We start from the raw sequence: 56946 nt of genomic DNA, 5'->3' as shown, positions 1-56946 counted from the left end.
CGTACTGTTGAATTGCGTGCAACTCACCACTGCGCCACAGCTCGCCACGGCTGTCGTACTGATCCGCCTGAGCGATCTGCCAACTGTCTTCATCCACATAAAAACGGCGTTTGGCGTAAATGTGCCGGGCACTCGGCTTGAGCGTGGCTTCCACCACCCACACCCGGTGTTTTTCATAACGCGCCAGATCCTGATTGATGTGGTTGGGCTTGATCACCTCGTCGTATTTGAGCGCATGGCTACCGATCTTGTAGCTGTTATAGGGGATGAACAGTTCTTGTTTGCCGATCAGTTTCCAGTCGAAACGATCCGGCGCGCCGTTGTAGCCGTCGATGTTGTCGGCGGTGATCAGGCCGTTGCTGTAACGCGCACTGTTGTCATAGGCGATCATCGGCGCGCGGCGCACACGACGCTGGCCCGGCAGGTATTGCCAGGCTGAGCGCGGTTCGGCGACCTGGTCGATCGGCTCGTGCACCAGCACCGCTTCGCCGGACAACCGCGCCGGCTCCAGCACGCGACTCTTGAACAGGAACAGCGTGTTGGCGTTCGGCTCAAGCCCGGACACCGTGTCGGCAAAGTTGATCAGCGACTGGTTGCGCACATAACTGGTGGCGCCGTTTTCGCGCACCAGTGCCGAGCTGCTGATGCGTTCGTAACTGCCGCCGCGATAGCGGGTCATGTGGTTCCACATCACCTCCAGCCCTTCGGTGGGCAGTGGGAACGGAATGCCGCGGGCGTAATCGTGCAAGCCGTTGCCGCCATCGGCCAGGCTGGTTTTGGCGACATTGGCGCGGCTTTGATCCAGCACCTGCCTGGGCAGATTGGCGCTGCGATGGCTGGGGTAAATGTTCATTTTATAGCTGTCCGGGTAGCGCTTGAACAAGGCGATTTGCCCGGGGCTGAGAAACTTCTGGTATTGCGCCAGATTCTGCGCGGTGACGGTGAACAGCGGTTTATCCGCCGCATACGGATCGCTGTAACTGCCCTTGCTGTCGACGGTGCCGGCGGTGCTCGGCAAACCACCGCTCCATGCCGGAACAGAGCCGTCGGCGTTGGCGGCCATTTCCGAGCCCATCGGTGTCAACGTCTTGCCCAGCGGCGTCGGATCGTTACCTTTGGCCTGAGCCAGACCGACGCTGCACGCCAGCGCGAGCACACACATTTGCATACGCATGAGGTTTCTCCTTAGAAGTCTGCCTTGAAGCTGACGGACGCAAAATCGCGGTCGTCGAGCGTGCTGTAGTCGTTGGAGCCGAAGAAGCTGTTGTAAGCCAGTTCGACGCTGTAATCGTTCATGTAGACGCCGGTCAGGCTCAGGCCGAGGGCTTGCTGGCCCTCTTGAAACGGCCCTTGCGGATCGTAGGAATAACCCGAGACGTCATGCCGCCAATTGACTGCCGGGATCAGGTTGATCCCCGGCAACACATCGCTGTATTCCAGGCTCGCGCGCAGGCGATAACCCCATGACCATTCGGTGGCGAAACCCTTGTCGGTGCAGTATTGATTGGTCACGCCCGACGCGACGGTGTTGCACGCGGTGCCGTTACGCGGTGCGCTGCGACCGAACGCGGCATTGCGGCCCAAACGCTCATCGCCCAGATCGTCGATGTGCACCACGCCCGCCTCGCCGAACAGACTCAAACGAGTGGCGCCGAGAATGTTGTCGAACGCCTGGGTCGCCGAACCTGTCATCTGCCACACGCCTTTGCGCTCCCAGCCGTCATAACGGCTGCCGCGATTGGTGTTGAACCCCGGTGGCAGATCAATCCACGAACTGCCGCCCGGCCCGGAAATCACCGCAACGTTGATGTCCGGCGCGTTGATCGCCAAAGGCATGTTCGGCCGATAGCTCAACTCCCCCGCCAGCGAAATACCGCTGAGTGGTTCGACGCCGTTGAGGCTGATGCCGTAGAGGTGAATGTTTTCCGGAAACGCCGCCGCGTAACTCGGCGCCTGAACGCCGCCGGGGAAGGTGCCGCGCAACGCGGTGTTGCGCGCATCAAGGGTGAAATACGGCAAACGAGAGTGATAGTTGATGTAGTAGATCGCCGCTTCGGCATCGTTCAGCGCCGGGATCATGTTGCGCAATGCGAAGCCGAACTGGCCGTTGTCCGAGGGCGATTCGTTGCCCCGAGACGTCGCGTACAGACCGCTGGCCTGCATCTGTTGATCGGTCTGCACCTGGCCCAGATACAACGGCCCGCAGCCTTTCTGGATGACATCGCTGGAAGCGAAAAACGTTCCGCAACCATCCAGCGCGCTCGGGCGCCAGTTGTACTGGTAGAAGCCTTCCAGGTTGAGGGTGTCGGACAGGCCGAAGCTGAACGAAACCATCTCCACCGGCAACTGCCCCTCCTTGATCTCCACACCCGGGCGATTGAACGCAGAAACGTCGAGCGGGTTGATCACGTTGATGCCGTTCTGGATCAACAGCGATTCACCCCAGGACAACACCTGATTGCCGACTTTGACGTTCAACGGCCGATCAGCAATCTGGAAGTCTTTCCAGACGTAGGCGTCGAGCATCTTGAAGCCCTTGAATTTCGACAGATCATCCCAGCCAGAATCATCGAATTTCTTGAAGCGTCCGTTGCCGTCTTCATAGGCTGTGTCATACCAGTATTTGAAACGAATGAACGCGCCCTGCCCCTGTCCGTCGAGGCTGAAATCAGTCAGGCCCTTGAAGTTCTGCGAGATCGGGTCGCCCTTCTCGAAATTAAGCCGGTTGTCATCGGCGCTGACGCTGTTGCCGTTGGCTCGCACGCCTTGGGCTTGCAAGGCATTGGCCCGGGTCATCAGGCTTTTTTCGTGGTTCTGGGTCGACCAGCTACTGCCCAGCGTCAGCGTGGTTTTGGTCGACAGGCTCCAGTCTTCGTTGAGCTCGAAACTGGTGGCATAACCGGGGCTCGACAGAGCCGCGAGAATCGCCAGTGTCAGGGGTTGCGTACGGGTGTGGCCACGCCGGGAAAGTCGCAGACGGACTTGGGGCGTGACCGAGCATGTTTTTATCATTATTGGGCTCCGGTCAGGTTTGCTCAGCACAGACACGGTGCCCAACCTCTAGCCGTTACACGCAAGCGATGGCCGACAAAAAACAATCATCGCGGTACTTACAACGGATTGAGCCGGAACTGCTTCGGCGTGATGCCGAACTGTTTGCGGAACGCGCGGATGAAGTTGCTCGGCTGGCGGTAACCGAGACGTTCGGCGATGCGTTCGATGGGTTGATCGCCCGCTGTCAGCCAGTGTCGGGCCATTGCCAGACTGTCGTTGCGACTGGGTGCGGATGATTCAGCCTGCCAGTGACGGAGCATGCTCTGGTGCAGGAACGGATTGGCGCCAAGCAGCGCGTCGTCGAGGCTGGCGCGGTGCATTGTCAGGCGCGGATGCTCGCCCTGTTCGACATTGACGCCGGCGCTGCGTAGCCAGTTTCCGGCCGCTTGCGGCGGGCACAGATTGACGCTGAAAAACACTTGGTCGGGCGCCTTGCCCAGCCGCCGGGCGATATTGCGCACCAGCGTTAGCGTCGCGGCATCAAGGCCGAAGTGATGCACCTGGCCTTGCACCGGGCGCAAATGCAAATGGGCGAAATTACCGAGTTCCTGCAATTCGACCGCCACGTAATTTGTCACGCGCGGGGCGAATGTCACAAAGCAATCGAGACTGGCGCGCAGGGTTGCCGCGGAGTCGAGCAGAATGTTCAAGCCTTGCAGGCAAGTGGTCGCCATTGCGTTGACCAACTCGCAACCGAACGTCGGGGCGACACCGGCCTGCTCGCACTCAAGCCACAGTTGCTCGACCGCGTGCGCGGGAATTTGCCGATCCTGATCTTCCAGTGCAGAGCGGCTGATACCCGCGCGCGCCAGCAAGGTTTGCGGGCACAAACCCGACTGTTCGGCGTGGCCGAGAATGGTCCGGGTGAAGGCGCTGGAGGCGAACATTGGATGGGACATGGCGACGACTACCAAGAGACAGGCGTGTACTTATGCCAGCCAACGTGATATCGATCCAATGCATTAAAAGTATCCGCAGAATGCAGGAGACGCATGATGGATTTGCGACAACTTCGCCACTTGGTAGCCCTCGCTGACTACCGCAACTTTGGCCGTGCGGCCGAGGCGATCAACCTCAGTCAACCGGCATTCAGCCGCAGCATCCAGACGCTTGAGCGCGATCTGGACTGTGAATTGGTGGAGCGCCGCAGCCGGGAATTTCGTCTCACCGGCCAGGGTGAACTGGTGCTGCAACATGCACGGCGCCTGCTCGCCGGCAGTCAGGCGTTGCAAAACGAACTGACGCAATACAACGGCCTCACCAGCGGAGAGCTGCAATTTGGTTGCGGCCCTTATCCGGCGCAAGTGTTGGTGCCGGAAGCGTTGGCGCAATTCATCCAGGCCCACCCGGCGATCCGCACGCGTTTTCATCAGGGCGACTGGCAGCAATTGTCGCTGTGGTTGCGTGAACAGCAGATCGAATTTCTGGTGGCGGATGCGCGTTATTTCATCGGCGATCCGCAATACCACGTGCACCTGCTGCGAACCCGTCCGGGGCGGTTTTTCTGCCGCGCCGGTCACCCACTCGCCAGTCAGCGTGATTTGAAGCTGCGTGCCCTGCTCGACTACCCGGTGGTGGGCACGCGCATTCCGCCGATGATCCGCAAAATCCTTGCCGATGTGTTGGGCGAGCCTGACTTCAACCCCAGCGTCGAATGCGCCCAGTTCGACGCGATCCAGCGCGTGGTGCTGCGCTCCGACGCAGTGGGTCTGGCGACGCTGGAGGCACTGCGTGAACAGGTCGATCAGGGCTTGATCCACTTGCTCGAATTCATCGACATACCCCGCGACGACCCGGCCCTGCAACTGAGCTACGGCATCGTCACCCGCGTCGGCTACTCCATGACCCCGGCGGCGCGGGCGATGGTTGAAGCGATTCTGACAGTCGATCAACGCCTCCTGGCCGCCAACCTGTAATCACCAAATGTCGGCTGCACCGGCCTCATCGCTGGCAAGCCAGCTCCCACAGGTGTCAGCGGCGTGGCCAACGACTGCGCTCAAACACAAAACCTAGTGGGAGCTGGCTTGCCAGCGATGGCGGCGGCACATCCACCACATCCGCGCCTGACACACCGCTATCGCGAGCCGGCTCGCTCCCACAGGTGCTGGGTTTTAGCCGGGGTTTGTTGAGGTTCGCCGAGGGCGCGCAGCAGGCAGTGCATGGCTTCTTCGCGGCTGCGTTCGAAGCGGTAGCGGGCTTCGATGTACAGCGCCAGTTTCAGTTCCACCGCATCCTCCAGCGGCAACGGCACTTGCTGCATGCCCAAGGCTGCGGCTACCCGGCTCGGCAAGCTCAGGCCGAAAGGCTGGCGGTCGGCGATCAGTTTCGCCGCCAGGGTGCTTTGCGTGGTCACGGCAATCCTGCGGCGCAGGCCTTTGAGGCCCAATTGCAAATCCACCGGACTGAGCCCATCGCGCCGGCTCGACACCTGAATCTGCGGTTGTTGCAAATACGCCTGTAAGGTGCGCGGTGGCTCCTTCAACCCGGCACCATAAGCAAACACGTAGTGATCCGCTGCCAAGGTGCGTTTGTGCAAGCCATTGAGCCCGGCCAATGGCTGGTCGAGGTCGAGCAGAATATCGAGTTTGCCGCTGGCCAGATCTTGCAAGGCATCCCGCCGCCGCGGCTGAAAATAGCGCACCTGCCAATCGGCATGCGGTGCTTCAAGCAACGCGTCAAGCAGCACCGGTTGCAGACAATCCAGGCAACTGATGCGCAGCAACGGATTGCTCTGCCGCGCCGCCGGGATCATGCGCAAACCGTCGCGTAAAGACTCCAGCGCAGCGCGCACATAATCCGCCAGCCGATGCGCGACCAACGTCGGCGTCACGCCTAAACGACTCTTGATAAACAACGGATCGCCACACAATTCACGCAGTCGCCGCAGCGCGTTGCTCATCGCCGGTTGCGACAGGCTCATGACATCGGCGGCACGGGTGACGCTGCGTTGCTGATAGATCGCATCGAAAGCGAGCAGCAGGTTCAGGTCGAGCTGGCGTAAATCAAGCATGGTCTTGCTCCGGCAAATCGCTTAACGTCGGCCAGCCTAACCAGTGTTCCGAAACAAGCGGTGAGCCCTACATGACAAAAATCAATCAGCCACCCGCCAATGCTTTCTACGCCCCGACCCTGCTGCCAGCCATCGAAGAATTGCTGGCGCGCGGTGTCGCGCAAGCAGCCATCGAGGCGTTATTTCACCGCAGTCTGTTCGATCTGCGCACGCCTTTCATGCGCATTCCGCTGGTGTTGTCACGCCGGTTCTGGGCATTTGCCCTAGAGCAGACTGGCGATCCGCTGATCGGTCTGGCGGCGGGTCGGCGCTTTGTTTCGACGGCCACCAATGGCCTGACGTATCTGTTCGATGTCGCCGTGTCGCTGCAAAGCGCCTGCGATTATTTCGTGCGGTTCTTTCCTTTCTTCAACGGCCATTACCGCGCGCAGATCGTGCGTGAAGGCGACGCTGTCGAACTGCGTTTGCTGGATGCTGGCAGCTTGCGAGCGTGTCCCGCGATTGCCGATTACATCCTCGTCAGCCTGTGCAGCATGTTGCGGCGCAAATTGCTCGCCAGCGGTCTGGGGCGTGATCCGGTGTTGAGCGTGGCGCTGGTTTCGGCCAGCCGCGCAGAACATGAGCGCGCCTTTCGTGCACCCGTGGTGGGTGGGCAGGCGTATCCGGCAATTCGGCTTGATCCGCAGTTGTTCGTGGCGCCGTTGACACCGGGCAATCGGTCGCTCGAACAAACGCTGGTGGAATTGCTGGAGCAGACCCGACGCAACAGCGAATCGACCTTGCTGGAGCAGCTCAGCGATTATTTGATCGCGGATCTGGCAGCGGCTGACTGGAAGCAGTTTTGCGCCGCACAGCATTTGATCGAACGCACGGCGGCTCGGCGGTTGAAGGCGTTGGGCTGGAGTTTTTCTGAATTACTGGATGAGTATCGACGCTACCGGGCCGAGGATCTGTTGCAGACGGGTGAGCTGGAGTTGGTCGAGGTGTCTGATCGTTTGGGGTATAGCGATGTACAGAGTTTCAACCGCGCGTGTTTGAGGTGGCTGGGGTGCGCGCCGGGGGTGTATCGGGCTCGGTGGGGCAAATCCTGATCTTTTGGTGCCAGGCCCGGCCTCTTCGCGAGCAAGCTCGCTCCCACAGGGAATCGCCGTACAAATGTGGGAGCGAGCTTGCTCGCGAAGGCGTCAGACCTGCCCCCCCATTTCACTGCCCCGCCGCCACACTCGCTGGCGCCTTGGTCGGCGTCACAATGTTGCCCAGATCTATATGCTTCCACTCAGGCTTGGCCCCCAACCGCGCATTGAAGCGATAGTTGAAGGTGAAGTCATCTGCTGTCGGCACCGTCAGCGGCTTGCCGTACACGGCTTCGATCGCCGCCAGGTCATACCCCATCAACTGCAACAGGGTCGGGAAGATGTTGTAGTGACTGGAACGATCCTTGTTCGCCGCCAGCTGTGCCGACCAGTCGAGGGTTTTCAGTTCACTGCCCTGAATCACCACCAACGGCACCAGCCCCTCCTCCTCGACCGGATCCCCGCCGCAGTGGGTGTTGAGCCCAGGGTTACCGCGTTCGTGCAGATCTTGCCCGTGATCGGAGGTGTAGATCAGCAGTGCGTTGTTCAGATTGCCCTTGGCTAACACCCGCGCAAAAAACTCGCCGACGTTCCATAAAACCGTGTTTTTGTAGGCGTTGCGATACAGCACCCAGTCATCCACCTGACCATTGAAACCATCGCGCTCACCGGTGTCGGCGACTTCCGTGAACTGCCCGCGCGGCAAGGTCGGGCGGTAGGCCATGAAGGCATCCGGGTATTTGTCGTGCACCGGAAAATGCGCGCCGACCTTGTTGATCAGAATCAGCTCGGGCTTGTCATCGTTGAGCAGTTCGATAAGCTTCGCCGCTGCCGCCATGTCGCGATCGCGTACGCTGGTCTGATCGAATTGGACAAACTCGTCGATATCCTTTTTCTCGGCGTCGTTCATCAGATTTTGCAGGTTGCCGCCGGTACGTTGGGCGTCGATGTACACCGTGCGTAGACCGGCCTTTTTCGCGTACTGCCAGATTGACGGCAGCGTGCTGTTGATGCGCATGTAGTCGGTGCGGGTGCCACCGTAGCGCAAGGTGATGTTGGTGTCGGCGCTGCAATTGGCGATGGACGCGGCATAGCCGTAATTGAAGACGTCGACGCCTGCGTGCGGCTGTTTGAGGTTGCTGTGCACGCCGAACGGCGCGTTGATATCCAGATAATTGCCGGAGATGCTTTCGTCGATGATCAGCACGATGTCGTGGCCGACCGCTTGCGAGGTGCGCGCCAGCGTGACCGGTTCACGCGGGCCGACCGTGTTGTGCAGCGCCTCATAGGCAAACAGATTCAGATAGGCCAACGGCGTGTACATGATCGGCAAACCGCGGGCGCCCTCGCCCGCGCGCAGAAACAGCACAGTGCTGAGCAGCAGCACGCCACACAGCGGCGCCGCCACGCGCAATGCGTTCGGCACGATGAGCGAATGCCGTGGTTTGAGACCGATGCCAAATAACAACAGCAGACCACTGAGCGCACCGTGGATGATTGCGTCACGGTACTGGTACGCCGCTTCCTGAATGAAGCCGCCGGAATACACCAGCGAGACGAAATTGCTGTAGCTCAGGTAATCCGCGGTGACCCGGGTATAGATGTCGAAAAACACCGCCGACATAAAAATCGCCAATGCGAATAAATGCCGAATGAGTGTTTGCCGTATATACGCCGTTAGATATAACGCCAAAGTAAGCGCCAAAAACATCGCGCCAAAAAGAAGTACAGAAAAACCCAGGCCGATAGCATTTAACCGCTCAATGTAATATTCGGAATAAAGCAGCAGATAAATAATTAAAAACAGTTCTTTCAAGTATCGAAACATGGCAATTCCGCTCGCGAAACGACATGGGGTCAAAAGATTGTCGGTCGAAACCTGACCCTAGCAGTCGGGGATCAAAGCGCAAGGAATGGCTGGTTTTCCCGAAAAGCGTCAAAAAAACGCTGACTCAAACCTGACGCACCACAGATGCTGTAAGTCTCTATTTTCGCGGCCTTTGAACCGTTTATCGCATTCTCTGAAATGTAAAAACAACGCCAATGGCGTGACAAATGTAGCAATAGCAAGCACTTGATGGCCAATCGCCCGACAAATGGCCGGTGTTATACAGGTGCAACATGTCATTTTGCTGACACGCTTTTCCACCCCTGCGCTATACCCCATTTGACGGTCTCAATTTTAACTTCTTCTTTTCGCTCTATCGAGGGTGCGCAGATGGACGTGAGCGTATTTGGCACGGGCTATGTTGGACTTATTCAAGCTGCCGCACTTGCAGATGTCGGGCATCGGATTCTATGCGTCGATATAGACCCGAAGAAGATTAAACAACTGCAACAAGCCGTACCGCCCATTAGCGAACCGGGACTGTCCAGCGCACTTGAAGAAAACATCAAGGCCGGGCGCTTGTTTTTCAGCACCCAGGCCAGCGATGCGGTCGAGCATGCCGAGCTGATTTTCATCGCGGTCGGCACCCCGGCCGATGAAGACGGTTCCGCTGACCTCAGCCATGTGCTCAACGTTGCACGGCAGATCGCCGGTCTAATGGAGGCCGATCGCACCCTGATCATCAAATCCACGGTACCAGTCGGCACGGCGGATCAAGTCCTCGCCACCGCCAACAGCGAATTGCTGCGCCGCGGCAGGGCCGATTTGAAAGTACGCGTGGTGTCCAACCCCGAATTCCTCAAGGAAGGCAGCGCCCTCGCCGATTGCATGCGCCCGGACCGGATTATCGTCGGCACCCGCGACGACGAAGCCCGCGAGCAGATGAGCGAGTTGTACGCGCCGTTCTGCCGCAACCACGAAAAACTGATGTTCATGGACAACCGCAGCGCCGAGCTGACCAAATACGCGGCCAATGCGATGCTCGCCACACGTATCAGCTTCATGAACGAGCTGGCCAACCTCACCGAATTGCTCGGCGCCGACATCGAATCGGTGCGCAAGGGCATCGGCTCAGACCCGCGCATCGGTTATCACTTTATCTATCCGGGCTGCGGCTTCGGTGGCTCGTGTTTTCCCAAGGATCTGCGCGCCCTGCTGCACACCGCCGAACACAACGGCATGCCGTTGAAACTGCTACGCAGCGTCACCGACGTCAACGACAGTCAGCGGCACATCCTCTTCAGCAAACTAAAAGCGCAGTTCCCCCAAGGCCTGGCCGGCAAATCCATCGCGATTTGGGGCCTGGCGTTCAAGCCCAACACCGACGACATGCGCGAAGCCCCTAGCCGTTACTTGATGGATGCGCTGTGGGCCGAAGGCGCCAGCGTGCAGGCCTACGACCCGGAAGCCATGTCCGAGTGTCGGCGCCTCTATGGTTATCGCAACGACTTGCACCTGTGCGCCACCCGCGACGACACGCTGGAAGATGCCGATGCGCTGGTGATCTGCACCGAGTGGAAAAACTTTCGCGTGGTGGATTTCGAATGGCTGGCCAGCAAGCTGCGTTCGCGGGTGGTGATTGACGGTCGTAACCTCTACAACCCGGAACATCTGGCTGCTGCCGGTTTGCATTACAGCGGCATCGGCCTGCGCCACATTGCCCCTGAAGGGCTGCGGCCATGAAAATCCTGGTCACCGGCGCGGCCGGCTTCATTGGTGCCCATTGCGCATTGCGGCTGATGCGCGACGGCCACACGGTGATCGGTCTGGACAATTTCAACGCCTACTACGATCCGCAGCTCAAGCACGATCGCGTGCAATGGGTGCGCGAGCAGGTGGGCGATTTCCAGCTCGCTACGGTTGACCTGGCCGATGCGTCGGCCATCGAAGCGCTGTTCGTCCGAGAAAGCCCGCAAGTGGTGATCCATCTCGCGGCGCAAGCCGGGGTGCGGTATTCGCTGGAGAATCCGCGGGCGTATCTGGACAGCAATCTGCACGGTTTCCTAAACATTCTGGAAAGCTGCCGGCAGCATCCGGTCGAACACCTGATCTACGCCTCGTCGAGTTCGGTGTATGGCGCCAACCAGGCCACGCCGTACTCGGTGAAGGACGGCGTCAACCATCCGCTGTCGCTGTACGCCGCGACCAAGAAAGCCAACGAGTTGATGGCCCACAGTTACAGCCATCTGTTCGGCATTCCCTGCACCGGGCTGCGCTTTTTCACCGTGTACGGGCCGTGGGGCCGGCCGGACATGTCGCCGATCCAGTTCGCCAAGGCGATCAGCGAGGGCCAGCCGCTGAAGCTGTTCAATTACGGCGAGCACCAGCGCGACTTCACCTACATCGACGACATCATCGAAAGCATCGCCCGCCTTATCGAGCAACCGCCACAAGCCAACCCCGAATGGAACCGTGAGCAGCCCGACCCCGCCAGCAGCATGGCGCCGTGGCGGCTGTTCAACATCGGCGGCCAGCACCCGGTGGAACTGAAAACCTACCTGGCGCTGATCGAAAAACACCTCGGTCAAAAAGCCGTGGTCGAGCTGCTGCCCTTGCAGCCGGGTGATGTGCTCAACACTTGCGCCGAGGCCAGCGATCTAGCGCAAGCCACCGGTTTTCAGCCCCGGATAGAGCTGGACGAAGGACTCGGGCGCTTCATCGCCTGGTTCCGCGACTACTACCCAACTGCCTATCGCCCACGCGCCGCACGCGGCTGATTATCAGCGGAGGACTTATGACTGGACATGAGAAAGCAATGTCGATGCAGGAACTGCATCGCGACAAACGCGTAGACCCCGAGCACCGAATGCGCCTCGATGCCGCGATTCATCGCCAGGGTCGCGGTTGGGTCACTGGCCGTGACGGTGGCCGGCCATGGCAGCTGTCGCGCACCAATCGGGTGGTCGCCTGCTTTGGCGCGCTGGTCATTCTGCTGGTGTTTTCGCCGCTGTTGATCGGTCTGGCGCTGGCCGTCAAATACACCAGCCCAGGGCCTGTGTTGTTCGTGCAGAAACGCACCGGTTATCGCGGGCGAAAATTCGGCATGTACAAGTTCCGCACCATGGTCGCCAACGCCGAAGATCTCAAGGAATCGTTGCGCCACCTGAACAAGCACGGGGCCGACGCCATTGATTTCAAGATCGACAAAGACCCACGAATCACCGGTATCGGCGGCTTCATGCGCCGGACCAGCCTCGACGAACTGCCCAACCTGATCAATGTGATCAGCGGCGACATGCGTCTGGTCGGCCCCCGTCCGACATCGTTCAACGCTTATCGCTACAAGGACAGTCACCTCGCACGCCTGAGCATCTACCCCGGCCTGACCGGCCTTTGGCAGATATCCGGGCGCAGCAACATCGACTTCGACCAGCGCGTTGAGTTGGACCTCAGCTATATCGCCGAGCAGAGCCTTTTGCTTGATCTGAAGATCCTGTTGAAAACCCCTTTCAAAGTATTCAGCGGCCACGGAGCAAGCTAATGGACGGTTCAACCAACAAAAGTCTGAGCATCGCCAACCCCAGCGAATCGAACCTGACCTCGACCGTGCTGGATCTGGATCTGCGGATTCTGCTCCTGACCGCCGCCAACCCCGGCGCGGGTACCACCACCAGCGCACTGGCACTGGCCAGTCAACTGGCGCAAATGAGCAGCGGCCAAGTGTTGCTGGTCGACGCCAGTCAATCGGCGACCAGCCTCACGCAACAACTGAACTTGAACAAGGAGCGCGGTCTGCGCGATCTGCTGTTCAACCCGGACAACCCGCCGCTGTTACAGGACTGCGTGGTGCAGGTCTCGAGCCTGCCCTTCGATGTGCTGCCAAACGGCCGGCCGATCCGCACCATGGAACACCTGACCGCCGAACGTCTGAGCCCGTTGCTCGACCAGTTGGGCAGCCAGTACCGCTTCGTGGTGATCGACGGTGACGCGGTGTATTCCGCCGCCGACACGCTGGTGATCAGCACTCAGGTCGATGGCGTGGTGTTCGTGGTTCGCGCCGAAGACACCCGTTGGGAAGTCGCCCAGGCTGCCGTGCAACGACTGACGCAGGCCGGGGCAAAAGTGGTCGGCAGCGTGTTCAACCGGCGCAAATATTACATGCCCAAGTGGCTGTACAAAAACCTGTAAGCGAACGCAAAGGATGACGCCATGAACGCCAAAATGCTTGTCCTGCTGTTGCTGCCGCTTGCAGGCTGCTCCAGCAATACCGAGACCCGCAACATGCCGGTGAATATCCTCACCGCCGCACCTGCCAATTCGCAGGCCAGCGACATGCCGAGAGTCGAGCAGACCCTGCGTCCCAAGGACGTGCTGGATGTGATCTTCCACATCAGCACCAGCGGCTCGGACGCGTATCGCGTGCAGTCGGGTGACCAGATCGGCCTCAACTTCACCGCCGCCAGCCAGCTCAACGGCAGTCAACTGGTGCTACCGGACGGCACCATCGAACTGCCGGGCGCCAACACCTCGGTGAAAATCGCCGGGCTGACCAGCGACGAAGCGCGCCAGGAAATCCAGCGCGTCTATCAACGCAAACAACTGTTCCAGCCCAACCGCAATCAGTTGAGCGTGCAAGTCCTCAGCCCGTTGAGCAACGAACAAAACCTCAAAAGCGCCCTCAACCACCCCGCCACCGGCATGAGCCGCGAGATCACCGTGGGGACTGACGGCTACGCGAGCTTTCCGGAAATCGGCGCGGTGCCAATGCAAGGCATGACCGTCAATCAACTTGAGACCTTTCTCAACAGCAAATACGCGCAATTGCCGGGGCGGATGACCGTCGATGTGCTGCTCAAATCCACGGCTGGCAACGAGATTTATGTCTTGGGCGAAGTGGCCCAACCCGGAGCCTACCCGATCCGCCGTCCAGTCTCGGTGCTTGAAGCCCTGACCCTCGCCAGAGGCACCAACGTCAAGGCGCGCCTCGATTCGGTGGTGATCATGCGGCGCAATGGCAATCAGGTGCAGGCGGTGAATTACGACGTCGAGAAAGCGTTGTCAGGCGAGGCTCCGCAGATCGCCTACCTGCAACCGGACGACATGCTTTATGTGCCAAAAACCAAGCTTGCCAGCGCCGGCGAACTCTCCAGGCAACTGGCCGACGTGGTGCTGTTTCAGGGCGTGGGGTTCAGCTTCGGCTACCGCGTCGACAACAAAGGCAGTGATAACTGACTCTCAGGTGACCGACTATGAACCCAAAGGAAAACTACCTGCATGAGTTCTTCAGGATCTTCTTCGCCAACAAGCAAGTGGTGAAGCGTGTCTTCCTGATCTTTGCAGTGATCGCACTGGTGCTGCCGCTGTTGCTCAAACAGAGCTTCGATATCACCGCGCAGGTGATCGTGCAGTCGAAAAAACTCTCCCAGGGCGATGCGACTACCTCGCTGACCCAGGACAACGCCACGTTCATTCCGCCGTCACTGGCGGACATGGAAACCGAAAGCAACATCCTGCGTTCGCCGGCGCTGATTCGTCAGACCATCAGCGACCTGCGCGACAAGGCCGAGTACACCCCACCGCCGGGCATGTTCAGCAAGCTGGTCGGTGAACCGTTCAAACGCTACGTCAGCTCGCCGTTGCGCGAATACGTGGTCAACCCGCTGCGCAGCACGTTGGGCATGGCGACCGATCCAGTGCGCGACACGGCACTCGACGTTTTGACTCAAGAAGCCATCGACAATCTGAAGATCGAAACCCTGCCGGGTTCCAATGTGATCTCGATCATCTACAGCTTCCCGGATCCTGCCCAGGGCACGACGTTTGTCGCCGCTTTGCTGCAAAACTATCTGGTCAGCCGTCAGGCGCTGCAATCGATCGAACTGCCGCACTCGTTTTACGAAACCAAGAAGCATCAATACCAGGTGCGCCTCGACGGACTGGAAGGCACTCGGCTGAGCTTGCTGGAAAGCGTCGGCTCGTCCGATCCGAAAGAGGAAATCACCTTCCGTCTCAACGCGATCAACACCGAGGAGCAGGCACTCAATCTGTACCGCGATCGCTTGCTGCAAAGCCAGCGCTGGCTCGATTACCTGAAAACCAGTCTGGCGGCTGCCAACTCCAACAAACTAAACGACTACACCTTCCCGTTCACCTTCACCACCACGGTCGACAACATCGCGTTCGAAGACCGCGAGATCAGACAGATGGGCGAGGCACTGACGACGCAGGTCAGCCGCTACATGAATGATCTGGCGGTGTTCCAGCCGGGTAGCGAGCCGATGCTGCTGACCCGCGAGCAAATCGCCCGCACTCGCCAGCAGTTCCTGAAAGTGGTCAATAACCGCATTCAGGAACGCACGATCGACTTGTCGGTGGTCAGCCAGGTCATCGAGCAGAAAACCGCGCGCATTGCCGACTTCAAGGAACGTATTCACCAGTTGCAGCAAACCCAGAGCAAGCTGCGCCAAATGGACACCGAGATAGGCGCTCTGCACGCCGCATTCTCGACCTACGCTCAGCGCTTTGCCGAAAGCAGCACCACGCGCTCTCTGGACAATGACCTGTCCAATGCCCGGGTGTTGAGCCCGCCGTTCGAGCCGACTGAAGCCGCGTTCCCCAAACCCATGTTGATCATTCCGTTCGGCCTGTTGACAGGCTTGCTGCTGGCGATCGCTTTCGTCTACGTGCGGGAGTTCTTTGATCATCGCTTCAAGCATCCTGCGCAAATCAGCCACGAACTCGACCTGCCAGTGCTGTTGGTGATTAACGAACAGCAGATGCTGCCGAGCAATCCGCACAGGAACTGGACGGTGCCAAGCTTCGTCCACTGGGTGCGCAATTGAGCCTGTCGACCCCGCCGAACGCCACCCTGCCGATCATTCATTTGCTCAGCAGCGGTGGCTTCTATGGCGCCGAGCGCATGTTGCTCGATCATTGCCTGGCGACGCCGGGACAGCATCAAGTGCTGTTCCTCGACGCGCCGCCAGCACTGATCGCACGCTTTCGCGAGGCGGGTGTCGACGCGCAAGGCTGCACAGGGCTCGGCACGTTGCTGCGGCATTTGCGTCAGCGCCGCAGCGAACAGCCGCTGATCAATACGCACAATTTCAAAGGGCTATTGTTCGGTTGGCTTGGCGCAACTTTGTGGCGCCTGCCGCTGGTCATCACCCAGCACGGTTTCACCCCGCGCAGCCGCAAGCAGAAGTTCTACACCTGGCTGAGCCTGCAACTGTGCCGCACCGCTTCGGTGGATCGGGTGGTGTGTGTGGCTGAAAGCATCGCGGCCATTCACCGTCAGGCCAGCGTGCGTGCAGACAAGCTGCAAGTGATCCCCAACGGTTTGCCGGCTCACGCCGAGATGATTCCGAATGCTGATCGCCAGCGCTGGCTCGCCGGTTACGTCGGGCGTCTGAGCAGCGAGAAAGGCCCGGATCTGTTTCTCGACGCGCTGATTGCGCTGTGCCTGCAACACCCGCAACTGGACGCGGTGATGCTCGGCGACGGCTCGGAACACGACGTGTTGCAGGCGCGCATCGATGCCGCCGGTTTGCAGCAGCGTATTCGTCTGCCGGGTTACCAGACCGACATGCACCGTTGGTGGCAGCAACTCGATGCGCTGGTGATCAGCTCGCGCACCGAGGGCACGCCGATGATTTTGCTCGAAGCGATGCAGGCCGGGGTGCCCGTGGTGGCCTTCGCGGTCGGCGGGATTCCCGATGTGCTGGAAGATCGGCATAACGGCCTGCTAGCCGCGCCCACCGACAGCGCCGCGCTCGCCCGCCAGCTCGATACGTTGCTGATGCAACCGGACCTGGCCCGGCACCTGCGCGACAACGCGAAACGCACGCAAAAGGATCGCTATGACCTCAAGGCGCTTGCCGAACACTGGTCGCAGCTGTACATCCGCACCGCACGGGAGGCACGCGCATGATTTTCCCGCTCTCGATCGTCAGTCTGCTCGCACTGGTCTGCATGGCTCTGCTGGTCAGTCCTTATCCCTATCTGGCGCCGGGTGCCGTGCTCGGTCTGGTCGGCGTCGCGGTGCTGTACCGCAAACCGTCCTGGGGCCTGCTTGGCATTGCCGCGCTGGTGCCGTTCGAAGGATTCTTCAAGGACAGCTTGTTTTCCGGGAGCAAGTTCCTCGGTGCTTCGCTGGCGCTGATCCTGATGTTGCAACTGGCATTGCATCAGCTTCCATCGCAGCGCCTGCGCAGCAATCTGTGGCGCTACCTGATCGGTTTCATGGCGCTGTACCTGCTGAGCCTGCTCGCCACCGACAACCTGGGCATGTCACAGAGTCATCTGCGTGAACTGAGCGTGGGCCTGATTCTGTTCGTGATCACCTTGTTGGTCGGCCGCGAGCTGAACCTCGGTCTGTTCGCCCGACTGGTGACACTCAGCGTCAGCGCCACCTGCGCGATGGCGATGTTTTCCAGCAAATTCCAGGACAAGGGCCGCGCCGCCGGCCTGCTCGATGACCCGAATGCCTTTGCTCTGCTGATCGCCTTCGCCGTGCCGCTGGGCCTGCTGCTGGTGATTCGCAGCCCGAACCTGCTGCACCGTTTGTTCTGGGCTGGCTGCTGCCTTTTGCTGCTCGGCGGCATGACCAAAACGGAGTCGCGCTCAGGCTTGGTGGTACTGGCCTTGAGTCTGGCGATCGGTGTCTGGCATTACCGCCAACACCTCACCCGCATCCGTCCCCGGCATTTCGGATTTGCCATGCTCGGTGCCGCCATCGTGCTGCCATTGGCGATTTATGCGATGCCTGCCGGTTATCTGGCACGCATCCAGTCGCTGAGTATCTTGAGCGCCGGGGCCAAGGCTCAGGATGAATCTCTTGGCCGTCGCGCCTCCTACATTGTCGTCGGCAGCCAGATCATCCGCGAGCATCCGCTGCTCGGCTCCGGCCCCGGGACCTTCCCGTTGCACTACGCGACTACCGGTTACGCCAAGGCGTTCTCGGCCAACCGCAAGATCGGCGATCTGTACCGTCGGGCGCACAACACTTATCTGGAGATTTTCAGCGAATTGGGGATTCCCGCCGGCCTGCTGTTTGTCGGCATGCTCGTGCAGGGTTTTTACAACCTGATCCGCGCACGACGGGCGTGGTTGCAGCGGCGAGAGTGGCAGCAAGCGGACCTGATCACTCACCTGGGGATGAGTTTTCTGTCACTGATCTTGTTTTTGATGTTCCTCAGCGCGCCGAATCTGAAATACCTGTGGATCATGCTCGCGCTGACCTGTGTCCTGCGTCTGAAGGCTGAACAAGCGCCGCTGACGGAGGCCAAGGCATGAGCCGTGTCAGCGTCGTCATCCCGATGTTCAACGAAGCGCGGCACATTGGCCGCACTTTGTTGGCTGCCCAGAAAGCCGCGAATGCAGCCGGTATCGACTGCGAGCTGATCGTGGTCGACAACGGCTCCAGCGATGACGGCCCACAGATAGCCCGCGCATTCGGCGCGCAGGTTCTGCTCATGCCCGGCCTGCTGATCGGCGCCCTGCGCAATCGTGGCGCAAGCGTCGCCAGCGGTGAATGGCTGGCGTTCATCGATGCCGACATCGAAATGCCCGAGGAGTGGCTGAGCCAATTGTTCGCCCTCGAAACGCACGCTCAGGGAGACATCTTCGGCCTGGACCTGCACACACCCGCCGCCGCACCGTGGTATGCGAGCGCATGGCAACGCCGGATGCTGCGCCCGACAAATCACGCTACCCGAACCGTGGACTGGCTGCCCAGCGCCAACCTGTTGATGCGCAAGCGCTGGTTCGACGACGTCGGCGGTTTCAACGAAACCCTGCGCACCGGTGAGGACAAGGAATACACCCTGCGCCTGAGCAAACAGGGCGCGCGACTGCTTTCGGTGAATAAAAGCATCGCTCTGCATTGGGGCTACGAGATGAACTGGCGTGAATGGATGGGCAAGGAGCTGTGGCGTCAGAGCAGTCACTTACAGTTGCTGCGCACCCATGGCGCGAGTCTGCGTCTGCTGCGTTTTCCGCTGCTGTCGCTGCTGGTCTGGGTCCTCGATTTTCTGGCGATTCTTGCGCTGCTTGTCGGCTTCGCGCAGCTCGCGGGGATCATGCTGGTGCTGACCCTGCTGCCGAGTCTGGTGCTCAGCGTGCGGCAGAGCATCAAGCACCGCAACGTCCGCCTGACCTTGCAACTCTGGGGCCTGCACTGGTTACGCCTGCATCTGGCCAGTGCGGCATTTATTCTCAGTCTGTGTCATTGGAACGCCAGGAGGCCTGCCCGTGGCTGAATTCATTTTCTGGATATGCCTGCTGCTGCCGGTGTACGCCTACGTCGGCTATCCGCTGCTGCTGACCCTGTTGGCGCCGCTGTTCCCGGCCTGGCGCCATGCCAAGGCACCGCCACTGAATATCAGCATCGTGATTGCTGCGCACAACGAAGCGCGGCACATCGAACACAAGTTGCGCACGCTGCTGGCTCAGGACTATCAGCCTGCGATGTTGCAGATCATCCTCGCCAGCGATGGCTCGACGGATGACACCGTGGCGTGCGCACACAAGATCATCGATCCGCGCATCACCGTGCTCGACCTGCCCCGGCAGGGCAAAGCCGCTACGCTGAATGCCGGCGCAGCGCTGAGTACCGGCGACATTCTGGTGTTCACCGATGCCGACAACCAATGGTCACTCGATACCCTCGGCCACTTGCTCGCGCCGCTGAGCGATCCGCAGGTCGGTGCGTGTGCCGGGCACATGGTCATCCCGGTGACCGGTGGTGGTTTGAGCATCGGTGACAGCCTGTATCGGCACTACGAAGGCTGGTTGCGCCGCATGGAAAATCGCACCGGTTGCATGGTCTCGGCCGATGGCGCTTTGCTCGCCCTGCGCCGCGAGTTGTTCCAGAACGTGCCAGCGGAAGTAAACGACGATTTCTTTATCAGCACCTGCGCACCGATGGCGCGCAAACGCATCGTCTACGTGCCCGAGGCACAAGTGATCGACCATGGCGTCGATGAGGCGGGCAAGCAATTCCGCCGGCGTCAGCGCGTCACCGTGGGCGGTTTGCAGAGCCTGGCGCAGCGCAGCGAGTTGCTCAATCCGTTCAAGCACGGCCTGTATTCGATTGCCCTGATCAGCCACAAACTGATCCGCCGCCTCGCCCCGGTGCTGTTGCTGCCATTGCTGCTGAGCAATTTCTGGCTGTGGAGCGAACACGGTTTCTATCGCCTGAGCCTGATCACGCAACTGATTGGCTACACGATTGCGATCGTCGGCCTGCTGGATTCGCAACACCGTTTACCCAAACCGTTCCGCTTCGCGGCTTTCCTGCTGGTGACACTGGCCGGCATGAGCCTTGGCCTGTGGCAGTTCCTGCGCGGTCAGCGGTACGCACTGTGGAACCCTGAACAGAACCGTTAAAAGGACCAAGGCCATGGCGATCAAACAACTACTAAAACGCACCAGTGGCTGGCTCTATCTCAACTCGTCCATGGGCCGCAACCAGTTGCACGGGGCCGGGGTGATCCTGATGCTCCATCGGGTGCTGGCCAACGACCGCGCAGCCAACCTGCCGCACCGCAATGAACTGTGCGTCGGCCCCCAAGCCTTCGAACATTTGCTGGTGTGGCTGCGTAAGCATTTCGATTGCGTGCCGCTGATGGAAATCCTTCAGCCCAACTCACTGCGCACCGAGCGCCCGCAAGTGGCGCTGACCTTCGATGACGGCTGGCGCGACAACGCCGTCAACGCCTTCCCGCTGCTGCAAAAACACCAGGTGCCGGCGAGTATTTTTCTCTCCACCGATTTCATTGGCAGTCGTCAACGGTTCTGGTGGGAAAGCCTGGGCGAAACCCTGTGGAACAGCCACGGCGAAAAAGCCCGGATGCATCTGATCGAATGCCTGCGCTCGATCGGTAAGCCATTGCCGGTGCTGGTCGATGACATTGACGTGCAGCGGCGCAGTCTGGCCCTTTTGCATTATCTGCAAAGCCTGAAAGATCTCGACCCGCAGGTGCTCGACCGGCTCACCGACGAGTGCCCGCAAGATTCTCTGCCGCAGGCCCTGGACTGGCATCAGGTGCGCGCAATGGAAGCTTCGGGGCTGGTGCGCTTCGGCCCACACGGCGCCAGTCACGCGATTCTTACCGGGCTTGATGATGTGCGCTTGCCGCAGGAAATCAGCCGCAGTCGCGATGCCCTGCACAACGGCTGCAATCGGCCATTGCCGGTGTATTGCTACCCCAACGGCGACAACGATGAGCGCGTCCGCGAGCAGGTCGCCAATCACGATTATCCGTTTGCCCTTGGCACCGCCACCGGCCTCTATCGCGGGGCCGGCGACCCTTTGAACCTGCCGCGCTTCGGCGTCAGTCAACGCACCGCACGCAGTCCCGAATTGCTCTCGCTGCGGATCTTTCGCGGGGCACGCACATGAGCCGAGGCAACTACCTCAAGCATTTGGCGCTGAGCATGGGCACCAAACTGGCGATGATCGCCTTGCGCCTGATGCGCAACGTGTTGCTGGCGCGGATTCTGGGCCCAAGTGAGCGCGGCTTGTTTGCCTTGCTCAGCACCCTGCCGGACCTGATCAGCGCGGCCACCAGCGGTGGCTTGAATTCGGCGGTCGGTTATCAAGCGGCCAACCAGCGGCCGATGGGTGTGCTGCTCGCTCAGGTGCTGGTGTTCGGCTGTCTGCTGGCGGGGCTGCTGACCTTGCTGGTGGTCGCGTTGGCACGAGAGTTCGGCAGCGAACTTGATGTGACGATGCAACTCGGTCTGCTGGCGTGGCTGTTGCTGCTGGCGGTGCCACTGACCGTACTGAAAAGCGGTCTGCTGACATTGCACAACGCTTCTGGCGGTGTGGTCGCGTTCAACGTCCTGCGTCTGCTCGAATCACTGGCGCCGTTGTTGCTGTTCCTCGCGCTGTTCTGGATGTGGAAGGAAGCGGCGCTCGAAGCGGCGCTGATCAGTTGGCTGGCCGGCATCAGTCTGGTGGTTCTGGTGGGGTGGATGTGGCTCAAACGCGCGCAGCCATCACAACTGCAATGGGATCGCGCGAGCCAGAACGAACTGCTGCGCTTCAGTGCCCGCAGCCATCCGGATCTGCTGTTCCAACAAGTCATCCTGCGCTCGGATTATCTATTCATCGGCGCCCTGCTCGGCAGCACCGCACTCGGTCATTACGCCATGGCCAGCGCGGCCGCCGAACTGCTGCTGATCGTTCCGGAAGCGGTCACAACGCCACTGATGAAACGCCTGCTGCAACAGGACGAAGGCATGGACAAGGTCACGCCGCTGGCGCTGCGCCTGACTGCCACAGTGATGTTGGGCGCCTGCATCACCATGGCGGTGATCGGTGAGTGGCTGATCATCACCCTGTTCGGTGTTGCCTACCAACCGGCCTATCCGGCACTGCTCGCCTTGCTGCCGGGGCTTTTGGGTCTGTGCTACGCGAGCATCTTGCGGTTGGACCTGATCGGCAAGAATCGACCCGCGACCGTGTCGCTGCTGATGGGCGTGGGTGCCCTGCTCAACCTCGCTTTGAACCTGGTGCTGATCCCGACTTACGGCATCGTCGGCGCAGCGGCGGCTTCGTCGATTGCCTATCTGGCGGTGACGATTGCGATGCTGGTGCTTTATTGCCGCTTGAGCGGCGTGCCGTTCTGGCAAACTCTGATCATTTTGCCCAGCGACATCACCCCGATGTGGCTGATGTTGCAACGCCGGAAGGCAGCATGAAGCGCCTGGCCCTGCTGCTCGGTCTCGGCCTGTCGCTGGACGCTTTTGCGGCGTCGATGCGCTGGGGCGATATCCGCGACGGCAGTTTGTATCTGCAAGCCAATCGCGCGGACACCGTGACCGTGAGCTGGGTACCGGCGTGGCAGGCGGACGCCAATGAAGAACATCTGTATCTGCTAGACGGTCAGGGCAAGCTGCAGGGCGAACGGCTGATCAAGGCCAGTGAAACCCGTGGCAGCCAGAGCTGGCCGCTGGCACCCGGTGCGGCGAGTTATCAGTTGGAGATTCCCGGCTACAGTTTTCGCAGCTACCGGGTCGAACATGACGAAAAAACCGTGGCGTTGTTTGCCCCGGCCAAGGTGCATTTCAGCGCGGAAGTCCGTAACGGCACTGAGCTGTATTTCAAAATAGCGCCGGGCGAACACGCGGTGCTGGCAGGCAAATTCCACGGTGGCGTCAGCGCCCTGCAAGTGCAGCGGGATGGCGACGGACAGCCGTTGGCTCTGAAATTGAAACCCTATCGCGCCTATTGGCAGTTCGATCAAGTCGCGCTGCCCGTCAGCGAACAACCGCAGATCTGGCGCCTGCGTCTGCAAGGCAGCGGTAAAGCAGCATTCTGGCTCGATGGCACGGCGAATCTGTTTGCGCAGAATCCGCAGCAGCTCAAACCCTTGCAGTCAGAACCGGGGCAGACGCGCCTGACCCTGCACAACAAAGTACTCGGGCGCACACCGGACCTGGGAATTGCACTGCCTTACCTCGTGCCGCCGCCGGCCAGTCATGCCGCACTCGATGCCTTGAAACCGACCGCGGCGAGTTACTACAGCTTCGTTGACGTCATGGCAAAAAACCCACATTTCGAAGACGCTTTCCGTCAGCTCTATCAGAACCGCTTCGGCATCCGCCAAGACATCACGCTGCTCGCCGGCACCGGGCGTCAGGCCGACCTGCGCGCCGACGTGCAAAGCAACAGCGGCCTCGACGCCTGGCTCGCTGGCACCCGCGCCTTGGATGGCAAAGGCACGCATTACATCGGCTTCGCTGACGAGCCGAACCTTAACTATTCAAACTACGAGCAGTATCAGGCGATTTTTACCAGCATGGCGAGGCAGGTGCGCAGCGACCCGGCCAACGCCAAGGCCGGCGTGCGCATCGCGATGCCGGCCAGCTCACGCTTGGTCAATGGACCGTTCACCGAAAACGCGGCGGACAAGCGCGGCATCGATTGGGCGCGGCGGCTGCTCAGTGAATCCGCCGATCAGGTCGATGCGCTGGCCTGGCACGAATGGATGATTCGCGACTTGCTGGCGACCCGGGTCTACCGCGACAGCGTGCGCCGCGCCGCAGACCTGGTGGGGCTGGACGCCAAAGGTCAGCCACGCAAAGCGTTGCTGCTGGACCAGACCAATCTGTCCAGCGGCTCGGCCCTGAGCCCCTACGATCAGGAAACCCATTACACCTCGCTGTGGTGGGCCTCGGTGGTGATCAACGCGTCTCAGGATGGGCTACTGACCATGCTCAACTGGTTTCAGGCAGCCGATGAGCCGCCCTACGGCAAAGGCATGGTGCGGGTGCTGGACAATGGTCGCGTTGAATTGAAACCGGTGGGCGTGGCTCAGCAGTTCATTCAGCAACACTGGCTTCACCGCGTACTGCAACTGGACAACGACGCCTTTGAAGTCGACGTGCTGGCGATGGCCAACGACGCGCAACGCAGTTTGCTGGGTGTGAACAAAGGCACGCGGTTGCAGCGGGTCGACCTGAGCGGCGTCGTGTGTCCGCTTAGCAAAGGCGCACTGCGTTACTTCGGCGCCGACAGTCGCAGCCGCGAAGCCCCCTTTAACTGCCAGGACGGTCACGTGCGCTTCGAGCTGCCGGGACAAACCCTGTTTGCCCTGAGCTGGAGTGAGTCATGAGCCGTCCATCAGCCATTACATCAGGGGCCGAGCCTATGACGCGATTCGAATGGCGATCATCGTTGTGTGCCAGCGACTTTCCGGCATCTGCCCATGAAGCGTTGCGCCTGCGGGTGACCGATCACACGCCGTTCAACAGCCTCGGCTGGTTGATCGCGGCAGAACAGGCGCTCCGTGAGGGTGAGTGCCTGCACGTATTGCTGGGCTGGGAAGCGGACGAAATGTGTCTGTGTCTGCCACTGGTCACAGGCCTTGAGCGCTTTGCCGGCATGCGCTTTCGCACCGTGCACCATTTGGGTTATCCCATGGCTGACCGCTTGGCACTGCTGTCGCGGCTCGACGCCGAGAACATGCGCAAGGCTTTGGAACTGATCCGCCAACGCCTACCCCACGCGCTGCTGCAACTCAACGAGTTGTCCGAACCGACCGGCGAGCAAAGCGTGCTCGCGCAATGGATGGCCCACAGCTCAACGGGTGAACGCAGGCTGAGTTGCCGAGTGCCGGTGCACTTGATCAGCGATGCCGACCACCAGGAAGTATCCGGCGACCCGCGCTACAAATTGCGCCGGGCGCGCAAACGCATTGCCGCGTGCGGCGCCCAGGTGAGGCGGATCACTCCTGACGCCCCCTCCATGGGTCCGCTGTTGCAGGCGCTGCGCGAGGTAGAAGCGGTGAGCTGGAAAGGCGACGAAGGCGTCGGGATTTTCGCCACCGAACGCAGTCGTCAATGGATGGAAAGCGCCTTCACCGCCCTCGCCGCCCAAGGGCTGGTGCGCGTCGTGACGCTGGAGCTGGATGGCCGCTGCATCAGCTATCGGCTGGGTCTGCTGGAGCACGGTCGACTCTACGACTACAACCTGGCGTTCTTGCCGCAGCATGCGGATCTGGGCAGCGGCCGGGTGTTGCTGGATGAGTGGATTCGCTGGGGTCTGGACGAGCAATGGCGCTGGATCGATGCGTCGCGGGTCAGCCTGGAGAACTCCAGCCATCAACTGCACGAACGCATGACCGGGCAACTGGAACACTGGCGCTGGAGTTTCTACTCGTGGCGCCCGAGCGGTTTGCTATTGGGCTTCGGGCTACGCCTTTGGCACCACGTCAAACCGTCCCTGCAAAAATGGCGCGCACAGCGTGCCGGCAACTCGACAGCGGCGAACACATCCGAAACTCAACCGGCAACACCATCCACCACACCTGGGCTAGCGCCTCGGAGGGCATCATGAAAGTCATCGAAAAACTGCTTCTGCGCATCAGAGAAAAAGGCCTGCGCCGCACCCTTGGCGCGTTGGGGAAACGTTACGTATTCGCTCACCGTGAATTGCTGTGGTTGGAGCGCGATCTGGTCACTCCCATTGCCCCACACAATCTGCGCCCCTGTGAAGGTTTGCGCAGAGTCGACATCACCGAGGATAACGCCAAGGCATTCAGCAAGTACTTTGGTGACCGCGTGCAGACCATGGCCGAGTTAGCCGCCGAAGGGCATACGGGGCACATGCACCTGGACCAGGACGATCACACCGTCGGGTTCGTCTGGGCCAGCACTCGCGACTATTACGACCGCCACTTCTACCGCTGCACGTTCCCGGTCAAGCCCGGTGAATACTTTCAGTTCGGTGCCGAAATTACCCGGCAGTACTTCGGCAGTAGCTTGACCGTCGATGCACAGGTTGCGCTTTGGCAAGTCATGGCTGCCCGAGGCTTCAAAAAAGTGGTGGATATCTGCGACAACGCCAATGTACAGGCCCTGAAGATGCATATGCGTTTGGGCTATCAGGAACAGGGGCGTATCACGCATGTTTACGACCTGTTCGGGCACTGGCGTTTCTTCCGCGAAACACACTACAGCGGCTCAAGACTGGAGGCTTTGCGCAAGCCGGATAGACCGGTGGTGACGGCGGCGGCGCAGGCTTAGTCAAACTCGAAATGTGCGGCGTCTATTCGGCCGCCTTCGCGAGCAAGCTCGCTCCCACATTAGATCTGTGGCATATACAAATCCATTGTGGGAGCGAGCTTGCTCGCGAAGGGGCCAAAGACAGCGATAGAGTCAATTCCTGCTTGCAACCAGGGTGAAACACATCGGCAACTGCGCTTGCTGGTTCAGGTATTGGTCGTACAACTCTTCCCGATTCGAATGCGCATATTCCTTGAAGTGCGCGATGTTCAGCCCTGCGCCGATGACGCCACTGAAGATCGCGCCGAGGTTGTGCACGAACCAGTAGGACTTGGCTGCCTGCTGTTCAACCTTGCCGACATAAACAATCGGCTCTTCCTGCACGAATGGCTCGGCGCGGAAGTACGAACTGGCGAGGCGATACGGATCTGTTGCGTCAGGATCGACCATTTCCAGAAACGGATGGGTTTCGTAGATCACCAGTTGTCCGCCCGGTTTCAGCACCTGCGCGACGTGGCGAAAGAATTCGCCGATGTCGGGCATCCAGTTCAGCACGCCGATGGTGATCAGCGCGACGTCGAAGCGGTTATGCAACGCTGGCGGCAGGTGATGGACATCGGCTTCGATGAATTCGGCGTTGTGCGCTGAACGACTGTTCAGCACGCGGGCCTGTTCGAGAAAGGCACTGGACTGGTCGACGCCGACCACGTGCCGCGCACCGAGGGCAAACAGCGACAGGCTCTCGCGGCCGTTGTTGCAGCCCAGTTGAATCACCTCTTTACCGTCGACACCAACCTGCGCCAGCACACCCTGCAAGGTGTCATCGATGCAGGAGAAATCCGCCTGCGCGACTTCACTGAGCAATGCCTGCCAGTCAGGCGACTCCTGGTGATGGCGAGCGGAGTCGTTCCACGCCTGTCGATTGCTTTCGATGGCGGTTTTATTGTTTGGCACTTCCATGGCGCACTCCAGACGATGCTCATGATTGAGCGGCCATGAGTCTAGATCAGGGCGGCAAAACAGTTTGTTGCAATCTTGTAAGCCAACATACAAGGAGCTGCCGAAGGCTGCGCTCTTCTGATTTTGCCTTTCAATAGCTAGATCAAAAGATCGCAGCCTTCGGCAGCTCCTACACGTTTTGGGCTTGCTGCCTACATACCCTGAAGATGGTTCGAGTTCGATAACGGATTTGGCCGACTTCTCATTCGTATCAACTTGGATACAGTCGAACACACATCACAAAGCCCCATCCGACGCGCACAAAAAATGGCAAAGGAAGTTTAACCATGAGCCAGACTTTGACGAGTTTCGACATGGCAGCGCTGTTGGACAGTGACGAAGCCATCAGCGAATACCTGTCTCAAGTACTCTCGGACGAGGATAACGAAGAGTTTCTTTGCGCAATCGGCTATCTAGTAAAGGCCCGCGGGGCAAATGACGAAATACAGGATCCGAGTTGCCTGCTGGAATGCCTCAGTCAACATCACTCCTTCATTTGATTTGCGTGGAGGATTAAAGGGCGACGTGGCTCTGATTCAGACTTTCACGCAGGAACTCGACCAGCGCCTGCACCGGACGTGAAGCCTGGCGGTGCTGCGGATACACCGCCGACAAGGTCAGCGGCTCTGGGCGCAGATCATCCAGCAGCGGCACCAGTCGCCCCTCCTTCAGGGCCGCGCCGACAATAAACGTCGGCAGATAGGTAATCCCCATCCCCTGTACTGCCGCATCCCGCAGCAACTCGCCGTTGTTGACGCGCATGCGCCCGGTGACATTCACCAGCGTCGGCTTGCCCGGGCCCGCGTCGAACCGCCACTGCACCGAGCGTCCGTGCCCATAAGGCAAACAGTCATGCCCGAGCAGATCTTCCGGTTTCAGCGGTGTGCCGCGTTCGGCCAGATACGCAGGGCTGGCGCAGTACACCCGCTCGATGCTGGCGATGCGGCGGGCAATCAGGGTCGAGTCTTCCAGCACACCAATGCGCAGCGCCAGGTCGTAGCCTTCACCGAGCAGATCCACCGGGCGGTCGCTCAAATCCACTTCCACCGTGACCTCGCGGTAGCGCTGCAAAAACACCGGCAGCAAACAGCCGAGGTGCGCCACGGCAAATGACAGCGGCGCGCTCAGGCGAATCGTGCCGCGAGGCTCGGCGGTCTGCCCGGCGATGCCTTGTTCGACCTGTTCGACTTCGCCCAGCAGGCGCAATGCCGATTCGTAATAGCTCTGGCCCAGCGGCGTGACGTCGAGGCGCCGGGTCGAGCGATTAAGCAAACGCACGCAGAGACGCTCTTCGAGCTGCATCAAGCGGCGACTGACGAATTGTTTGGACAGGCCCAACTGATCGGCCGCCGCCGTGAAGCTGCCGGAGTCCATGACCTGGCAAAAAATACGCATGTCTTCGAACGGATTCATTGTCACTCTCTGGTGGACAGTTAAACGCTTTATAGCCGCTTTTTCACTTCACAGCACCCTATTAATCTGTGTTCACGGTGTTGAACCAACCCCATCCAACTCGGAGAATGCCCAATGTCCTTCCTCTTCGCCCACCTGCTGTCCTGGAGTGCCCTGCTGCTGGTGGTTGACGCGGTGTTGTGGCACTTCACGCCATTTACGCATCGTGCGCCACGGGTAGGTGTGCGGCTGGCGCTGTTTCTGGCGTTTACCGCGCTGGTCATCAATGCCGGTGTCAGCCCTTTGCAGGCGCCGTTGTTCGTCGATGATCGGGTCGCGCAACTGGGTGCGACGGCGTTGGGCATTGTCTGGTGGCTGTATGCCGCGCGGGTGCTGACGGAAGTGATCGGCCTGGTGCTGATGCGCCGCATCGGTCACAGCGGTCGCTTGTTGCAGGACGTGATCGGTGCGCTGGTGTTTCTGATCGCCATTGTCGCCGCTGCCGGTTACGTGCTGGAGTTGCCGGTCAAAGGTTTGCTCGCAACGTCCGGCGTGGTCGCCATCGTCGTTGGTCTGGCGCTGCAGAGTACCTTGGCTGATGTGTTCTCCGGGATCGTGCTCAACACCACAAAACCCTATCAAGTCGACGACTTCGTGGTGATCGACGGCGTCGAAGGCAAAGTGCTCGACATCGACTGGCGCGCTACGCACCTGCTGACCAGCGCCGGGACCATGGCCGTGGTGCCGAACTCGGTGGCGGCCAAGGCCAAGATCGTCAACCTCAGTCGCCCGAACAACATGCACGGCGTGTCGATCAGCATCAAAGTGCCCAACCACATCCGCCCGCGGCGCGTGTTGGATGCCCTCGACCGCACGCTGCAAGGCAGCAGCAGTTTGCTGTTGTCGCCGGCACCAAAAGTGGTGTTGAAAGAAGCCGGCGACGAAATGTCCGAATACGTGGCCAGCGGTTTTATCGCCGACCTGAGCAAGAAAAGCGAAGTGCGTAATCAACTGTTCGACCTGGCTCATCGGCATCTCGAAGCGGCCGGGATTTCGCGGCACCCCGACGGTGTGATCGAACCTTCGACCCGCGCCCGCGCATTGCTCGATGAAGTGAAGATCTTCCGTTCGCTGAGTCCTGATGAACGCGACCGACTGGCAGAATCGATGGTCGCGCAGCAGTACAGCGCCGGCCAAGTGGTGCTGGATCTGAATGAAGTGCCGGACAGTCTGTTTGTGATTGCTACTGGCGTGGTCAGTGCGACGGTGCCGGATGGCGCCGACCAGACTGAAGCTGGGCGGATGGGGCCGAGTGAAGTAATGGGTGAGCAAAGCATTCTGGCGGACACACCGTCGCAGGCGACGTTTACGGCGCTGACGTCGAGCATCATCTACCGCCTCGACAAGACGCTCACGCGCGAATGCATGGAGCAGCGCGCTGAGGTGGGTCGGGCGTTGAACAAGTTGCAGGCGGTGCGGGAGCAGAACAGTCGACTCGCGTTGATGGCTAAACCGGTGGCGGTGAGGAAAGGTGGGTTTTTGGGGTGGTTGCAGAAGCGGTGATGTGTGCAGTTCCGAATGGTTTTTCCAGCTGAAGATCTTACCCCCTCACCCCAGCCCTCTCCCCCAAGGGGGCGAGGGGGGAAAGGGAGCCGATTTTTGTGCTTTTCAAGACTTGAGTTCGATTCAGAATTTTCAGGTCGGTGTAACTCGCACAAACACCCCGGCCAGCCCTCTCTCCCCTAAGGGCGAGGGGGAAAGGGAGCCGATCTTGATGATTTTCAAAACCTGAGTTCGACTCAGAACTTTCAGGTCGGTATAACTCGAAAATACACCTCGATCAGTCCCCTCTCCCTCCGGGAGAGGGTTAGGGTGAGGGGCTTTTCAGCTCTGCCGATTACTGGGCGGTGAACTTGGTGTAGCTGTTGATCAGGTTGCGATAGTTCGGCAGACGGTTCGACAGCAGATTCGCCAGGCCTTCCATGTCGTTGCGCCAGTCACCTTGCAGCTCGCACGCCACCGAGAACCAGTTCATCAGTTGCGCACCGGCCGCCGACATCCGCGCCCACGCCGCTTGCTGCACGGTGGTGTTGAACGTGCCGGAAGAGTCGGTCACCACGAACACTTCAAACCCTTCAGCGAGGGCCGACAGCGTCGGGAACGCCACGCATACGTCGGTTACCACACCGGCAATGATCAACTGCTTGCGACCGGTTGCCTTGATCGCTTTGACGAAGTCTTCGTTGTCCCAGGCATTGATCTGGCCTGGACGCTGAATGAACGGCGCGTCCGGAAATTGCTCCAGCAGCTCCGGCACGATGGGGCCGTTGGGACCTGCGTCGAAGCTGGTGGTGAGGATGGTCGGCAGTTTGAAGAACTTGGCGATGTCGCCCAGCGCCAGCACGTTGTTCTTGAACTCGTTCGGCGAGAAATCCTGCACCAGCGAGATCAGGCCGGTCTGGTGATCGACCAACAGCACAACCGCATCGTCTTTGTTCAAACGTGTGTAAGGAACGCTCATGGGGAAACTCCTGGATGGACGGATGGATGTTGCGTGAAGCGCCGACCGCGTGGCCGGCGCTTTTGAAAGAAATCAGAAGGCGAAGCAGGAACAGCCGAACGCGCCCCAGAAACCAGCGAAATCGCTGACCGGCGCATTCGACAAACGCGCTTTTTCATGGCTGTGCGAATGCACGCCACACGGTCCGCTGCACTGGTGCACTTGCGCCTGCAACGGCGAATTCTGCCGCCAGTGGCCGGGGACTTTGACCACTGGCGACCAGTCCGGCAGCACCGGCACGCTGGCTGGGCCGAGGTCCTGGAAGTCGCCGGCGGCGTAGACAATCTTGCCGCCGACCACGGTCAGCACCGACTCGATCCACTTGATGGCTTCTTCTTCGACATGGAAGAAGTCCGCGCTCAACGCTGCCAGATCTGCCAGTTGCCCGACCTTGATCTGGCCTTTTTTGCCCTGCTCGGAGGAGAACCAGGCGCTGCCATGGGTGAACAATTCCAGCGCGGTGGTGCGTGGCAAACCTTCCTCGTACAACGCCAGCCCGCCGACGGTGCGCCCGCTGACCATCCAGTACAGCGAGGTCCACGGGTTGTAGCTGGACACCCGCGTGGCGTCGGTGCCGGCGCCGACCGGTACGCCTTCGGCAAGCATGCGCTTGATCGGTGGCGTGGCTTCGGCGGCTTTCGCACCGTAACGGTCGACGAAGTACTCGCCCTGGAACGCCATGCGATCCTGAATCGCGATACCGCCGCCCAGCGCTTTGACCCGTTCGATGTTCTGCGGGGTGATGGTTTCGGCGTGATCGAAGAACCACGGCAAACCGTTGAACGGAATGTCACGGTTGACCTTCTCGAACACGTCGAGCATGCGGCTGATGGATTCGTTGTAAGTGGCGTGCAAACGGAACGGCCAGCGCTGCTCGACGAGGTGGCGCACCACCGGCTCCAGCTCTTGCTCCATGGTCTGCGGCAACTCTGGACGGGGTTCGAGGAAGTCCTCGAAGTCCGCCGCCGAGAACACCAGCATTTCGCCGGCGCCGTTGTGGCGCAGGAAGTCGTCGCCCTGATGCAATTTGACGCTGCCGGTCCAGTTCTGGAAATCGGTCAGTTCTTCTTTCGGCTTCTGGGTGAACAGGTTGTAGGCGATGCGCACGGTCAACTGGTCATCTTTGGCCAGTTGTTCGATCACCTGATAATCGTCCGGATAATTCTGGAAACCGCCACCGGCATCGATCGCACTGGTCAGGCCGAGGCGATTGAGTTCGCGCATGAACTGACGCGTCGAGTTGACCTGATATTCCAGCGGCAACTTCGGCCCCTTGGCCAGCGTCGAGTACAGAATCATCGCGTTCGGTTTTGCCACCAGCATGCCGGTCGGGTTGCCGTTGGCATCGCGGACGATCTCACCACCCGGCGGGTTCGGCGTGTCGCGGGTGTACCCGGCCACGCGCAATGCGGCGCGGTTGAGCAGCGCGCGATCGTACAGGTGCAGGATGAACACCGGCGCATCTGGCGCGGCCAGGTTGATTTCTTCGAGGGTCGGCATGCGTTTTTCGGCGAACTGGAATTCGTTCCAGCCCCCGACCACGCGCACCCATTGCGGGGTTGGCGTGCGGTCGGCTTGTTCCTTGAGCATGCGTAAGGCGTCGGCCAGCGACGGCACACCTTCCCAGCGCAGTTCGAGGTTGTAGTTCAAACCGCCACGGATCAGGTGCAAGTGTGAGTCGTTGAGACCGGGAATGACGCAGCGCCCGTGCAGATCGACCACTTGCGTGCCCGGACCGCGCAGGGCCATGGCTTGCGTGTCGTTACCGACGACCACAAAACGGCCGTCCTGGATCGCCACCGCGCTGGCCAGCGGCTTGCTGCGGTCTACGGTATGAAATTGGCCATTGAACAGAATCAGATCGGCGCTCATCGCAGTTCCTTCGACAAAAATTGAATGGGGTTCAGCGTGACGGGTGTTCGGTGGGTTCGACGTGAGCATGGGCCTGACTGGCTTCCAGCCAAGGCGCGAACAGACGGGTCACGCGGGGCATGAACACGTACACCACCGACAGCACGATGGTCAGAGTGATCAGGAACGTGGCGACCACGTAGTTGGAAAGAATGGGATGCAGCCCGAGCAGCGGCCCCCAGATCAGCGGCACCAGCAAGGTGTGCGGCAGAATCACCAACAGCGTGATCACCGCTTGCTTCCAGCGCGGCGGCGGCGAGGCGGCATCGGCCAGCGGGGCGAACCAGAATTCGTTGATCGGGGCGATTTCGGTCTGGTCGCCATCGGCCAGCATTGGCGCGGCTTCGTCAATCAATGCCTGACGTTGCTCGGAATCGAGCCAGCGCTGCATCGCCTCGGTCGAGCAAAACCGCAGCACGCAGGTGAACAGGTCGAGCCCGCCATGTTTACTGCGCATCACATCGACGCCCAAATGCCCATCACTGCGCCCCGCCACACTGACGATATTGCGCAGCCAGGCCTCATAGGGTTTTTCGAAACCGGCCTTGACCCGGTGCTTGACGATCAGCGTGACAATCTCATCGCTCCCGACGGCTTTCTGAATAGGGGTATCAGGCATAACGCAGCACTCCGGGCAGACGCACATTGAGCGCCAGCCGTCCCGGCCCGGCGATGAATACAGTGGTAAAGAGGATCAACAGCAGCCAGCCGAACTGCCCTTCGGCCACAGTCCATTGCGGATGCACAAGCAGCAGCGCCACCAGCAGCACAAAGAGAATAGGCAAGCAGGCCAATCGCGCCAGCACCCCGGCGACGATCATTAGCGGACAGAGGACTTCGGCGAAGATTGCCAGGAGCAATGTGAGGTGGGCACCGAGGTGGAACGGGTCTTCAATCAGTTGCAGTTGCGCACTGAAGTCGAGCAATTTGGGCATGCCGTGCACGCACAGCAGAAACAACCCGCCGCTGACCCGCAGGAACAGCAAACCGATGTCGTACGCCCGTTCATCGCAATGTGCAGCGTTCATGGCCCGACCCTTGAAATGTCATTGGCCTGAATAATGCCAATGCCGGGCGGGAGAAAATTGGATGGGTGTGCTCAGTTAGTCGCTTGAACCAAATCTCAAGGACACTGAAGCCCCCTGTGGGAGTTTCGACGTGAGTCGGCAGCGTTAAAGCGGAGGGATATCCAGCGATGCCGACATGAACTGGCTGATCTGCGCTCTGAGCCATTTCTCGGCCGGGTCGTTGTCGTGCACGCCGCTCCAGGCCATCGACAACTGCGCGGCATCAATCGGGAACGGTGGGTCTTCTGCTCGCAAGCCACAACCTTCGACCAATGCACACGCGGCGTAATCCGGCACCGTGGCGATCATTTCTGTGCCGGCGAGCAAGGCGCGCAAGCCGCTGAATTGCGGTACGCCGAGCACCACGCGGCGCGAACGGCCCAGCTTGGCCAGGTCAAGGTCGATGTTGCCGCTCAAGTCACCAGAGAACGACACCATCGCATGCGGACGCTCGCAGTATTCGTCGAGTGTCAGCGGCCCTTCGCGGGTATCGCCGCGCAGGACTTTGCAGGGAATGTCGCGCAGTTTCTTGCGTTTGGCGTTGGCGGGCAGATCCGTGGTGTAGCTGACACCGACGGAGATTTCCCCGGAGGCCAGCAATGCCGGCATCAGCAGATAGTTGGCACGCCGCACCACCACGACAATGCCCGGTGCCTCTTGCTGCAACTGGCGCAGCAGCGGTGGAAACAGACCGAACTCGGCATCGTCCGACAGACCGATGCGGAACACGTCGCAACTGCTCGCCGGGTCAAACTCCTTGGCGCGACTGACGGCCCCGGAAATCACATCCATCGCCGGTTGCAACTCCTTGAGAATTGCCAGCGCGCGGGCGGTCGGTTCCATGCCGCGACCGTTGCGCAACAGCAACGGATCATCGAACAGATCACGCAGACGCCCCAGCGCGGCACTCACCGCAGGTTGGCCCATGAACAGTTTTTCGGCGACGCGGGTCAGGTTCTTTTCGAACATCAGCGCTTCGAAAATCACCAGCAAGTTCATGTCGACGCGACGCAGATCGTTACGGTTCATCGGCTCGGTTTCCTTCTATGGCCAGCCACACGCAAGTGCTAAGCACTTTACTCGATGAATGGGCCGGAGGACGTCAGGCCAGAACGAAATTAACAACGATTAACTCGCAAGACGCAGCGCTGCATCCAACAATCGATCCATCTGCGCAGCGCTGTTTTTTGAATGAGGGAACGCGTTGACCGTGCTTTCCCACCGACACGGACTCTGGCCATGGCTCAACTACAACCCAACGTCGCCCTCGTCCCTGCCTGCGAACCGCGCAAAAGCGGGATCGGCGGCCTTAGCCCGCAGCGCGAACGAAAAATCAAACAACTCATTCTCGAACGCCTCGGCGAAAGTCTGGAAGTGACCGAACTGGCCCGCGCCTGTTCACTGTCACGCAGCCACTTCTCCCGGGCATTCAAGTGCAGCACCGGGCTCTCGCCGCAAGACTGGATCCGCACCCAGCGCATCGCCCGCGCCAAACTGCTGATCCAGCACACCGGCCTGAGCCTGACGCAAATCAGCCTGGAGTGCGGCTTCTGCGATCAGGCGCATTTCTGCCATATGTTCACCCGCAGCGAAGGCATCAACCCGTTCGCCTGGCGCTGCCAGATCATGGGTCAACACAAAAGCCACCGCTCATCCCCCGCTCTGTTTTGACCTCTGCCCCTGCACCACCCGTTGCACTGATCGCAAAACCTGAGGATTATGCCCGGACACATCGAAATAGGCGGCCTGCGTTCGCGCCCGGCCCTGTTTCGCTCTGTCCGTCGCAGCACCGCAGGAGTGAGTTGTTGAGCCTTCCCCCGAATCAGGCCCTCGGTTTCGGCCCCTATCGGATTCATCCCGGGCAACGACTGGTGCTCGAGGGCGATCAGCCGTTGCGCCTGGGTCGGCGAGCGATGGACATTCTCCTGATTCTGCTGAGCCACGCCGGCGAGGTGGTGAGCAAGCAGCAATTGATGGCCGAAGTCTGGCCGGACAGCGTCGTCGAAGACATCAACCTGCGAGTGCACATGGCAGCGCTGCGCAAAGCCTTGGGCGACGGTCAGGCTGGCCAGCGCTTTATCGTGACCGTGGCGCAACGCGGCTATAGTTTTGTTGCGCCGATCCTGCACGAGTCTATCGAGCAGCGACCGGCGGGCGGCACAATCTGCCTCTGCGGCGCACGCGAATGATTGGCCGTCAGCCGCTGGTCGAACGGTTGATGACGCAGTTGCCGCGCCGGCGCTGCATCACCTTGGTCGGCCCCGGTGGCATCGGTAAAACCACGGTGGCCTTGCGCGTGGCTGAACAGTTGATCGGGCATTACCGCGACGGTATTCGCCTGGTGGATCTGGCGCCGCTCAACGACCCACAGCTGATTTGCTCGCACCTGGCGGCCCTGCTCGAACTGTCGCTGCTCGACGGCGATCCACTGGTGTGTCTGGTCAATGGCTTGCGCCAGCGCCAGATGCTGCTGGTGCTCGATAACTGCGAGCACCTGATCGATGCCGTCGCAGCGCTCAGTGAGAGCATTCTGCGCGGCGCGGCGCAGGTGCATATTCTCGCCACCAGCCGCGAAAGCCTGCGAGCGGAAGGCGAGTTTGTGCAACGCCTGGAATCCCTCGATTACCCACCGTTGCCAGTCGAACTGGATCGGGCCGAGGCGCTGGGCTTCTCGGCGTTGCAGCTGTTTGTCGAACGGGCAATGGCCGCGCAGGAAAGCTTTGAATTAAGCGATGCGCAGTTGCCGCAAGCCATCGAGATTTGCCACCGACTGGACGGTATTCCACTGGCGCTGGAACTGGCGGCGGCGCAAGTCGCTGAACTGGGGCTGGATGGCTTGCTGACGCAGTTGCAGGGCCGCTTGCCACCCTTGGCAGCGGGTGACCAGAGTAGCGCCGAGCGCCACCTGACTTTGCGTGCCACGCTGGACTGGAGTTTCAACCTGCTCGATCGCTGCGAGCAAACCTGCTTGCGCCGACTCGGTGTGTTTCGCGGCGGGTTTACCCTGGAGTCGGCGGCGGCCGTCATCGTCGGACAGCAGATCGACCCCGCTGCGGTGTTCGCTTCGATCACGCAACTGGTGGCCAAATCCCTGCTCAGTGTCGAGGTCGGTGATGAAGAGGTGTTCTATCGCCTGCTCGACACCACCCGCCGCTATGCCCTGGAAAAACTCGATGTCGCGGCTGAACTCGATGAGACTCGCCAGCGCCACGCCGAACGCTGCCTGACCCTGATGCATCAGGCGCAATCGCACTGGGAAAACACCCCCACTGCGTTGTGGATCGAGCGCTACGCCCGAGGTCTGGAAGATTTGCGCGCAGCGCTGGAGTGGAGCCTGAACAGAGCCGGGCCGGATGATCTGGCCATTCAGCTGACCGCGGCCTCGGCGCCGCTGTGGCAAGAGTTGTCGCTGCTCAAGGAGTACGGCGGTTACGTGCGGCGGGCGTTGCACCTGCTGGATGAACTCGGCGAACCCTCCCCACACCTGAAAATCGCCCTGAAGCTGGCCTTGGGCAGTGCCTATTATCACACTTGGGGCGGAACATCCGAGACCATCGAGGCTTTTGTCGACGCCCGCCAATTGGCCCACGCACACGCTGACGTCGCCGGACAACTGCGCGCGATATCCGGGCACCTGGCGGTCAATCTCAGTTGCGGGCACTACCGGATGGCGCTGGAGCAAAGCGAACAGTTCGACCGCCTCGGCCTGCACGGCGACCCGCTGCTGTCGCTGAGCACGCACCGCTTGCGGGTGCTGGCCCTGCATTACGCTGGCGACCAGCCACAGGCGCGCATTCATGCCGAGCAAGTGATCGAACGCATGGCGCACAGCGGCCATCGCAACCGCTTTACCCACGGTTTTGGCGTGCAATATGACCAGAGCGTCGCCTCGCTAACCGTGCTCGCTCGGGTGCTGTGGCTGCAAGGATTCCCCGAGCAAGCGTGGCGCACGGCGCGACAGGCGCTGGATATTGCCGTGCAAATCAATCACGGCACATCGATTTGCTACACCCTGGCGTTGGCCAGTTGCCTGATCGCCCAGTACAACGGCGATCGGCAGAACGCCCGGGCGCTGCTGCATCTGTTGCTTGAGCAATCGCAGAAGCATTCGGTGCTGTTGTTTTATCGCTGGGCTCTGCACTACGCGCAGGTGATCGACGCTGAAGCCGCTATGCCCGTGCCGACGGATGGCAGCGGCATGGTCCGAGAAATCATGGTGACGCTGGATGAGCGCTTTGTTGATGATGATTTGCTGACGCGGGCGCAGGCCGGTGATGCGGGCTGGAGCACCGCGGAGATTTTGCGGGCTCGGGCGAATGCATTATTGATTGAAGACTCAGGTTTTCAGGACGGACGCCTTCGCGAGCAAGCTCGCTCCCACAGGGATTTGGGGAGTACGCAGAGTTTGCGTTCAACGCAAAACCACTGTGGGAGCGGGCTTACCCGCGATGAGGCCCGCATAGACGCCGCAAATGTTCAGGAAGCACAAGCAATCCTGCAACAAGCCCTGTCCATCGCCCGCTCCCAAGGTGCCCTGGCCTGGGAATTGCGCAGCGCCACCTCCCTCGCTCAGCTCTGGCAACGTCAATCCCGTCACCGCGAAGCGCTGGATCTGCTGACGCCGATTTATCAACGCTTCAGCGAAGGCTACGCCACACCGGACCTGCGCAAAGTACGCCAGCTACTCGACGAGTTGCGCGATCCCTTGCTTGCCTGAAACTTGACGCACGCGACTGATATACCGCGCGTGTCGGCGCTCCAGATCAACACCTTCACCACTGCGCTCAAGTTGTTCGCGGGCATAACGCCGAGTGGTATTGAGCATCCGGTATCTGCCAGCAACAGCGCCCTGCTCCACTGCCAACAATGACTTCTGCACCAGCCGTTCGATGACCGCCGCCAGCTTCGACGGAGCCAGTTGCGGGCAACTGATCACGCCCAGCGCCGCCTCCAGAGTAAATGCCAACTTGAACACCGATAAGCGTTGCAGCACGCGCTGCTCCTGCTCGCTCAGGCGTTGATAACTCCAATCGAGTGCAGCCTGCATGGATTGATGGCGCGGTACCGCCGTGCGTCGGCCGTGGTTGAGCAGTTGCAGTCCGTTGGCCACTTGCGCATGCAATCCGACCAGCGCCAGTGCGTCGATCTGCGCGGCCGCCAGTTCGATCGCCAGCGGAAGACCGTCGAGTTGGCGACAGATCTCGCGCACAGTGTGCAGATCCTGTTCGCGCAAACTGAAATCATGCTGTCGAGCCCGGGCGCGGCTGACAAACAGCTGCACCGCCGGATAGCCCATGGCCTGCGCGACACAATCGACTGCCGAACGCTTCGGGACGTTCAGCGGTGGCAGGTGCTGAAGGGTTTCCAGACTGGTCTGCAAGGCTTCACGACTGGTGGCCAGAATCACCAGTTGAGGCGCGGCGTTCAGCAGCGTCTCGACCATTGCCTTGCAGGCCTCGCGCCGGTGTTCGCAATTGTCCAGCACCAGCAGCGCGTGACGGGCGCACAGCGTAGAGAAATCGCACTCGAGAGTGCGCAACAGATGTTCCAGCAAAGGTGTTTCAACATCGATCTGCGCCAGATCGACCAACCACACGCCATCACGGAAATGTTGCAGCAGCAACTCCGCCACGCGCAGCGCCACGGTGGTTTTGCCCACACCGGCAGGCCCGGTGACGGTCATCAGCCGACACAGCGGCAGGCGCCGCACCATGCCGCCGACCAGCGCATCACGGCCGGTTACCGGGGTCAGCCGCGCAGGCAAATTGTGTTGCGCTGGTGGTAGCCGTTCGAAGACCTCTTGCGCGACGCTGTCGTAATGCACCGGCGCGATAAAGCTGTAACCGCATTGCGGCACATTGACGATGTAACGCTGACCCTGCTCACCATCGCCCAACGCACGCCGCAGTGCAGCAATATGCACCCGTAGATTGATCTCTTCGACCACCGACGTCGGCCAGATCAGGGCGATCAGTTGCTCCTTCCTGACCACGCGGCCGGCGTGTTCAACGAGCACCTGAAGAATGTCTAGCGCGCGGCCGCCCATGCGCAGCTGCCGATCCCCGTCGAGGATCAGTCGCTGGCGCAAATGAAACGCGTAAGGGCCGAAACGCAGGACCTCCGCCGAGTTCACATCGTTGAGATTGTTCATGCCAACTATCTTGGCAGTCTCAGATGACGGCACAACCGCTACACAAGACACCGAACGGACATCCGGGTGCTCCAGACGGACAGAACCGCTCTAGCTGAACTGTTCGCGGTACTGTGCAGGCGTCAGGCCGAGCTTTTCAGCAAACAGCGAACGCATATGCCGTACGCTGCCGAAGCCGCTTTTATAGGCCACGGTTTTCAGCGGCAAATCGCTGGTTTCGAGCAGATTGCGGGCGCAGTCGATACGTGCACTTTGCAGAAACTCCATCGGCGTCATGTTGACGTCACGGGCGAACACCCGGGCGAAGTGCCGCGCACTCATGTTTGCCAGGCCTGCCATGCGCTCTACGGTGAACGCCTCGTCAAGGTGTTCCAGCACGTAGTTCTGCGCCCGGGTAATGGGTGTTTCCTGCGGCGCCACAGCGGCCATCAAAGGGCTGAACTGGGCCTGACCACCTTGGCGCTTCATCACCACCAGCAACACTTTGGCCACGTCTTGAGCGATTTTTTTACCGTGATCCCGGGCAACCACGGCCAACGCCAGATCGATACCCGCCGTGACGCCGCCCGAGGTAATCAGATTGCGGTCTTCGACGTAAATCTGATCGGTCGCCACGTTGGCGTTCGGGAATCCCTTGACCAGGCGTTCGGTGTAGTTCCAATGCGTTGTCACGCGGTAACCGTCGAGCAGTCCGGCATGGCCCAGCACGAAGGCCCCGGTGCAGATCGAGCCATAGCGCTCCGCGCGCTGCACGGCACCGGGTAACCAGGCGAACAGCGACGGGAATTTTTCGTTGTAGGCACCCGGGCCACCCGGCACCAGCAGCAAGTCAAAGTGCTCGCTGCTGTCGTCAATCAGCCGATCGGCATTCACCAGAAGACCATTGGAGGCACGCAAAGGGCCACGCTCGGTGCCCAGGGTAGTCAATTGATAGTGCGACTCTGCTTTCAAATAACGATTGGCAACCGAAAACACTTCCATCGGCCCGGCCATATCGAGCAGCAGAAAGTCGGGAAACAACACCATTGCCACGGTTTTCATGGGTTTACATCACTGATCAATAAAGAATAAACGCATAACTCAGGCTGAGCATTATGGCCAAGCGCACGCTGATCGTCGAAAAAGAATACGTGAACTGCTGTGCAAAACTGTCAACCTGATTGCGACAGTCTTTCAGTTTTCATCTACTTATTGCTTCAAACAGTTAACAGTAAGCTTCTCCTCACTCGGACGAATTCACGTCCCGCCAGGAGATTTCATCATGCTGACTCTTCGCAAAGCCTCCGATCGTGGCCTCGCCAATCATGGCTGGTTGAAGTCGTTCCACACCTTTTCCTTCGCCAGCTATCGCGATCCGCGGGAGCAAGGTTTTTCCGACCTACTGGTGATCAACGATGATCGCGTTGCCGCCGGCAAAGGCTTCGGCCAGCACCCGCATCGCGACATGGAGATCTTTTCCTACGTGCTCGAAGGCGCGCTGGAACACAAGGACACCCTGGGCACCGGTTCCGTGATCCGCCCCGGCGATGTGCAACTGATGAGCGCCGGCAGCGGCGTGGCGCACAGCGAGTTCAACCACTCGGCAACCAAACCTGTGCACTTCCTGCAAATCTGGATCGTGCCGGAAGTCAGCGGCGCCAAACCGCGCTATCAGCAGGAGCACTTCAGCACCCAGAAAAAACGTGGTCGTCTGCAATTGATCATCTCGCCTGACGGCAGCAACGGTTCGCTGAAAGTGCGTCAGGATGCGCGAGTGTTCGCCGGGCTGTTCGATGGCAAGGAGAGCGCTACGCTGGAACTGCCCGCCAATCGTTACGCCTACGTGAATGTGGCGCGCGGCAGCGTTGAACTGAACGGCCAGCGATTGCAGGAAGGTGACGGCGTGCGGGTTCGCGAAGAACAGGTGCTGACGTTGAGCAATGGCGTGGATGCCGAGGTGCTGGTGTTTGACTTGCGGCCGCAGGAGTTGCCGCAGATGCCATGAGGCAACGTTGATATGCCCACAAAAACGGCCTTCTTTTTGAAGGCCGTTTTATTGTGACTGTAAGGGCATCAGCATGTCTGTTTTGGGAGCACTCGCGTCCCTGCCTGCTTGAACCGCCGAGAGTGTCGTTTGTATCGCTACAAGGATGTTGGCTTGATTGGCGAAGTGTGCGCCGACGACTATGGTGAGCACACCAAAAAAATTGATTGCAGCTACTGCCCAGTAGTCGCGCCTCATGGAAATGACTTGTTTGGCCACGTCTCTGGATTCGTCTGCGCTCTTTTGTACCTGTTCCCACATCACGTCATAGCGTTTGTCTCGTTCAAGCTGTGTTTTCTCCCTCTCCGCCTGAGCAGAAAGAAATGCATTGATTATCCCTGACACACCATCAATCCGAGCATCCATCCTTGTCTCAATGGTCTCAATCCTGGCGTTGAATTCTTCACGACTGATAGCGTTCATGGCTTGAGTGCTCTGACTTTTGCTCGATGTATTGATGCCCTGATATTGCTCAAATTCCCTGGCGTTCAAATCCGACTCCCTTCCTTGGTTACCGATACGTCCCTGACTCATCCCTCAATCGCAATTTTCCTATCGCTATGAGCTGCAGCAACAATAGAGCCCATCGACCAAGCCCACAAGCCAGCGGATTCTGCCTGAGTTGTAGGCCGTTTCGTCAGGCAACGTAGCTTAGGCAACAGCGTCACATTCTTGTTGCCCATTGGAGGGAATCATTGCCTCTGTGCCGCGCTCCCATCTACAGAACCCTTACCTACAGGAAGCAACATGACTTTACCCAATGAAATGACGCGTATCGAAATAACCCAACCTGGTGGCCCTGAAGTCCTGCAAGCCAGGCGTGTGCCGTTACCGGTGGCCGCAGACGACGAAGTGCTGATCCGCGTGCACGCCGCCGGCATCAACCGGCCGGACGCTTTGCAGCGTGCAGGCAAATACCCTATGAAGCCTGGGATGAACCCGATTCCCGGCCTGGAAGTAGCCGGCGAAGTCGTGGCGCTCGGCACCGGCGTCAGCCAGTTTGCCTTGGGCGACCGAGTCTGCGCGCTGACAAATGGTGGCGGCTACGCCGAATATTGCAGCGTTCCGGCCGGCCAGACCCTGCGCATTCCCGACGGGATCGATTGGGTACAAGCCGCCGCGATTCCGGAAACCTTCTTTACCGTGTGGGCCAACCTGTTTGGCCTCGGTGGCGCCAGCCGTGGCCAACGCGTGCTCATCCATGGCGGCACCAGCGGCATCGGCACCACGGCGCTGATGCTCTGTCGCGAATTTGCCATCGAAGCTTTCGCCACGGCTGGCAGCCCGGAAAAATGCGCGGCGATCAGCAATCTCGGAGGCCAACCGATCAACTACCGCGAAGAGGATTTCGCTGCGGTGATCGCCGAGAAAACCGCTGGCCAAGGCGTGAACGTAATTCTCGACATCATGGGCGGTTCGTACTTCAACGCGAACATCAGCGCTTTGGCGATGGATGGGCGGTTGGTGATGCTCGGCTTCCTTGGTGGCGGCCGAGCCAACGATGTAGACCTGCTGGCAATCCTTGCAAAACGCGCGGTGGTCACCGGTTCGCTGTTACGTGCGCGAACCGCGGCGGAAAAATCGGCCATCGCCGATCAACTTCGCGAGCATGTTTGGCCGGTTCTGAGCGCCGGTCGCTGCCTGCCGATGATCGACAAGGTCTATTCGCTTGAGCAGGCGGCTCAGGCCCATACGCACATGGAGGCCGGCGATCATATTGGCAAGATCGTGCTGACAATGAACTAAGCCGTTGCAGCATTTTGTAATCGTTGCACACGGGCGGTGGTCGAAAATATCGCGCGCAGACCGAGGCTTCTGGTAAAAAGCGTTCTTTGTCTGCGCCGCGGTGAAACGTTTAATGTTCCTGTCCTTCATGACTCGTCTGCGCCGTCGCCGCTTGGCGTTTGCCTGCATGGCCGCTTTGATTATCGGCGTGCCGACGAGTTGTGCCGTGCTGGAACATACCGAGCGCAAACTGCTGTTCCGCGTCGAACCGGGCACAGCGTATTGGTATCGCGGTTTGCCCGGCAGCGTGCAGGAACTCGACCTGCAACCCAAGCGCTTCAAGGCTGGGCAAAATATTCATGCCTGGTGGTGGCCGGCGGAAAATGCCAATGCCCCGGCGATTCTCTATCTGCATGGCGTGCGCTGGAATCTCACCGGGCAGTTGTTCCGTATCGAGCAGTTGCGCGCGGCGGGCTACTCGGTGCTGGCCATCGATTACCGCGGATTCGGCCAGAGCAAGGGTGATCTGCCGTCGGAAAGCAGCGTTTACGAAGATGCGCGGGTGGCCTGGGAGCGCTTCAAACTGCTGCAACCGGATCCGAACAAACGCCTGATCTACGGCCACTCCCTGGGCGGCGCGGTGGCAGTCGATCTGGCGGCCGAACTTGGCCAGATCGCCGCCCGTGATCACACCCCGCTTCCGGTGCGCGGATTGGTGATCGAATCCACCTTCACTTCGCTGGCAGATGTTGCCGCGGCCGTGGCGAACACCTCGCTGCCGGTGCGCTGGCTGCTGTCGCAGAAATTCGACTCCATTGACAAGATCGCCGACATTCACATGCCGTTGCTGGTGGTGCATGGCCTGGCCGATGCTTTCGTGCCATCGCGTTTCAGCGAGCAGTTGTTCAACGCAGCGCAACAACCTAAACGCTTGTTGTTGGTACCCGGCGCGACGCACAACAACAGCCTGACGTTGGGCGGGCAAAACTATCGCAAGGCGATCGATGCGTTAATGCAGACCAAACCGTTGCCGCGCGTCGCAGGGCCGGCGCCGCTGCGCAACGCGCGCGACGCCTAACGATAACCGCGAGCCTGTAAATTGAAGAGCTGCGCGTAATGCCCGGCAAGCGCAATCAGATCATCGTGATCGCCCTGCTCCAGAATCCGCCCCTGTTCCAGCACAATGATGTGGTTGGCATTGCGCACACTGGAAAAGCGGTGTGAGATCAGCAACGTCATGCGCCCTTCAGTCTGCTGGCTGAAATGTTCAAATACTGCCGCCTCCGCTGCGGGATCGAGGGCTGAGGTCGGCTCGTCGAGGATCAGGATATCGGCCTCGCGACGCATGTAAGCCCGCGACAAGGCAATTTTTTGCCACTGCCCCCCAGACAACTCCTGACCACCGGCAAACCAGCGACCCAGTTGTGTGGCGTAACCCCGTTCCAGCCCCTCGATGAAACGCGCAGCCATGCCTTCGGCAGCAGCCTCTTTCCAGCGTTGTTCCTCACTGAATGCCGACGTGTCGCCAACGCCAATGTTTTCACCGACGGTAAACTGATAACGAATGTAATCCTGGAAGATCACCCCGATGCGCCGTCGCAAGGTGGTTTCCTCCCAATCCTGCAAATCACTGCCATCGAGCAGAATGCGCCCCTGATCAGGCCGATAGAGTCGCGTCAGCAATTTGATCAGTGTGGTCTTGCCTGAGCCATTTTCCCCGACCAGCGCCATGCTTTTACCCGGCACCACATGCAGGTCGATGCCTTCCAGCGCCGCACGAGTGGCCCCCGGATAACGGAAGCTGACGTTTTCAAACCGCAGACCATCGCCCGGTCGCGCGCCAGCGGTTAGATGACCACTATCGGCCAACACCGGCTCAGCCAGGTATTCGTAAAGATTCGACAGATACAGACCGTCTTCGTACAGCCCACTGATCGCACTCAAGCTGCTGCTGACCGCGCCCTGCCCCTGCTTGAACAGCACCAGATACATGGTCATCTGACCGAGACTGATATTGCCGTGCACGGCATCAATCACGACCCAGGCGTAGGCCACATAAAACGCTGCCGTCCCGAGTAATCCAAGGCCGAAGCCCCAGCCATCGCGACGCAACGTCAATTGCCGGTCTTCGGCGTACAGTCTGGCGAACGTGTCCCGGTAGCGCTGCAACAGCAGCGGTGCAAACCCGAACAGTTTGACCTCTTTGATGTACGCCTCGTGGGACAGCAAGGTTTCGATGTAACTTTGCTGGCGGCTCTCCGGCGCCCGACGGGTGAACAGCCGAAAGGCGTCACCGGAAAAATGTGCCTCGGCGAAGAACACCGGCAGCGCGCCGATCACCAGCAAGGCCAGCGCCCACGGCGAAAAATGCACCAACAGCACACCGAAGCTGATCAACATGATCAGGTTCTGGATCAACCCCAGTGACTTCATGACCAATGCCAACGGCCGGGTCGAGGCTTCGCGGCGCACACGCACCAGTTTGTCGTAGAACTCGGAGTTCTCGAACTGCACCAGTGACAGCGTCTGAGCCTTCTCCAGAATCAACGTGTTGACCTTCTGACCCAGCTGGACCCGCAACAGCGACTGCTGCACCGACAGCGCCCGTTGTGTCGCGGACAACAACGCTAACACCCCAGCCTCCATCAGCACGTAACGCAACACCGGCCACAACGGCGCATCGCCCTGCTGCGCATGCAACTGCATCGCCGTCACCACCGCATCGACAATTCGTTGACCCAACCACGCCGCCAGCGCTGGTAACACTCCAGCAACCAATGTCGCCAGCACCAGTCCCAAAAACAAACTACGCGAGGTGTCCCAAACCAGGCGCAAGGCGCGCTGTGCCTGGTCGAGCAATGTGGTGAAGCGCGATAGAACAGGCATAGGGCGAAGCGCTCGGCAGTTGCGGACAGTGTGTGATGGTACTCCAGCGCGACGGTTGAATTTCAATGCTGGGTGATCCTCGGCATACTGGCGCGCGCCAACATCACAAAAAGGACTGAGTGTGTTATCCCGCCCCCATTTTTTCTGGTTTTACTACCCCGTGTGCTGGCTCGCGGTACTCGCGCTGATCGTGCACATCGCCTTTTATGACTGGAATCTGCTCACGCCGATCGATGTGGGTGGCACCTTCATGGGCGGCATGAACGGACAACTGTTTGCCGGTGCCTGGCTCGTGGCCACTTTGACGTTGCTGTTGAGCATGCTGATGCGCTTACCGGGGTCGATCACTGGCTGCATTGTTGCCGGACTTCTGCCGCTGGTCATTGGGGCTTGGTGGCAGGTGAATTATCCGGACGACTCAGGGGAGCTGATCTACAGCATCAGTCGTCACCACATCGGCAGTGCAATGCTGACCGGCGCCGCCCTTCTTGCCCTTGGGCTGTTCCTGCGTTCGCGGCTCAAGAGAAACAGCTCGGCGTCTCGCTCAGGATTAATCGTAAGATTCATCGTGGCGATCCTGATTGCCATCGTGTTTATCGGTGCGCCCCTCAGAATCGCCATGCAGCGTTCGCTGCCCAACTGCGCATTCAGCAAGAACGGCCAGCAATTGACGATATGCCTGAGTGATGATGAAACCGAACGCGTCATCGTCGATTGAGTACCAGGGCCTGGTGGCAAAAAAGCGCTGGCGGTTTGCCATGCATGAAAAAGCCCAACCTCTTCAGGTTGGGCTTTTTGTTCAGCGCCGGGCCAGTTCGTGCCGTACGCATTGCTCATAGTAGGTCTGCTTGACCGCCGCCGGCTTGAGCTTCGAGGTGCTGTTATAAGTCTGCTCGATAATCCCCATCGCGGTCATGCGCATCCACGGTTGCTGGAATTTGCGCACCTGCAATTGTTTGCGCGCGCCATACAAAGAAACGCCCGACAGTTTGGAGTGCTGCGCACCTGCGGCGATATCCGAACCCCAGGTACAGGCAAAACGATGGCCTTTGCTTAACTCTTTCGCCTGGATTCCCGAGGCGAAGACAGCCAGGGAAAGCGTTGCAACGGTTATGACAATCGTCCGCATATAGCCAACCTAACCTTTTGAAAAAAGGCGAGTTTGACGATGGGAAAGGCAATTAGGGGCCAGCAGTTTGCCGCTTTCTGGCAATCTCCGGCGAAAAAAAAGGACAGTGCGATTTGGCACAGTCACCAGGCATTTCGGCTGACTCCGGCATGGACTGGGGCCAGGTGGCCAATCGTTGATACCTACCACTCGTCCAGCACCGCGCACCTTTGCCTGTCTCGCACTTCCAACACATACATCCATCGCGTGGAAGGCTTAGATGATGAACAAGAAAATTACGCTGCTATCGTTTGCCTGCCTGCTTCTGATCGGCCCCTTCCATGCGGTGGCGACCGAAAACACAACGGCGGAATCGGCTGCCCCGCCGAATGCCTTGCCGGGCGTCAATCACTCCAAAAGCTCAAGCGCCAACGATGATAAGGCGAACAAAAAGGGCGAAGAGTCTTCTGGCGGAAATGCCGGCGCAGAGCCGCATGAGACCGAGAAGGATGCAGCAACTTCGAGTGACTCAGAGGACATCAAGAAGGATCCGAAACAGTAGCATCCGCTGACTAGGGGTTTCACAACTGCTGACCCAAGATTCGACCCTCCTCGTATCAAGCGCTACCAGAGCTTGAATAGCAGCAGTGTGCCGGTATTAAATCCACCTTGAATGCCATCAGAGGGGCTTTTGGATGCACTCGGGTGGCTACGCGTACACGCTTAAATGCTCACCTCGGCACTACTTCACCAAGGAAGAACCTTTGTACGACTCTAAATATCTGGAAGATCTGCGCTCCCGATTCAATTGCGGAGAGAACCTGGAATTCACTTTTTTCTGGGGGCACCAACCAGGCAAGAAAGGAATAACCGCTTCGTGCTTCAGCCAGTGGTACATCGCCGAGTTCATTGTTGACGAGCAACTCTACCCAACCGCCGAGCACTACATGATGGCCGAGAAGGCTGCCTTGTTTGGTGATCAGGAAACTCGCACGCAAATACTAAAGGCTCCTACCCCCATTGCAGTCAAAGCACTGGGCCGAAAGATATCTGGATTTAACGAGCAGGATTGGCTGCAACACCGATATGACATTGTCGTGCGCGCGAACCAAGCCAAATTTTCGCAAAACCCGGAACTGAACAATTTCCTAAGGGAAACCGGCTCTCGCATCATTGTGGAGGCGAGCCCGGTTGATAACATTTGGGGTATTGGGCTGGCTCAAGATCACGCAAACTCGAACAATCCTAACCTGTGGCAGGGCCTGAATCTGTTGGGGTTTGCGTTGATGCAAGTGCGCGATGGGCAATGATCGGGGACGTCAATCAGTAGCGTGGACGCCGCATGACCTACTCCACACCCACGCGACCATGCCGCAGGCTTTTCGCTTCTTCAGTTGACCCGCTGTTGACCGGACGGATCTTGAACCAGATGGAGTACATCGCTGGCAGGAACACCAGCGTCATGATGGTTCCGACGAGGGTGCCTCCGATAAGGGTGTAGGCAAGCGTCCCCCAGAAGACGGAGTGCGTCAGGGGAATGAACGCCAGGATGGCGGCGAGTGCTGTCAGTAATACCGGGCGTGCACGTTGTACCGTGGCTTCGACCACTGCGTGAAACGGGTCCAGTCCTTCTTGCGCATTGTGATGAATTTGCCCGATCAGAATCAGCGTGTTGCGCATCAGGATGCCTGAAAGTGCGATTAGACCGACCAGCGCGTTGATACCGAACGGCTGTTGGAAGATAAGCAGTGTCGGCACCACGCCAATCAACCCCAGTGGCGAGGTGAGGAACACCATGATCATCGCCGAAATCGAGCGAACCTGCAGAATAATGACCAGCAGCGTCATGGCAATCATGATCGGGAATAGCGGCAACATCGCTTTACCGGCCTTGCCCGACTCCTCGATGGCACCCGCCTGCTCGATCCGATACCCGTCAGGCAGCTTGTCGATGACGTGTTGCAGCTCCTTCATGATCACGCTCGAGACGTCCGGCGGTTGCAGACCTTCGGCAATGTCACCGCGCACGGTAATGGTCGGTGTGCGGTCGCGACGCCGGAGAATTGGATCCTCCATACGCACATCGACGGTTCCCACCTGTGACAACGGAATCCGCTGACCCGCGTTACCTACCAACGTAAAGCCTTCTATCTTGGCGGGATCGAGCCGGATATCACCCGCTGCGCGACCCACCACCTGCACCGAACGAATGTCCTCACGAACCGCGGTGATCGGCACTCCGGCCAGCAGAAACTGCAATTGCTGCGAGACTGCCTTTGAGGTCAACCCCACCGCTTCCAGGCGATCCTGCTCCACAGAGAAATGCAGCGTAGGCGTCAGCGACCCCCAATCGGTGTTGACGGTTCTCATCATCGGACTCGACTGCAAAACGTCCTGCACCCGGCCCGCAATCTCGCGCAACGTTGAAGGATCGGGCCCCATTACCCGATAAGCGACAGGGAATGGGGAATACGGACCAAACACAAGCTGAGTCACCCTGACCCGCGCCTCTGGGGCAAGTCCCTCAGCAGTCGCCTCGCGGATACGGAACTTGAGGGCTTCGCGCGCCTCCTGGCTTTCTGTCAGCACCACAATCTTCGCGAAAGACGGATCGGGAAGCTCCGGCGCCATCGCCAGATAGAAACGCGGCGCGCCTTGCCCGATGTAGGCGGTGACGATTTTTGCCTCTTCCTGCTTTTGCAACCAGGTCTCAATTTTGGCAGTGGTGGCGCTGGTCTGCTCAATGGAGGTCCCATAAGGCATCTGCACCTCTATCAGTACCTCTGGACGGTCAGAGGTCGGGAAGAACTGCTTCTTGACCAGGCTCATGCCGAGGATCGCCACGACGAACAAAGCGATAACCGTGCTGGCTACCAACCATTTGCGAGCGATAACTCGCGTTAAAACCCGGCGGAAGCGGTTGTAGTTAGGGGTGTTGTAGATGGCCGCGTGACCACCCTCGACCTTCTTGATGTTCGGCAACATCTTTACGCCCAGGTACGGGGTAAAAGCTACCGCAACGACCCAGGAGGCAATCAGGGCAATGCCCACGATCCAGAACATGTTGCTGGTGTACTCGCCGGCTGTCGACTGCGCGAAGCCATTGGGCATAAAGCCGATAGCGGTCACCAGCGTACCGGAAAGCATCGGCGCGGCGGTATGACTCCAGGCATACGCGGACGCCTTTATGCGGTCGTAACCCTCTTCCATTTTCACCACCATCATTTCGATAGCAATGATGGCGTCGTCCACCAGCAGTCCGAGCGCCAGAATCAACGAGCCCAAGGTAATACGATCAAAGTTCTTTCCAGTGGCCGCCATCACCACAAACACCACGGCCAACGTCAATGGCACAGCCGCAGCGACCACAACGCCTACCCGCCAGCCCATACTGAGAAAGCAGACAAGCATCACTACAAGCAGCGCGACGAAGAATTTGACCATGAACTCGCCGACGGCCGAACTGATGTTTACCGACTGGTCGGTGACCTTGGAGAGCGACATGCCCAACGGCATGCCTTGATTTATATGGGTGGTCTCTGTGTCCAACGCCTTGCCGAGGTCAAGACCGTTCCAGCCCTCACGCATCACGATCCCCAGCAACAAGGCTTCTTCACCGTTGTTACGTACGAGAAAGGCTGCCGGATCTTCATACCCTCGTTCGACCGTCGCCACGTCAGCGAGCTTGAACGTGCGCCCCTGAACCGCAATGGGTGTGTCACGAATCTTCTGCAACTTATCGAAGGCGCCATCCAGGCGGAGGAAGACCTGAGGCCCATTGGTTTCGATGGAACCGGCGGGCGTTAGCACGTTTTGATTATTCAGCGAGGCAAAGATGTCCTGAGGAGAGACGCCCAAAGTGGCGAGGCGATCATGAGAAAAGGAAACAAAGATACGTTCGGGCTGCTCCCCAATAATGTTGACCTTTTTCACGCCCGGCACATGCAACAGGCGCTGGCGCAATGACTCAGCGTCGCGTACCAGTAATCGCTGCGGCTCGCCTTTGGCTTTCAAGGCGAAAAGCGCAAATGTCACGTCAGAAAACTCGTCGTTGACCATTGGCCCGATGACACCCTCCGGCAGCTTTCGGGCTTCATCGTCGAGCTTTTTACGCGCTTGGTAGAACTCTTCCTGTACTTGCGAGGGCGGCGTGCTATCGAGCAGTGACACCATCGTGAAAGCCAGGCCTGGACGGGTGAAGGTTTCCGTGCGGTCGTACCATTTCAGTTCTTGCAGGCGCTTTTCAAGTGGCTCTGCTACCTGATCCTGCATCTCCTGCGCCGTTGCGCCTGGCCAAGCGGTAATAACCGTCAACTGCTTGACCGTGAACGGAGGATCTTCTGCGCGCCCAAGCTGAAAGAACGCCAAGGTGCCCGCAACAGCAATCAGGAAGATCAGAAATACCGTTATAGAGCGCTCACGAACAGCGATCGCGGAAAGATTGAAACGGCCCTCGCTCATGGACGACTCCCCGCAACTTTGGCGTCATCCTGCTCAGGCAATCTCACTTCCTCACCGTTGCGCAGCAAATGAGCGCCCAGCGCCACGATCTGCTCGCCAACCTTTAGATCACCCGCGACTTGCGCAGAGTCGTCGCTCAAGCCCATGACTTGAATAGGTCGCCAGGCCACTTTCGCAGGTGTACCGGTGATAACCCACAGGCCAGTGCCTTTGCCCGGGTCATAAACGGCTGCGATCGGTACTTGCATCGCTTGCCCTTGCGCGGCGCCTTCAGTGATCCGAAGTGTAACGGTCGAACCTATCGGTGCATTGGCCAGCGCGCCCTCAAGCACATACCGCGCCTCAAAGGTGCGGGTCATGCGGTCGGCCGAGTCGGAGAGCAGCCTCAGCTTCGCTGTAACAGCACCCGTGGTATTGCCATAAAGTGTCGCTTGCGCGATGGATCCTACTGCGGGGCGCAACGTCTCGGGCAGGTGCACGATGGCTTCGCGCTGCCCTCCCCGCGCCAATCGAACCACAGGCTGCCCCGGGCTTACGACTTGACCTGGCTCGGCGAGCGTCTCCACCACAACGCCGTCGGAGTCGGCAGACAGCACTGCATAACCGGAAGCATTGCGCGCTACATCAGCCTGCGCTTCAGCGGCGTTGAGCTGCGCCTTTGCAGTATCCGCTGCGGCTTTGATCTGGTCGTAGGCCGATGCGGAAGTAGCGCCTGCGGCGACCAGCTTGCGATATCGAGCCTCATCATCTGCTGTCTGCCTGGCTCGGGCCCGAGCGGCTATGACCGACTCTTGTTGTGCACGCGCCTGCAACCCTAAATCGATGGGGTCGAGACGCATCAGCGGTTGACCACGTTTAACGGTCTGACCGGTGTCAACCAGACGCTCTAGCACCTTGCCTGATACCCGAAAACCCAGGTCGCCCTGGACGCGGGCGGCCACCACACCCGTGAAAGAACGTGAGACAGCGGACGAAGCCTGAACCGCTGCGGACCTCACCAGAGGGGCTAGCGTGCGCGGATCTTCAGGGCGCGATGAATCACCGCACGCAGTGAGGACGAGAGGCAACAAGCAAGCGGCAATGGGGAAAGGTCGAAGCCGGCGCATGGGTTCCCTTACTTAAAATAGGACGAGCGTCATATTCTCAGACCAGTGACTATTTGTGTCAACAGTCACACCCCTTGAAACTTTCCTGTTCTTAATCTCAGTAAAAAAGACCAGTGAATACGGAGAACCCTAATTCAACGCAAAGAACGTTAATTGACAGATTGTGACCATCACTCAATATGGTTACGGAGATTCCGTATTGAAGGACTCTCAATGGCTCCCCTCCGTCCAATTGCTCTTTTGCTCGCAGCTGGCTTAGTGGCAGATGGCGCGGTCGCCCCGGAATCCCATCGTCCAGAGGCGTCGCTTTCGGATGGTTACCTTGCTCAGGCTGCTGTCGAACAGTGGCCAGGTGCGACGCCGACCAGCCTTGTCGCTTGGTAAGAAGGAGGTGGCTGGCAACAGACAAATAAAAAACCCTTCGACGGCTGGAAGAAGGGCAATGTGAAAAGCCGCTCGGTGATCTGTTGCCTACCTGGGTATGCCGAAAACCTTTAGCCGAAGTTCAAGGCATGAGGCTACGCAAGATGAGGTTGGAAGTGAGCATGGGCGCCTCCTCAACGAAATCGAGGTTGTACTGCAGCAGCAACGGATTGACGAATGGTCGCAGCGCGAGATGTATCGCTTCTACTGTCTCGTCCAGCGGAGTCTTGCGCTCAAATTCGCCAATCTCTCGCCCCTCTCGCACTATTTGCGACACGAAGCGCTTGATCTGTGCCTCATAAACCTGCGTGCTGGGCCAACTTTCCGACGCCGCGAACGCTGCAATGTCATAGAGTTTTCGATCGTTGAAGAACAGATTCACACCTGTGGCGATCACAGTTTTGACCAAGCGTCGAAAACGCTCTGTCGGCGACAGGCCTTCCTCGCTGATAGCCTGCTCCACGGCCGCGACGATTTCTGCCAGGCAATTTGCACAGATGGCTTCACCGATCGCCTGCTTGGAATCAAAAAATTTGTAGATATAGGCCTTTGAAAACCCGATGGCCTTGGCGAGGTCGGAAACCGTGGTTTTACCGTAGCCGTATTGACTGAAGTGGTCATTGGCCGCCGCGACAATCTGATCACGAATCTCGTGTTCGATCGGGCCCCGGGGGCTGGGCGAGGATATTGATGGCTGATTCATGGAAATGGCTTACTCACCCTATCGAGGACTTACAAATTGTGACCGATAGGCTATACCGTCACAAATCAAACATTCAGAAACCACGGCTAATCAAATTTGAAACGGGATGACGTTTGATTAATCCAGCATGGAGGATTAGCGCTCCACAAGTCCATCGCCGCTAACGCCATGCAGTTCCAAACCCTTCGCCTCGTGCTGATGTCGAAGCTCAGCCCAATCGATCAGAGCAGTCATAGCCGGGCCAAGTGCATGACCCAGCGTTGTCAGCGCGTACTCCACTCGCGGAGGCACCTCTGGGTATACGGTGCGCTGAATGATGTCGTCCTGCTGAAGCCCCTTCAACTGCTGAATGAGCATCTTCTGCGTGACATCAGGAATGAGCTTTTCCAGTTCGGAGAACCTAAGAGGCCGCCCTTTAGCGGCCATCAGCTCATTGATGATCACAATTTTCCACTTACCCTCCAGAACACGAAGCGTGGCGTTGATAGCGGCCGACCAGGCCTGCCTTCGTAAAGGGTTCTCACATTCCCAATCGCGCTCCATCCCATACTTACCTTTTAGTGGGTTACAGACAAAAACGTCGGTTCTTGCGGATATTGCAGTACCGATAATAACGTATCCGGACTTTGAGTCCTGGAGGTGTTATGAAAATCGCGATCGTTGGTATTGGATCTATCGGCGCAACCCTTGCCCGAAAGCTTGTCAGTGCCGGGCACCAAGTCAGTGCGGCCAACTCTCGGGGGAAAGACTCGGCAAGCGCTTTTGCCGATGAAGCTGGAGCCGTTCCTTGTGACTTGCAAGATGTCTTCGATGGCGCCGATGCTGTGATTATGTCTATCCCTCTACCGGCCATGGCATCTGTTCCCAAGAACCTGCTAGCCGCATTGCCTTCCTCGGTTCCAGTGGTCGACACGAGTAATTACTACCCGGGCCTGAGGGACGAACGCATCGCCGCTTTGGACAATGGTCAAACGGAAAGTGTCTGGGTTAGCGATCAGCTTGGCCGACCGGTAATCAAGGCATTCAACAATATTCTGGCTTATTCGCTAGAGAATCTTGGTAAGCCAAAAGGCACGAAAAACCGTCTGGGAGTCGCCGTTGCTGGTGACGATGAAAATCATAAGCGTCTCGTAATGCAACTTGTCGATGAAGTTGGATTCGAGCCTCTTGACAGTGGCAACTTAGAGGAGTCATGGCGCCAACAACCCTGTACGCCAGCGTACTGCTGCGATTACACCGTTGAAGAGATGCACCCGGCGCTGAATGCCGCAGTCAAGGGAGCCGCCGCTCAGAAGCGAGAGGCGTTCAATACGCAACTCCCAGCGCTATTCGCCAAAAATCCCTCGCATGATGAAGTAGTTGAATTTAATCGGCGATTCAATACGGCGAACTGAATTCCTCGTCGTCTATACCCTGAAGGTGATCTGACGCGATTCGCAATCTGAATGTCAGCAACATCACCGGGTAGTTTTACGCAGGCACAAAAAAGCCGATCTAGCTGATCGGCTTAAGTGTCTGACTTTATTCAGGAATAATGGTCGGGACGGAGTGATTCGAACACTCGACCCCTAGCACCCCATGCTAGTGCGCTACCGGACTGCGCTACGCCCCGACTGGTTTTGGATCTCGTTCTTCACCTCGAAGAACGCTCAAGAATATATCGCAAGCTTTTGAAAACTGGAAGTATTCAAACGCGGCTTTTTATTTCTTGAGTACCACCAGCACATCTTCGAGTTCAGCGATCATCTGGCGGATCATTTGCTTGTATTGGGTGGTGTCGTCTTTGGCTTCATCGCCGGACAGACGCAAGCGTGCGCCGCCGATGGTAAACCCCTGATCGTAAAGGAGCGCGCGGATCTGCCGGATCATCAGCACGTCCTGGCGCTGATAATACCGGCGGTTTCCGCGGCGTTTGACGGGGTTGAGCTGAGGAAACTCCTGCTCCCAGTAAC

50 protein-coding genes, 1 tRNA gene and 1 pseudogene (1 of these 52 only partly in view) are annotated in these 56946 nt (G+C 59.3%); 29 read left to right on the top strand and 23 right to left on the bottom strand.

Annotated elements, in window-relative coordinates; genetic code table 11:
• The 3 genes from ACIQVE_RS18175 to ACIQVE_RS18165 form a co-directional block, all read right to left on the bottom strand.
• A protein-coding gene (locus ACIQVE_RS18175) for a DUF1329 domain-containing protein (RefSeq protein WP_402810681.1) crosses the window boundary here: on the bottom strand, positions 1 to 1174 show its 5' portion. Its footprint begins 164 nt before the window's first position; only the first 1174 of its 1338 coding nucleotides appear in the window; it begins with the start codon at positions 1172 to 1174; the stop codon falls past the left edge of the window.
• An 11-nt stretch (positions 1175 to 1185) separates the two neighbouring features.
• Positions 1186 to 3012 carry a DUF1302 domain-containing protein gene (locus ACIQVE_RS18170; RefSeq protein ID WP_402810679.1) on the bottom strand — a complete coding sequence of 609 codons (1827 nt, stop codon included), beginning with the start codon at positions 3010 to 3012 and terminating at the stop codon, positions 1186 to 1188.
• A gap of 98 nt (positions 3013 to 3110) precedes the next feature.
• Positions 3111 to 3953, bottom strand: coding sequence for an AraC family transcriptional regulator ligand-binding domain-containing protein (locus tag ACIQVE_RS18165; protein WP_402810678.1), 843 nt, complete (start codon positions 3951 to 3953; stop codon positions 3111 to 3113).
• 96 nt (positions 3954 to 4049) lie between these two features.
• Between ACIQVE_RS18165 and ACIQVE_RS18160 the strand changes: the two genes are divergently transcribed.
• Positions 4050 to 4970, top strand: coding sequence for a LysR family transcriptional regulator (locus tag ACIQVE_RS18160; protein WP_402810676.1), 921 nt, complete (start codon positions 4050 to 4052; stop codon positions 4968 to 4970).
• Between the two features lie 158 nt (positions 4971 to 5128).
• Here the strand turns inward: ACIQVE_RS18160 and ACIQVE_RS18155 are convergent, their stop codons facing one another.
• The gene (locus ACIQVE_RS18155; protein WP_402810674.1) at positions 5129 to 6064 is read right to left on the bottom strand and encodes a LysR family transcriptional regulator; all 936 of its coding nucleotides are present in this window, start codon (positions 6062 to 6064) and stop codon (positions 5129 to 5131) included.
• A gap of 71 nt (positions 6065 to 6135) precedes the next feature.
• Here ACIQVE_RS18155 and ACIQVE_RS18150 point away from each other — a divergent pair, with 71 nt between their 5' ends.
• The gene (locus ACIQVE_RS18150) at positions 6136 to 7155 is read left to right on the top strand and encodes a helix-turn-helix domain-containing protein (RefSeq protein ID WP_402810672.1); all 1020 of its coding nucleotides are present in this window, start codon (positions 6136 to 6138) and stop codon (positions 7153 to 7155) included.
• Between the two features lie 112 nt (positions 7156 to 7267).
• On the opposite strand, the gene ACIQVE_RS18145 is transcribed toward ACIQVE_RS18150, so the two are convergent.
• A complete protein-coding gene (locus tag ACIQVE_RS18145) occupies positions 7268 to 8965 on the bottom strand; it encodes a sulfatase-like hydrolase/transferase (RefSeq protein ID WP_402810670.1) in 1698 nt (565 codons plus the stop codon).
• A 390-nt stretch (positions 8966 to 9355) separates the two neighbouring features.
• On the opposite strand from ACIQVE_RS18145, the gene ACIQVE_RS18140 reads away from it, so the two are divergent.
• From ACIQVE_RS18140 to ACIQVE_RS18070, 15 genes are read left to right on the top strand one after another with little or no spacing between them, the layout of a single operon-like run.
• A complete protein-coding gene (locus ACIQVE_RS18140; RefSeq protein WP_402810669.1) occupies positions 9356 to 10708 on the top strand; it encodes a UDP-glucose dehydrogenase family protein in 1353 nt (450 codons plus the stop codon).
• A complete protein-coding gene (locus ACIQVE_RS18135) occupies positions 10705 to 11742 on the top strand; it encodes an NAD-dependent epimerase (protein WP_402810668.1) in 1038 nt (345 codons plus the stop codon). The genes ACIQVE_RS18140 and ACIQVE_RS18135 overlap by 4 nt, the downstream gene beginning before the upstream one ends.
• A gap of 17 nt (positions 11743 to 11759) precedes the next feature.
• Positions 11760 to 12506, top strand: coding sequence for a sugar transferase (locus ACIQVE_RS18130; RefSeq protein ID WP_402810666.1), 747 nt, complete (start codon positions 11760 to 11762; stop codon positions 12504 to 12506).
• Complete coding sequence (locus tag ACIQVE_RS18125; RefSeq protein ID WP_402810664.1) at positions 12506 to 13153, top strand: CpsD/CapB family tyrosine-protein kinase; 648 nt, start codon at positions 12506 to 12508, stop codon at positions 13151 to 13153. The genes ACIQVE_RS18130 and ACIQVE_RS18125 overlap by 1 nt, the downstream gene beginning before the upstream one ends.
• Positions 13154 to 13174: 21 nt before the next feature.
• Positions 13175 to 14197, top strand: coding sequence for a polysaccharide biosynthesis/export family protein (locus ACIQVE_RS18120; RefSeq protein ID WP_402810662.1), 1023 nt, complete (start codon positions 13175 to 13177; stop codon positions 14195 to 14197).
• Positions 14198 to 14214: 17 nt separating this feature from the next.
• Entirely contained in the window at positions 14215 to 15807 is a 1593-nt protein-coding gene (locus tag ACIQVE_RS18115) for a GumC family protein (protein WP_402810660.1), read from the top strand.
• Positions 15808 to 15809: 2 nt separating this feature from the next.
• On the top strand, positions 15810 to 16895 hold the full coding sequence (locus tag ACIQVE_RS18110; protein ID WP_402810705.1) for a glycosyltransferase: 1086 nt from the start codon (positions 15810 to 15812) through the stop codon (positions 16893 to 16895).
• Complete coding sequence (locus ACIQVE_RS18105) at positions 16892 to 18259, top strand: O-antigen ligase family protein (RefSeq protein ID WP_402810659.1); 1368 nt, start codon at positions 16892 to 16894, stop codon at positions 18257 to 18259. Before ACIQVE_RS18110 ends, ACIQVE_RS18105 begins: the two co-directional genes overlap by 4 nt.
• On the top strand, positions 18256 to 19224 hold the full coding sequence (locus ACIQVE_RS18100) for a glycosyltransferase (RefSeq protein ID WP_402810657.1): 969 nt from the start codon (positions 18256 to 18258) through the stop codon (positions 19222 to 19224). Before ACIQVE_RS18105 ends, ACIQVE_RS18100 begins: the two co-directional genes overlap by 4 nt.
• Positions 19217 to 20353, top strand: coding sequence for a glycosyltransferase (locus ACIQVE_RS18095; protein ID WP_402810655.1), 1137 nt, complete (start codon positions 19217 to 19219; stop codon positions 20351 to 20353). Before ACIQVE_RS18100 ends, ACIQVE_RS18095 begins: the two co-directional genes overlap by 8 nt.
• Before the next feature lie 13 nt (positions 20354 to 20366).
• Positions 20367 to 21368, top strand: a complete 1002-nt coding sequence (locus ACIQVE_RS18090) for a polysaccharide deacetylase family protein (RefSeq protein WP_402810653.1) — start codon at positions 20367 to 20369, stop codon at positions 21366 to 21368.
• Entirely contained in the window at positions 21365 to 22672 is a 1308-nt protein-coding gene (locus ACIQVE_RS18085; protein WP_402810651.1) for an oligosaccharide flippase family protein, read from the top strand. Before ACIQVE_RS18090 ends, ACIQVE_RS18085 begins: the two co-directional genes overlap by 4 nt.
• Positions 22669 to 24588: a hypothetical protein gene (locus ACIQVE_RS18080; protein ID WP_402810649.1), complete on the top strand. Its 1920-nt coding sequence runs from the start codon at positions 22669 to 22671 to the stop codon at positions 24586 to 24588. The genes ACIQVE_RS18085 and ACIQVE_RS18080 overlap by 4 nt, the downstream gene beginning before the upstream one ends.
• 35 nt (positions 24589 to 24623) lie before the next feature.
• Positions 24624 to 25811, top strand: a complete 1188-nt coding sequence (locus ACIQVE_RS18075) for a GNAT family N-acetyltransferase (RefSeq protein WP_402810647.1) — start codon at positions 24624 to 24626, stop codon at positions 25809 to 25811.
• A complete protein-coding gene (locus ACIQVE_RS18070) occupies positions 25808 to 26500 on the top strand; it encodes an N-acetyltransferase (protein WP_402810645.1) in 693 nt (230 codons plus the stop codon). Before ACIQVE_RS18075 ends, ACIQVE_RS18070 begins: the two co-directional genes overlap by 4 nt.
• Positions 26501 to 26632: 132 nt before the next feature.
• Here the strand turns inward: ACIQVE_RS18070 and ACIQVE_RS18065 are convergent, their stop codons facing one another.
• On the bottom strand, positions 26633 to 27439 hold the full coding sequence (locus tag ACIQVE_RS18065) for a class I SAM-dependent methyltransferase (protein WP_402810644.1): 807 nt from the start codon (positions 27437 to 27439) through the stop codon (positions 26633 to 26635).
• 326 nt (positions 27440 to 27765) lie between these two features.
• Between ACIQVE_RS18065 and ACIQVE_RS18060 the strand changes: the two are divergent.
• A pseudogene (locus ACIQVE_RS18060) lies at positions 27766 to 27930 on the top strand (transcriptional regulator); the annotation flags it as partial.
• Positions 27931 to 27991: 61 nt separating this feature from the next.
• Here ACIQVE_RS18060 and ACIQVE_RS18055 read toward each other — a convergent pair.
• A complete protein-coding gene (locus tag ACIQVE_RS18055; protein ID WP_402810643.1) occupies positions 27992 to 28891 on the bottom strand; it encodes a LysR family transcriptional regulator in 900 nt (299 codons plus the stop codon).
• A gap of 114 nt (positions 28892 to 29005) precedes the next feature.
• Here ACIQVE_RS18055 and ACIQVE_RS18050 point away from each other — a divergent pair, with 114 nt between their 5' ends.
• Positions 29006 to 30433 (top strand): mechanosensitive ion channel domain-containing protein, encoded by a 1428-nt coding sequence (locus ACIQVE_RS18050; RefSeq protein WP_402810641.1) that lies wholly within the window; start codon positions 29006 to 29008, stop codon positions 30431 to 30433.
• A gap of 334 nt (positions 30434 to 30767) precedes the next feature.
• On the opposite strand, the gene ycaC is transcribed toward ACIQVE_RS18050, so the two are convergent.
• The 5 genes from ycaC to ACIQVE_RS18025 form a co-directional block, all read right to left on the bottom strand.
• Positions 30768 to 31391 (bottom strand): isochorismate family cysteine hydrolase YcaC, encoded by a 624-nt coding sequence (gene ycaC, locus ACIQVE_RS18045; RefSeq protein ID WP_402810640.1) that lies wholly within the window; start codon positions 31389 to 31391, stop codon positions 30768 to 30770.
• Between the two features lie 72 nt (positions 31392 to 31463).
• Positions 31464 to 33302 (bottom strand): amidohydrolase, encoded by a 1839-nt coding sequence (locus tag ACIQVE_RS18040; protein ID WP_402810638.1) that lies wholly within the window; start codon positions 33300 to 33302, stop codon positions 31464 to 31466.
• Between the two features lie 31 nt (positions 33303 to 33333).
• The gene (locus tag ACIQVE_RS18035) at positions 33334 to 33960 is read right to left on the bottom strand and encodes an antibiotic biosynthesis monooxygenase (protein WP_402810636.1); all 627 of its coding nucleotides are present in this window, start codon (positions 33958 to 33960) and stop codon (positions 33334 to 33336) included.
• The gene (locus ACIQVE_RS18030) at positions 33953 to 34369 is read right to left on the bottom strand and encodes a DoxX family protein (protein ID WP_402810634.1); all 417 of its coding nucleotides are present in this window, start codon (positions 34367 to 34369) and stop codon (positions 33953 to 33955) included. The genes ACIQVE_RS18035 and ACIQVE_RS18030 overlap by 8 nt, the downstream gene beginning before the upstream one ends.
• Before the next feature lie 144 nt (positions 34370 to 34513).
• Complete coding sequence (locus ACIQVE_RS18025) at positions 34514 to 35437, bottom strand: LysR family transcriptional regulator (RefSeq protein WP_402810632.1); 924 nt, start codon at positions 35435 to 35437, stop codon at positions 34514 to 34516.
• Between the two features lie 210 nt (positions 35438 to 35647).
• Between ACIQVE_RS18025 and ACIQVE_RS18020 the strand changes: the two genes are divergently transcribed.
• The 3 genes from ACIQVE_RS18020 to ACIQVE_RS18010 all read left to right on the top strand — a co-directional run bounded on the left by ACIQVE_RS18020 (position 35648) and on the right by ACIQVE_RS18010 (position 39125).
• On the top strand, positions 35648 to 36079 hold the full coding sequence (locus ACIQVE_RS18020; RefSeq protein WP_402810630.1) for a helix-turn-helix domain-containing protein: 432 nt from the start codon (positions 35648 to 35650) through the stop codon (positions 36077 to 36079).
• Positions 36080 to 36213: 134 nt separating this feature from the next.
• Positions 36214 to 36597 (top strand): transcriptional regulator, encoded by a 384-nt coding sequence (locus ACIQVE_RS18015; protein WP_402810629.1) that lies wholly within the window; start codon positions 36214 to 36216, stop codon positions 36595 to 36597.
• A complete protein-coding gene (locus ACIQVE_RS18010; RefSeq protein ID WP_402810627.1) occupies positions 36594 to 39125 on the top strand; it encodes an ATP-binding protein in 2532 nt (843 codons plus the stop codon). The genes ACIQVE_RS18015 and ACIQVE_RS18010 overlap by 4 nt, the downstream gene beginning before the upstream one ends.
• Here ACIQVE_RS18010 and ACIQVE_RS18005 read toward each other — a convergent pair.
• On the bottom strand, positions 39090 to 40559 hold the full coding sequence (locus ACIQVE_RS18005; RefSeq protein ID WP_402810625.1) for an ATP-binding protein: 1470 nt from the start codon (positions 40557 to 40559) through the stop codon (positions 39090 to 39092). The genes ACIQVE_RS18010 and ACIQVE_RS18005 overlap by 36 nt on opposite strands.
• Positions 40560 to 40649: 90 nt before the next feature.
• Positions 40650 to 41600 carry a GlxA family transcriptional regulator gene (locus ACIQVE_RS18000; protein ID WP_402810623.1) on the bottom strand — a complete coding sequence of 317 codons (951 nt, stop codon included), beginning with the start codon at positions 41598 to 41600 and terminating at the stop codon, positions 40650 to 40652.
• Between the two features lie 220 nt (positions 41601 to 41820).
• Here ACIQVE_RS18000 and ACIQVE_RS17995 point away from each other — a divergent pair, with 220 nt between their 5' ends.
• Positions 41821 to 42543, top strand: a complete 723-nt coding sequence (locus ACIQVE_RS17995; RefSeq protein WP_402810622.1) for a pirin family protein — start codon at positions 41821 to 41823, stop codon at positions 42541 to 42543.
• 48 nt (positions 42544 to 42591) lie between these two features.
• Here the strand turns inward: ACIQVE_RS17995 and ACIQVE_RS17990 are convergent, their stop codons facing one another.
• On the bottom strand, positions 42592 to 43074 hold the full coding sequence (locus ACIQVE_RS17990) for a hypothetical protein (protein WP_402810620.1): 483 nt from the start codon (positions 43072 to 43074) through the stop codon (positions 42592 to 42594).
• 255 nt (positions 43075 to 43329) lie between these two features.
• On the opposite strand from ACIQVE_RS17990, the gene ACIQVE_RS17985 reads away from it, so the two are divergent.
• Positions 43330 to 44328, top strand: a complete 999-nt coding sequence (locus ACIQVE_RS17985; RefSeq protein ID WP_402810618.1) for an NAD(P)H-quinone oxidoreductase — start codon at positions 43330 to 43332, stop codon at positions 44326 to 44328.
• A 112-nt stretch (positions 44329 to 44440) separates the two neighbouring features.
• Positions 44441 to 45385, top strand: a complete 945-nt coding sequence (locus ACIQVE_RS17980; protein WP_402810617.1) for an alpha/beta hydrolase — start codon at positions 44441 to 44443, stop codon at positions 45383 to 45385.
• Here ACIQVE_RS17980 and ACIQVE_RS17975 read toward each other — a convergent pair.
• Complete coding sequence (locus tag ACIQVE_RS17975; protein ID WP_402810616.1) at positions 45382 to 47193, bottom strand: ABC transporter ATP-binding protein; 1812 nt, start codon at positions 47191 to 47193, stop codon at positions 45382 to 45384. The two genes, ACIQVE_RS17980 and ACIQVE_RS17975, sit on opposite strands and share 4 nt — an antisense overlap.
• Before the next feature lie 190 nt (positions 47194 to 47383).
• On the opposite strand from ACIQVE_RS17975, the gene ACIQVE_RS17970 reads away from it, so the two are divergent.
• Entirely contained in the window at positions 47384 to 47911 is a 528-nt protein-coding gene (locus ACIQVE_RS17970; protein ID WP_402810614.1) for a hypothetical protein, read from the top strand.
• An 81-nt stretch (positions 47912 to 47992) separates the two neighbouring features.
• Here the strand turns inward: ACIQVE_RS17970 and ACIQVE_RS17965 are convergent, their stop codons facing one another.
• A complete protein-coding gene (locus ACIQVE_RS17965; RefSeq protein WP_402810612.1) occupies positions 47993 to 48322 on the bottom strand; it encodes a hypothetical protein in 330 nt (109 codons plus the stop codon).
• A gap of 262 nt (positions 48323 to 48584) precedes the next feature.
• On the opposite strand from ACIQVE_RS17965, the gene ACIQVE_RS17960 reads away from it, so the two are divergent.
• Entirely contained in the window at positions 48585 to 48863 is a 279-nt protein-coding gene (locus tag ACIQVE_RS17960) for a hypothetical protein (RefSeq protein ID WP_402810610.1), read from the top strand.
• 202 nt (positions 48864 to 49065) lie between these two features.
• A complete protein-coding gene (locus ACIQVE_RS17955; RefSeq protein WP_402810609.1) occupies positions 49066 to 49611 on the top strand; it encodes an NADAR family protein in 546 nt (181 codons plus the stop codon).
• A 37-nt stretch (positions 49612 to 49648) separates the two neighbouring features.
• On the opposite strand, the gene ACIQVE_RS17950 is transcribed toward ACIQVE_RS17955, so the two are convergent.
• The 4 genes from ACIQVE_RS17950 to ACIQVE_RS17935 form a co-directional block, all read right to left on the bottom strand.
• Positions 49649 to 52762, bottom strand: a complete 3114-nt coding sequence (locus tag ACIQVE_RS17950; RefSeq protein WP_402810608.1) for an efflux RND transporter permease subunit — start codon at positions 52760 to 52762, stop codon at positions 49649 to 49651.
• Positions 52759 to 53868, bottom strand: a complete 1110-nt coding sequence (locus tag ACIQVE_RS17945) for an efflux RND transporter periplasmic adaptor subunit (protein ID WP_402810606.1) — start codon at positions 53866 to 53868, stop codon at positions 52759 to 52761. The genes ACIQVE_RS17950 and ACIQVE_RS17945 overlap by 4 nt, the downstream gene beginning before the upstream one ends.
• Positions 53869 to 54373: 505 nt before the next feature.
• Positions 54374 to 54994, bottom strand: coding sequence for a TetR/AcrR family transcriptional regulator (locus ACIQVE_RS17940; RefSeq protein ID WP_402810605.1), 621 nt, complete (start codon positions 54992 to 54994; stop codon positions 54374 to 54376).
• A 135-nt stretch (positions 54995 to 55129) separates the two neighbouring features.
• Positions 55130 to 55537: a winged helix-turn-helix transcriptional regulator gene (locus ACIQVE_RS17935; protein WP_402810603.1), complete on the bottom strand. Its 408-nt coding sequence runs from the start codon at positions 55535 to 55537 to the stop codon at positions 55130 to 55132.
• A gap of 101 nt (positions 55538 to 55638) precedes the next feature.
• Here ACIQVE_RS17935 and ACIQVE_RS17930 point away from each other — a divergent pair, with 101 nt between their 5' ends.
• Positions 55639 to 56388 carry an NADPH-dependent F420 reductase gene (locus ACIQVE_RS17930; protein ID WP_402810602.1) on the top strand — a complete coding sequence of 250 codons (750 nt, stop codon included), beginning with the start codon at positions 55639 to 55641 and terminating at the stop codon, positions 56386 to 56388.
• A 141-nt stretch (positions 56389 to 56529) separates the two neighbouring features.
• Here the strand turns inward: ACIQVE_RS17930 and ACIQVE_RS17925 are convergent.
• Together ACIQVE_RS17925 and ACIQVE_RS17920 are read right to left on the bottom strand one after the other, a co-directional pair.
• Positions 56530 to 56606 (bottom strand) — tRNA-Pro (locus ACIQVE_RS17925).
• A gap of 89 nt (positions 56607 to 56695) precedes the next feature.
• The coding region (locus ACIQVE_RS17920; protein ID WP_401211907.1) for a MerR family transcriptional regulator at positions 56696 to 56946 on the bottom strand (251 nt) is incomplete at its 5' end.

Source organism: Pseudomonas sp. NPDC098747 (genome assembly GCF_044760045.1).
GTDB lineage: Bacteria > Pseudomonadota > Gammaproteobacteria > Pseudomonadales > Pseudomonadaceae > Aquipseudomonas.
This window is presented reverse-complemented; position numbering and strand designations above follow the sequence as displayed.

Coding starts and splice junctions, on each gene's coding strand:
- ACIQVE_RS18170 (WP_402810679.1), bottom strand. CDS start 3,012: ATGATAAAAACATGCTCGGTCACGCCCCAAGTCCGTCTGCGACTTTCC.
- ACIQVE_RS18165 (WP_402810678.1), bottom strand. CDS start 3,953: ATGTCCCATCCAATGTTCGCCTCCAGCGCCTTCACCCGGACCATTCTC.
- ACIQVE_RS18160 (WP_402810676.1), top strand. CDS start 4,050: ATGGATTTGCGACAACTTCGCCACTTGGTAGCCCTCGCTGACTACCGC.
- ACIQVE_RS18155 (WP_402810674.1), bottom strand. CDS start 6,064: ATGCTTGATTTACGCCAGCTCGACCTGAACCTGCTGCTCGCTTTCGAT.
- ACIQVE_RS18150 (WP_402810672.1), top strand. CDS start 6,136: ATGACAAAAATCAATCAGCCACCCGCCAATGCTTTCTACGCCCCGACC.
- ACIQVE_RS18145 (WP_402810670.1), bottom strand. CDS start 8,965: ATGTTTCGATACTTGAAAGAACTGTTTTTAATTATTTATCTGCTGCTT.
- ACIQVE_RS18140 (WP_402810669.1), top strand. CDS start 9,356: ATGGACGTGAGCGTATTTGGCACGGGCTATGTTGGACTTATTCAAGCT.
- ACIQVE_RS18135 (WP_402810668.1), top strand. CDS start 10,705: ATGAAAATCCTGGTCACCGGCGCGGCCGGCTTCATTGGTGCCCATTGC.
- ACIQVE_RS18130 (WP_402810666.1), top strand. CDS start 11,760: ATGACTGGACATGAGAAAGCAATGTCGATGCAGGAACTGCATCGCGAC.
- ACIQVE_RS18125 (WP_402810664.1), top strand. CDS start 12,506: ATGGACGGTTCAACCAACAAAAGTCTGAGCATCGCCAACCCCAGCGAA.
- ACIQVE_RS18120 (WP_402810662.1), top strand. CDS start 13,175: ATGAACGCCAAAATGCTTGTCCTGCTGTTGCTGCCGCTTGCAGGCTGC.
- ACIQVE_RS18115 (WP_402810660.1), top strand. CDS start 14,215: ATGAACCCAAAGGAAAACTACCTGCATGAGTTCTTCAGGATCTTCTTC.
- ACIQVE_RS18105 (WP_402810659.1), top strand. CDS start 16,892: ATGATTTTCCCGCTCTCGATCGTCAGTCTGCTCGCACTGGTCTGCATG.
- ACIQVE_RS18100 (WP_402810657.1), top strand. CDS start 18,256: ATGAGCCGTGTCAGCGTCGTCATCCCGATGTTCAACGAAGCGCGGCAC.
- ACIQVE_RS18090 (WP_402810653.1), top strand. CDS start 20,367: ATGGCGATCAAACAACTACTAAAACGCACCAGTGGCTGGCTCTATCTC.
- ACIQVE_RS18085 (WP_402810651.1), top strand. CDS start 21,365: ATGAGCCGAGGCAACTACCTCAAGCATTTGGCGCTGAGCATGGGCACC.
- ACIQVE_RS18080 (WP_402810649.1), top strand. CDS start 22,669: ATGAAGCGCCTGGCCCTGCTGCTCGGTCTCGGCCTGTCGCTGGACGCT.
- ACIQVE_RS18075 (WP_402810647.1), top strand. CDS start 24,624: ATGACGCGATTCGAATGGCGATCATCGTTGTGTGCCAGCGACTTTCCG.
- ACIQVE_RS18070 (WP_402810645.1), top strand. CDS start 25,808: ATGAAAGTCATCGAAAAACTGCTTCTGCGCATCAGAGAAAAAGGCCTG.
- ACIQVE_RS18065 (WP_402810644.1), bottom strand. CDS start 27,439: ATGGAAGTGCCAAACAATAAAACCGCCATCGAAAGCAATCGACAGGCG.
- ACIQVE_RS18055 (WP_402810643.1), bottom strand. CDS start 28,891: ATGAATCCGTTCGAAGACATGCGTATTTTTTGCCAGGTCATGGACTCC.
- ACIQVE_RS18050 (WP_402810641.1), top strand. CDS start 29,006: ATGTCCTTCCTCTTCGCCCACCTGCTGTCCTGGAGTGCCCTGCTGCTG.
- ycaC (WP_402810640.1), bottom strand. CDS start 31,391: ATGAGCGTTCCTTACACACGTTTGAACAAAGACGATGCGGTTGTGCTG.
- ACIQVE_RS18040 (WP_402810638.1), bottom strand. CDS start 33,302: ATGAGCGCCGATCTGATTCTGTTCAATGGCCAATTTCATACCGTAGAC.
- ACIQVE_RS18035 (WP_402810636.1), bottom strand. CDS start 33,960: ATGCCTGATACCCCTATTCAGAAAGCCGTCGGGAGCGATGAGATTGTC.
- ACIQVE_RS18030 (WP_402810634.1), bottom strand. CDS start 34,369: ATGAACGCTGCACATTGCGATGAACGGGCGTACGACATCGGTTTGCTG.
- ACIQVE_RS18025 (WP_402810632.1), bottom strand. CDS start 35,437: ATGAACCGTAACGATCTGCGTCGCGTCGACATGAACTTGCTGGTGATT.
- ACIQVE_RS18020 (WP_402810630.1), top strand. CDS start 35,648: ATGGCTCAACTACAACCCAACGTCGCCCTCGTCCCTGCCTGCGAACCG.
- ACIQVE_RS18010 (WP_402810627.1), top strand. CDS start 36,594: ATGATTGGCCGTCAGCCGCTGGTCGAACGGTTGATGACGCAGTTGCCG.
- ACIQVE_RS18005 (WP_402810625.1), bottom strand. CDS start 40,559: ATGAACAATCTCAACGATGTGAACTCGGCGGAGGTCCTGCGTTTCGGC.
- ACIQVE_RS18000 (WP_402810623.1), bottom strand. CDS start 41,600: ATGAAAACCGTGGCAATGGTGTTGTTTCCCGACTTTCTGCTGCTCGAT.
- ACIQVE_RS17995 (WP_402810622.1), top strand. CDS start 41,821: ATGCTGACTCTTCGCAAAGCCTCCGATCGTGGCCTCGCCAATCATGGC.
- ACIQVE_RS17985 (WP_402810618.1), top strand. CDS start 43,330: ATGACTTTACCCAATGAAATGACGCGTATCGAAATAACCCAACCTGGT.
- ACIQVE_RS17980 (WP_402810617.1), top strand. CDS start 44,441: ATGTTCCTGTCCTTCATGACTCGTCTGCGCCGTCGCCGCTTGGCGTTT.
- ACIQVE_RS17975 (WP_402810616.1), bottom strand. CDS start 47,193: ATGCCTGTTCTATCGCGCTTCACCACATTGCTCGACCAGGCACAGCGC.
- ACIQVE_RS17965 (WP_402810612.1), bottom strand. CDS start 48,322: ATGCGGACGATTGTCATAACCGTTGCAACGCTTTCCCTGGCTGTCTTC.
- ACIQVE_RS17960 (WP_402810610.1), top strand. CDS start 48,585: ATGAACAAGAAAATTACGCTGCTATCGTTTGCCTGCCTGCTTCTGATC.
- ACIQVE_RS17950 (WP_402810608.1), bottom strand. CDS start 52,762: ATGAGCGAGGGCCGTTTCAATCTTTCCGCGATCGCTGTTCGTGAGCGC.
- ACIQVE_RS17945 (WP_402810606.1), bottom strand. CDS start 53,868: ATGCGCCGGCTTCGACCTTTCCCCATTGCCGCTTGCTTGTTGCCTCTC.
- ACIQVE_RS17940 (WP_402810605.1), bottom strand. CDS start 54,994: ATGAATCAGCCATCAATATCCTCGCCCAGCCCCCGGGGCCCGATCGAA.
- ACIQVE_RS17935 (WP_402810603.1), bottom strand. CDS start 55,537: ATGGAGCGCGATTGGGAATGTGAGAACCCTTTACGAAGGCAGGCCTGG.
- ACIQVE_RS17930 (WP_402810602.1), top strand. CDS start 55,639: ATGAAAATCGCGATCGTTGGTATTGGATCTATCGGCGCAACCCTTGCC.